Source organism: Pseudoalteromonas xiamenensis (assembly GCF_017638925.1).
Lineage (GTDB): Bacteria > Pseudomonadota > Gammaproteobacteria > Enterobacterales > Alteromonadaceae > Pseudoalteromonas > Pseudoalteromonas xiamenensis.
The window spans coordinates 3024996-3082666 of sequence record NZ_CP072133.1 but is presented as its reverse complement, the minus strand read 5'-3'; the positions used below and the strand labels follow the sequence as shown (position 1 = coordinate 3082666).

Here is a 57671-nt window from a genome sequence, read left to right as displayed (position 1 = left end):
GCTAAAATGTCACTAAACAACGCGATTGCTTTTTCACTGCTTAATTGAGGCGTGTTATAGAGATAGCGCACTAAATTTAAAATAGGATAAAGTGCGTTGTTTTGGTGTTCTGGTAAACACTGTGCCACGAGGTGTTGATAGCCTGAGGCATTTTTACGGATCTCTTGTAATAATCGCGACTTGCCAATTCCAGCTTCCCCAAAAATATGCGCAATGTTGCTACTTTGACTTAAACCTTTGAACATCGATAACGTTTGCTCAAGTTCAACACCACGACCAATCAACTCATGGTTGTTACGTGTGCCGCGCATAAATCCAAACGCTTCAATTCTGCGCTCACCAACTAGGTTAAACACAGGATCCGTCGCCGATGTCAGTCCTAATTGTAAGTCGTCATGCGCGTCAAATTCAGTGTAAGGCTCAAGCAAATTCCTTGCCTCGCGGCTACACAAGATTTGGTTGTTCTCGGCTTGTCTAGCTAATGCCAACGCAGCATTGGCGATATGCCCCTCTGGTGTACTATTCGCGTAAGTCGTAAAAATGCCACTATGAATACCCGCGTGCATGCTTAATTCGGCGCCTTGGCTATCTTTAACTAATGCGTTACGTTTTGCCAAATCACTCATCACCTCGAGCGCGGTACGGGCACACAGGCGTGTATCGTTGTCACTTGCTGTTGGGTAACCAAAATAAAATAAACTCGTATCGCCCAAACTGCCGACATGGTATGCCCCAAAACGGGTCGCTATATCTAAACAATGCCCACGGTGGGACTTAAATAAGGCATCGAGCACGTCGAGGTCGCTGTCACTTCCAGGGATTAACGCAATGCTAAAGCGAACAGCAAGCACCGTAATTTGCTTGCGCTCCGTAAAAAACGTGTAGTCAGAATGCAGCGGATAGTTTGGCTCATCATCACGCAAAATGACCGTAGACTCGTTGGGTACATTTACCGCTCTGAACGTGCCCAATGCCCCGACCAAATTCGCCATATTCATGCGCGTTAGTTCTTGGTAGGCTTCCTCACCGGTGATCACCCTATCGTTGGGGTTTTTATGTAGTACTCGTCTAAGTAGTCCTGCGATTGGATGCCCCAACAAGGCTTGGGGAACAGGCACTTGTGCGTCGCTAAGTTGCTTATGATAGATAGACGCTAAACTTGAACCGCTGACTGCTGGGATGCCAGTTAAACACTCTAAAAACAATAAGCCCCACACATATAGGTCTGTACTTTCTGTAGCCGGTTCTCCGCGTAGTTGCTCTGGCGCACTGTAAGAAGGGGTGCCAAGCGTTTCTTGAGTCAGTGTTAATGTATTAAATTCCTGATGGCGACTATCTTGAGTAAGCGTACCTATACCGAAGTCCAATATTTTGGCGTGAGTTCGCGCTCCCCCTTTACTCAACATGATATTGGCAGGTTTAATGTCGCGATGGATAATACCGTGCTGGTGCGCGTGAATAAGCGCATCGAGCAACTGCAACATAATATCTTGAGCATCCAATGGGGACATAGGACCATTAGATGTTAAAAAGGTCCTCAACGACTGGCCATCAACGTATTCAAATACAGCGTAAAGCAGATTTTCATTACACTGGCCTTGGTCGAGCAAGCGCACAATATTTGGGTGGTGCAATTTGCTGCTAAGCATCGTCTCTCGTTTGAATCGCTCGATATAGCGTTGTTTTGATTCTTCTTCACTGTAAGGTTGAATCGCGAGAAATTTAATAGCAACGAATTGGTCTGTGTTCAGTTGTTTTGCTTTATATACTTTGCCGAAACCACCTTCACCAATTTTCTCAAGCAGAGTGTAGTTGGAAGCGAGAAAAGACGTTTTAATATATTGATCTGAGATTTGTGTATAAGGCATATTTTTATCAGACTTATTTTAATTGGTATGTCCCATACTTAAAAGCCAGCAAGTGACTTCCTATTTCTAATAACATTCCTTGCCAATTAGAAATCTCCACAATCGTAGATTGTCACCAAGCGTAACCAATTATCGTCAAAAAGCCTATAAACTTTAACAAAATTTTATGAATAATTTCCGATTTAACACATTAATTATCAACAAAAAATGTAAAAACCAGAATAGTTATTTTTTAAAACACAAAAATATGACACTCAGATTAAAAAATAGCTTTATCTCAGTTTAAATATTATGCGTCTCCCATGGCGTGTTTTAAAACTTGCGCTTTTATAGAGTCCGCGTTATTTGCCATTTTTAATATAAACTCACGTGCGATACGCAGAGGCTCGATATCATTTGAAAAACCGAAATAACACGCATCCATTGTCGACATCATCAGTAAATTGTCTTTACGTCGCATACGCTCGTATGTCTTTAATGCACCACACTCACCCACATCATCAAGGCTAACAACATCCACTAACGCGACGACGTCTTTAAAGCCCAAATTAACCCCCTGCCCCGCTAAAGGATTAATCGTATGAGCGGCATCACCGACAAGCACAACTCGACCTTTCACATAGTGGTTTGCATGTTGACGAGCAAGTGGGAATACAGCTGAGTTGAGCACCTTAAAATCACCAGGCAAGGTAGGAAAATGCGCTTTAATTTCCATTTTTAACTGTTCCGGTGAAAGCTGGCTGAGTAGTTTCAATTTATTACCATTGTCATACCAAATTAAATTGGCAAACGGTGCTGACATGGGAAGAAGCGCGACAGGTCCTGTAGCTTTAAACTGTTGCCAAGTTTCGGTTTGCTGAGGCGCGTCAAGCTCAATTAACACCCCCATACAGTGTTGAGAGTATTGCCAACCGGTGGTTCCAATCCCAGCAAGCTGTCGGACATGGGAACGCCCTCCGTCTGCAGCAATCAGCAAATCCGCTTGTAGCACTTCTTGGTCATACGTTAACGTAATCTCCGATTCACTTTGTTCTATTTTACGAGCAGGCGTCTCAAAGTGCTTTACGGTGATAGGTAGCCCTTTAAACTGTTTCCACAGACTAGCTTGGATAAGTTTGTTCTCAATAATGTGGCCTAGATGACTGGTGTTCACTTCTGTGTGATCAAAACTCAACACGTTCTTTCCTGACTCAAACGCGGTTAAGCGCGTATAGGGTGCTGTACGCGAAGCTTTTAGAGTGGGCATTGCGCCCAAAGATTCAAGTAAACGTTCTGAAAAACGATTGATTGCAGAGACTCGAATATCAATCTGTGCATCATTGAAGGTTTCAATGGGGTCAATAGGAAATTGCTCGACCACAATTACCTGCGCGCCTTTCTTTGCCAATGCCACTGCCGTAGCAGCGCCAACCATGCCTCCACCAATAATGACCACTTTGTTTTTCATTATGTTTTCCCAAACTGATGTGATGTGAACATTGTAACGAAAAAAAACCAAACAGGGAGACTTTAACCGCGACAAATTACGCTTGTTTGATCCCAATAAGTAAAGTCAAAATCTATACTTGGCTAAGCGCGCGGATACATATAAAATACGCGCCTTTACGTATTGCCATATGGGCGAAAGCTCCGCGGATAGACGAATTGAAAACGAGGCATTATTTCAATGGGTAAAAAACTGCATATTAAGACCTGGGGTTGTCAGATGAACGAGTACGACTCCCAGAAGATGGCTGATCTCCTTGATGCAACCAATGGTTATCAACTTACAGAAGAAGCTGAAGATGCGGATGTTATTCTACTGAATACGTGTTCTATCCGTGAAAAAGCGCAAGAGAAAGTGTTCCATCAGCTAGGTCGTTGGAAACTTTTAAAAGACGACAAACCTGATCTTGTTATAGGTGTAGGCGGCTGTGTAGCCTCTCAAGAAGGTGAAACCATTCGCCAACGCGCACCGTTTGTTGATATCGTATTTGGTCCACAAACGCTGCACCGACTGCCTGAAATGATCAAGCAAGTGCAGAACAATGAAGGTTCTGTTGTTGACGTATCTTTCCCAGAAATCGAAAAGTTCGACCGTTTACCTGAGCCACGCGCAGAAGGTCCTTCGGCGTTTGTTTCCATTATGGAAGGCTGTTCTAAATACTGTACATTCTGCGTTGTGCCGTACACTCGTGGCGAAGAAGTGAGCCGTCCACTTGATGACGTGCTACTTGAAATTGCTCAACTTGCTGAACAAGGTGTGCGTGAAGTTAACTTACTTGGCCAAAACGTAAACGCGTATCGTGGTGACACGCATGACGGTGAAATCTGTCATTTCTCAGATTTACTGCGTTATGTTGCGGCGATTGACGGTATTGACCGTATTCGTTACACGACATCACATCCAGTAGAATTCACGCAGGACATCATTGATGCCTATGCCGATATTCCTGAGCTGGTTGATCACTTACACTTACCAGTGCAAAGTGGTTCAGATCGTATTCTGAACCTGATGAAACGCGGCCACATGGCGATTGAGTACAAATCAACGATTCGTAAACTTCGCAAGATTCGTCCAAATTTGAGCATGTCATCTGATTTTATCATTGGTTTCCCAGGCGAAACTCAAGAAGATTTCGAAGCGACCATGCAGCTTATTAACGACATTGGCTTTGATATGAGCTTTAGCTTTATTTACTCAGCTCGCCCTGGTACACCTGCTGCCGATTTACCAGATGATGTGTCAGAAGACGAAAAGAAACAACGTTTATACATATTACAAGACCGTATCAATCAAATGGCTCAAGACATAAGCCGAAAAATGGTTGGTATGGAACAACGTATCCTAGTTGAAGGTCCATCGAAGAAAGATCCGATGGAACTGCGCGGACGTACTGAAAACAATCGCGTCGTAAACTTCGTTGGCCCACACTCTGTTATCGGTCAATTTGTTGATGTGAAGATAACCGACGCATTCGCAAACTCTTTACGTGGCGAATTAATTCGTACAGAATCAGACATGAATTTGCGTAAGGATGTTGCACCTTCAACCATTTTGAACCGTGCACCATCTCAACCAGAGGCTGATGAACTCGGTGTTACTACGTTCACACCGTAGATGTCTGTTGCGCCAGCGAAAGCTGGCGTAATTGTTATAGGAAGTTATTTTGAGTAACCAGTTAAGTAGTTTAGAATTTTTTCTCGAACCCGCCGACAATGCTCGACTTGCCTCACTGTGTGGCGCTTTTGACGAACACCTAAAACAAATTGAACGCCGCCTAGGTGTTGAAATCGCACATCGCGACAATGCCTTTAAAGTAACGGGTCAACCCGTTCAATCAAAAGCAGCAGAAGACGTTATTAAAGCGCTTTATATCGAAACTCAAACGCTCAAAGGCAAAACAAAAGAACTCACGCCGGATGACGTACATTTAGCGATTGCTGAAGCCAACTGTTTAGAGCAAGAAGCGCCAAGCGTCTGGGATAAAGAAGTTTTTATTAAAACGCGTCGTGGTGTAATTAAACCTCGCAACCCACATCAAAGTCAGTATGTTGCAAACATTCTGCGTCATGACATCACCTTCGGGGTCGGTCCTGCTGGCACAGGCAAAACCTACCTAGCGGTTGCCGCCGCGGTGGACGCGTTAGAACGTCAAGAAGTTCGTCGTATTCTGTTAACACGCCCAGCCGTTGAAGCGGGTGAAAAACTGGGTTTCTTACCCGGTGACTTAACACAGAAAATCGACCCATACTTGCGCCCGCTTTACGACGCGTTATTTGAAATGCTCGGTTTTGAAAAAGTTGAACGTTTAATTGAACGTAACGTAATAGAAGTTGCACCACTGGCTTATATGCGTGGTCGCACACTGAATGATGCCTTTATTATTCTCGATGAAAGCCAAAACACGACGACAGAACAAATGAAAATGTTCTTAACGCGAATTGGATTTAATTCAAAAGCGGTCATCACCGGTGACATTACGCAGGTAGATTTACCTCGCGGCGCACGTTCTGGCCTCCGTCATGCAATAGAAGTATTAAGTGACGTCAACGAAATATCCTTCAATTTCTTCCAAGCTCACGACGTTGTTCGTCACCCTGTCGTTGCTCGAATTGTCGAAGCGTATGAGAAAAAAGAAGAAGCTGAACGAATTGAACGTGCAGAAAAGCAAAAAGCACGTGAAGCAGAGCGTTTTGCAAACCAAGAGAAGTCATCGTGAACATTAATCTTGATTTAGATTTACAAATTGCCGGTGAATTCGACAATTTACCTACCGCAGAGCAATTCCAACTGTGGGCTGAGAAAGCGCTCGTCAATTACTGCGAGACTGCTGAAATGACCATCCGCATCGCAACCAGTGAAGAGTCGCAACAACTCAATCACGAGTATCGCGGCAAAGATAAACCAACAAATGTGTTATCTTTCCCATTTGAAGCGCCACCAGAAATAGAATTGCCATTATTAGGTGATTTAATTATTTGTCCCGATGTGGTTTTAAAAGAGTCGATTGAGCAAGAAAAGACCTTTCATGACCATTTTGCCCATATGGTTGTTCATGGTTGCTTGCATTTACTTGGCTTTGACCATATAAATGACCAAGATGCACTCGAGATGGAAGCCATCGAGAAAGAAGTGTTAGCCGATTTGGGAATTTCAGACCCTTATCGTGATGATGTTGAATAAAACGGAGTATTAAACTGCAATGAGCGACGATAACTCGCAAAGTAGCCAGGGTTCTTCAAGTAAGAGCTGGCTGAGCCGGATCACCCAGTTGTTACAGGGGGAACCCCAAAACAAAGAAGAGTTGGTAGAAGTCATTGCCGACGCTCAGGAAAGAAGCCTTATCGACCCTGAGACCAAAGACATGATGCAAGGCGTTTTGGAAGTCTCCGAAATGCGAGTGCGCGATATCATGATCCCACGTTCACAAATGGTGACGTTGGATGTCGATGTATCAATCGAAGCCCAATTAGGGGCAATGATGGAATCATCGCATTCACGTTTTCCTGTTATTTGTGAAGATAAAGACCACGTAGAGGGTATTTTACTCGCGAAAGATTTGCTGCCGCTCATTTTAAGCAAAGAGCCACACCTCCCGTCTTTACGCCAATACCTGCGCCCTGCGTTTGTTGTGCCAGAAAGCAAGCGTGTAGATACCCTGCTTAACGAGTTTCGTCAAAAGCGTTATCACATGGCCATCGTTATCGATGAATACGGTGGTGTGTCGGGCTTGGTGACTATCGAAGATATTCTTGAGCTGATTGTGGGTGAAATTGAAGATGAGCATGATGACGATGAAGAGCAACAACAAATTCGTCAACTCGCGAAATACACCTATATCGTACAAGCGTTAACGCCTCTTGAAGATTTCAATGAGTTCTTCAAGACGTCGTTTAATACGGAAGAAGCAGATACTGTCGGTGGTATTGTGTTGCACGCATTTGGCCACATGCCAAGTCGTGGTGAAACGATAGAAATTGCACCTTTGCAGATCAAAGTAACGAATGCCGACAGCCGTCGTATCGTTCAACTTCAGGTAACCGTACCTAAGCCTCAAAATGGCGACGAATATCAAGACTAAACTTGTCGCACTTCGCGCAAATAAAACCTTGTGGGCCGCCCTGTTTGGGGGCGGCCTTTTAACTTTTGCGTACTCACCATTTGGCCTTTGGCCATTAGCTTTTTTCTGTATTGCCACCGGTTTTTATGCGACAAAGCAGCCTTCAGTTAAGTCGACTTTTCGCTATGGTTGGCTTTTTGGCTTTGCTTGGTTTGCCGCTGGGATAAGCTGGGTTCATGTCTCCATTGCAGAATTTGGTGGCATGCCGTTGTTTTTTTCATTGCTCTTAATGGCTGCATTGAGCGGTTATCTCGCACTCTTTCCCGCCTTCGCGTTCGCTACCGCCAAATCAATTACCCAAAACGAATCTCAACGCGTTGTGCTAACTGCAGCATTGATGTTCATCTTTGAATGGTTGCGCGGTAAATTACTCACTGGTTTCCCCTGGCTCAGTTTTGGTTATACCCAAACAGACAGCCCATTAAATGTGTTTGCCCCTGTCATTGGTGAAGTTGGGCTTACCGTACTTTGTACACTTGTTGGCGGAGTGCTGTATTTAACGGTTTCGCTTAAATCGTTTAAGCCATCTTTAATTCTCGTCAGCTTAACTGTCTGTGGTGCACTTCTCATCCCTTCGTTTAACACCACCCACTATGGCGAAAAAACCATTAAAACACTCCTTGTACAAGGCAATATCCAACAAAGTTTGAAATGGGAGCCAGAACATTTCTGGCCTACGATGAAACTTTACCGCGATATGACCCGTTTGAAGTGGGATGGGGTCGATTTAGTTGTGTGGCCTGAGGCTGCTATTCCAGAAATCGAAGAAAATGCCATTCCTTATTTGCAGTCTGTAGATGCCGCGGCCGCGTTTAATCAAACAGCGGTAATCACTGGCATCCCAGATTACCAATTTGATACCCGCAATGTATTTAATACGCTCATTGTACTTGGAAAACGTAACGCGGAAGATACACAGGGACAATATGTTTATTTGAGCAAAAACAGATATCAAAAGCATCAACTCTTACCGATTGGGGAGTTTGTTCCTTTCGAAGATTGGCTACGCCCCATCGCTCCTCTGTTTAATTTGGTCATGTCATCCTTCACCCGCGGGGAAGAAAAACAAGCAAACCTTCAAGCCAATGGACTTAATGTCCTGCCCGCCATTTGTTACGAGATAGCCTTTGCGGAGCTGGTGCGAGGTAATTACCGCGCAGATTCAGATCTTTTGTTTACGGTGAGTAACGATGCCTGGTTTGGCCATTCTCACGGACCTCATCAGCATATGCAAATCGCTAGAATGAGAGCGCTTGAACTTCAGCGACCCTTAGTTCGTGTAACGAATAACGGGATCACGGGTGTCTACGACCCTATTTCAGGCCAACAAACAGCGTTGCCTCAATTCGTGGCTGATTCTCTGGTGACGGAAGTGAAATTAATCCGCGGTAATTCGCTGTTTAGCCAATACGGGAATACACCTATCTGGCTGTTTTCAATCATCATTATTGTATTTTTCAGCGTGTCGCACCTAACGTACCGTACAAAATCAAAGTTTGAACGAAACTTCTTATAACGCTCTTTGAATAGTTGCACTAGGTTGGTGTGAAACTTCTCTGTTGGTGCAATATCTCCCTTCAAAACACATCGCAAAAACTAACATCCAATTGATTTTATTGAATTTTAAATATTGGCACAAAACTTCCAATAGCTATATCAACTTGGCCTGTCGGTTGGCCAAAACAAGCGAGAAGGAAAAGGCGATGTATACACTCTATCAAACCCTATATTTATTATGGCATTTAGAAGTGTCAAGTTGGGATATGGATGAGAAGGAGAAATGCCATGAGTGAAGAAAAACTTTCTTTGTTACAGGCTGCGGTGACTCTTGTACTGCATGCGAACTGGTTGCCTTCTGAAGCTGCCGCAAAATGCCAGCTACCGACACGTACCGTCTACAAGGCCGTGCGTGCGGCACAAACTAAGCCGAATACAAAAAAGCAGAAACTCCAAGCAGCAAAAGAAAAGTTGATGGACAGCATTGCACAAATTGAAATGGAACTTGCGCAATTATGAGGTATATCATCGAGGCGGTTGCCAATCTTGACGCGAAGTTGCTTGAACGGCTTACGGCACTGCTTGCCGATTGTGTAAATCAAGGCGCTTCGCTTGGCTTCTATAGGCCTGCGCAGACTGAACGAATCGTTAATTACTGGCAAGCGACCAGCAAACAGCTTGAAAATAAAGACAAACAACTCTTTATTGCGTTTGACGAGCAAAATAACGTTGCTGGGACGGTACAATTGAATCTATGCCAAAAGCAAAACGGTTGTCACAGAGGCGAAGTAGAAAAACTCCTAGTCGACCCTACTTTTCAACGCCGCGGCATTGCAACTCACCTGATGAAGGCATTAGAGGCGTGGGCACAACAACACGGCATTCAACTACTCTATTTAGATACGCAAACAGGCGATAAAAGTGAATCGTTTTATCGAGCACGGGAATACGTGCTCAGCGGTACTATTCCAAGTTTTGTAACAGACGCCCAAGGCATGTTACATAGCACCAGCGTGTACTATAAAGAACTCCGATAAAACTCATACTTGACATGAGCGAAGACAAAAAAAGGCCAGCTAAGCTGGCCTTTTTATTATAGATTCTCAAGAAAGTCTTCGTCGAATTCTTCGATCTTTTCTTCTTTAATCGGCGGCTTCCCATCGTACAACTCATACAATTGTCTTTGGAAATAAATGTCTTTCAAGAACAAATAAGGATCTAACGAGTCGTTTAATAACTTTTCTTGCGGTATCAAGTTTGCTCGGGCTTCAATCGCTTTCAATGCAAACAAGAGAATGCTTTGTGGTGTTGTAAGTGCCAATTCAGGCAACACGACATTGTCCATCACATCTCCAGTAAGATTACGCGCCGTTGTCGGCCCCATTCCCGGCAACATAATGTACGGGCCATCCGATGCGCCCCACACGCCTAATGTCTGACCAAAGTCTTCATCCGCATGCTTTAGACCAAAACTACTGGCGACATCAAATATACCAAACAGACCAACCGTCGAGTTAATCAAGAAACGAGCAACATTAACCCCCGTATTAGCAGGCTTACCCTGCAATGCCGAATTCACCACATCCGTTGGTGTAGTAAGGTTAGTCGTAAAATTAACAAGCCCCGTACGGACAGGTTGTGGCGTGTAAGTCGCATAACCTACCGCAACTGGCCTAAGCAAATACTTGTCCAGTACATCCATGTTAAAATCATAGACAGGTCTGTTCATTGCCTGCAGTGGATCCCGAGGGTCCTGTTTTTCAGCAGGCACTGAAGCACACCCCACCATAATGAGGGCTAAACAGGCTGAAGCCAGCGCTTTAATCATCTGTTTTCCTTTATTAATAAACACGACTTATTGTAATTGATTGGCTATTTTCGCCTTCTTTCAATTCTAGAGTTTGCGACACGCCTTCTAACTCGCCTTTGCTCGGTGAAACACTTTCGTCAACCGACAATCTGGCAGTAACAATCACTTTTTCAAATTGCGATAATTGTAACTCAGGCATCATAGCTAAGCTGTCATCCAATGTTACCGTCAACGGAAAACGATAGTCCCGTAGTTTAGCAACTGCCAACGGCATTGGTGGACCACTGACCGCTTTTGCGAAAACAAACAGAACACCATTACTCGGAATGTTCTCAGCAAGCTTCGGATCGATATCGACTGTCACTGTGATGGTTTTCGCGACGGCCATGGACGTCGAAGGCGACAGATGCCCATTAATCTCATCGATGCGCGCCGCAATCATTGAGTAACGAGGGTCTGCTTTGTCCATGTTCGCGAGTAACACTTCAAACGCAGCCTTAGCTTCGGCCCAATCTTTCCGCTCATACGCTATCAAAGCTAAAAGACTAATTGCATCGATGTTATTTGGGTCTTGAGACAATACCTTTGACAACATTCGAGCGGCTCGATTCATACCTGATTCGCTGCCTTCAATCAGTAGCACTTGGCTATAGTTGACCAAAACATTGGGGTTGTTAGGGTTCATTTCAAGTGCTCTATCGAACGACTGCATTGCCATTTCAAAATCGTTAATCGACATCGCGACACGACCAAGCAACATCCAAGCGACGGCATCGTCCCCTTCCGCTGCTAATTTGGTGCGAAGTCCAAGCGCAAATGCTTGAAGTTCATTCGCACTGAGAGGCTCACCATCCTGAAGTACTGCACGCTCACCATACTCAGGCAATTTCTCGATGGCAGAATACCAGTCTTGAACTTGCTTAGCATTTCCTTTCCATTGGTAGAAAATGACACTGAATAACGTAACAAATAAGAGGCCCGTTAAGGCAAAAATACGGTTATCGCCGCGATTAGTCAGTGCTTGCTCTGGTGCTAGTTCATTGAGCAAGCGACGTTTCATTTCACGTACCGACTCATAATGAACAAGCGTATCAATACGCGAATTGGCCAATTCTTCATCCAATTCAGCAAGACGCTGTTTATAAATAGCAATACGTTCTGCATTTGCGTCATGATCGACACGCACTATACGCTCACGGCGCAGGAACGGCGTCACAACGAAGAGTGCAGCTAAGACGCTTAATAGCGCAAACATTCCCCACATTTGCTCCATTATTGCTGCTCCCTTTGTTCGTATTTGGCAATTAACTCCGCTAACTTTGACTCGTCGGCATCAGTCCATGGTTGTACCTGAGCTGATTTACGCTGACGCACCACAATAAAGCCAAAGCCCAATGCAACAATTAGCCCTGGCAATACCCAAAGTAATATGGTCAGAGGCGTAACGGGTGGTTGATAATGAACGAAATAGCCATAGCGATCGATCATATAATCGATAACTTCGTCTTTCGATTTACCTTCATGGACAAGAGTAAGTACTTTATCACGCAAATCTTTCGCGACTACCGCATCAGAGTCCGCAATATTTTGGTTTTGGCATTTAGGACAACGAAGTTCATGCGTAAGTTCTTTAAACATTTGCTCTCGTTCAGCTGAGTCAAAATGATATTTGTCCTCTATCGCGTAGGTGTTCGCGGCTGAAACGAATAATCCAAGACAGAAGATAAACTTTTTCATGGTGTTAACTCCTGAATTGCTGGCGCAAATTTCGCACGCCAGACGCGCGTATTCATATCACCGGTATGATGTACCAAAATCTTGCCTTCTTTATTAACTAGAAAGGTTTCCGGTGCACCTGACACACCCAAATCAAGCGCCAAGCTTCGGTTTAAGTCTAGAATGTTAAATGCGTACGGATTGCCTGCTCGACTTAGCATGTTATTCACTTCTTCACGTAGTGCAACGACATCGAATTTATCACCGAAATCAGGATCATAAGCTTGGTCATAATACAAACCAACAATCTTAACACCTTTCTCTTTTAGCTCGGTTAAATAGCCAAGTTCAGCCAAACATGTCGGACACCAAGTACCCCACACATTAAGCAAGTACACTTCGCCTTGGAGTTCTTTGTCTGTCCACGTTTTCTTCTCGTCCATAAGGTCAGGTAAAGAAAACGCAGGCATATTATGGCCTAAACGACCCGTCTGGATCTCGCGAGGATTTCCAAATAGCCCTTGATACAGAAAGACACTGAGCAAGATGAAAATTGCTAATGGCACAAGTCCTAATACTTTCTTATTCATGCTACTGCCTCCGATGAACGAGTACGGCTGCTACGACGGTAACGTTTATCTGCAAGAACGATAAAACCAGCAAACGAGATCAACAAACCACCTAACCACATCCAACGGACATAAGGTTTATGATAGATACGAAGCGCCCATGCTCCGTTATTTAACTCTTCACCTAACGCTAAATAAAGGTCACGGAAAAAGCCATCGTCGATAGCAGCTTCTGTCATAAATTGCATACCAACGTTATAGCGACGTTTCTCGGCATGCAGTAAGACAACTTTTTTGCCCTCTTTTAGCACGGTCACTTCACCTGCATGACCTGAGTAATTAGGACCTGAAATCACGTTAACGCCTTCAAATCGATATTCATATTCGTTTAATGTCGCGATCTCACCGGGTTTCATGCTAACAGAACGTTCAACAGAATATGCTGAAGTCAGTGTAACCCCCGCAATGACAAAGCCGAGGCCAATATGACCAAGCACCATAGCCCAGTAACTTAACCCTAAGCGTTTAATCCCTTCGGGGATGGTCGCTTGCGATGCTACTTTTTGAAGTAAATCCGTTGCTGTTGCAAGGAAAATCCAAACAGCCAATGCCGTCCCCATGAAAGTAAGTGGAGCAACATGATCATATCCACCAAACAGCCACGCCGCCGTGATAATAATCGCAAGTACAACATTGATAGTCCATTTCGGGAACAACGTATTGAGCTTATTTTGTTTCCAGCGCAGCATTGGACCAATACCCAAAAGTAAGGCAAACGGCACAATTAAGATGGAGAACATTTTGTTGAAAAACGGCACACCAATCGAAATAGCGCCTAGACCTAGCTCTTTGTGGATCATGGGTAACAAAGTACCAAGCAATACGATGAGCATCGCGACTACAAGGAAGATATTGTTTAACCACAAGCTCACTTCACGAGAAGCAAATTGATAGCGCCCTTCACTTTTCACTTCTGACACGCGCAAAGCGTATAGTGTCAGGCTGCCACCAACAACAAGTGCAAGAAAAGCAAGGATATAAAGTCCTCTATCCGGATCTGTCGCAAAGGCATGAACAGACACAATAATGCCCGAACGAACAATAAATGTACCTAACAAACACAATGAAAATGCCGTAATGGCCAGTAAAACGGTCCACGATTTGAACACACCGCGTTTCTCAGTCACTGACAGGGAATGCAGCAACGCGGTTGCGACTAACCACGGCATAAGGGAAGCATTCTCAACAGGATCCCAAAACCACCAGCCACCCCAACCAAGTTCGGAGTACGCCCACCAACTACCAATGGTGATACCTAAAGATAAAAATGCCCAAGCAGCCATAGTCCAAGGACGCGACCACTTAGCCCACGTATTATCTAATTTACCCGTCATCAATGCTGCAATAGCAAATGCGAACGAGACAGATAAACCGACGTACCCCATATACAAAAGCGGTGGATGTATAATCATGCCAGGGTCTTGCAACAACGGGTTGAGATCTCGACCTTCTACTGGGTAATATGGCAACAACCGCTCAAATGGACTCGACATCCAAAGCGTATAGAGCATAAATCCAACACCAAGAAAACCAAGCACGCCGAGTACTCGAGCTCTCAATACCCAAGGTAATGACTTAGACATCATTGCAACCAGCGCAGTCCATGTTGATTGCATTACCAACCAAAGCAGAATAGCACCTTCATGCCCACCCCAAGTTGACGTTACTTTATAGTACCAAGGCAGTGTGCTACTCGAATTTTGTGCAACGTAACTTACGGTAAAATCGTCAGTAAGGGTAATATAGATAAGAATACAGAAAGAGAAAATAACGAACAGGCATTGGCCTAGAGCGAGAGACGGAGCGGCGCGCATTAAACGCAAATTACCGCTGTAGGCGCCCCATAGAGGAAAAATGCAGAGCAATAGCGATAACGCCATTGCGAGCACTAAAGCGAAGTAACCTATTTCTGGGATCATGCCTAGTTTTCGCCTTTCGAGTAATTTAATTTATAGCCAGGTTTCTCATGCTTGATGCCTTTCACCGCTTCCGCGACTTCAGCTGGCATGTACTCTTCATCGTGCTTGGCTAACACTTCGAACGCTTCAACAACCGTCGGCTCAACCAATGTACCTTGCGCCACAATACCCTGACCTTCACGGAACAAATCTGGCAAAATACCGTGGTAGCGCACCGTCACGAGCGGACCCGTATCAATAAGCTGGAACTCGACATTTAGCGTTGTATCATCTCGTTTTACTGAGCCTGGCACCACCATTCCACCGATACGAAGCTTTTGACCAATAAAGGGCATATCGTGACTTTCACCTTTGCCATTTACCAATTCACTAGGGGTGTAAAATAAATTAATGTTTTCCTGCAGCGCATAGAGTGTTAAACCCACCGCAGAACCAATACCTAAAATAATCCCTGCTACGGTGAACAAGCGTTTTTTACGTCTCGGATTCATTGAACTTGTTCCTCTCTCGCTTGCTTAATTCTTGCTTCACGTGCCATTTGCGTACGAATTGACTGTTTAAGCGAGTTCGCCTCAAACCATGAACTCATCAGAATGCCAAGAAGGATAAGTGCGCATGTACCGAATGATAACCAAACATAAAAGCCGTAGCCGCCCATGGCTAAAAAATCACTGAATGATGCAAATTGCATAATTAACCTCGACTAACTAAATCGCGTACCCATGGACGATGCTGTTCACATCGTAAAATTTCATTTTTGAGTCGCATCAACGTCACCACCCCAACAAAGCCTCCAAAACCAACAATGTTGATTAGCAAAGGCCAGAGCATTGAAGGGTCTATCGCAGAGGTATCGAATTTCGTGATTGTTGAACCTTGATGTAACGTATTCCACCACTCCACTGAAAAATGGATGATAGGTAAGTTAATTACACCAACAATCGCAAGGATACTTGCAGCACGTCCTGCCACTTTCTTATCTTCAAAAGCGTGATACAACGAGATCACACCAAAATATAAAAACAATAGAATTAATTCAGATGTCAGGCGAGCATCCCACACCCACCAAGCACCCCACATGGGTTTACCCCATGCCGCACCCGTTATCAAGGCAATTGCGGTCATCGCCGCGCCAACCGGGGCCAGTGAAATAACGGCAAGCTCTGCGTTACGGATTTGCCAAACGAGTGCGATGATGGCGGCAATGGCCATTGAAGAATACGCCCCCATCGACAAAATCGCTGACGGGACATGAATGAAGATAATTCGGTAACTGTCTTTTTGTTGGTAATCGGCGGGCGCATAGGCTAACCCCCAAACCCAACCAATGACGATACACACGACTGCAACTACGGCAAAGTAAGGCATTAGCGTATTGCATAGCTGATACGCTCGCTCGGCTTTGGCATAAGGATGTAACCATTTCCACATTTTAACTTACACTCACTCTTAAAGCTGAAGATATCGCAAATGGCGCGGTAATAATGCCGACGGCTAACATCGCACCAAGGATCGCGAGTTGTCCACCATAAGGTAATGTCATCATACTCGTATCGATGGCAGACGTCGCAAAAATAAGCACTGGGATATAAAGCGGTAAAACTAGTAAACTGAGCAATAGACCGCCTTTTTGCAGTCCAACAGTCAAGCCGGCCCCAATTGCACCGATTAAGCTCAATAATGGTGTACCAACTAATAACGTTAGCACGGTCGCGCCTAATGCTTGCTGTTCTAAATTCATTAGTAATGCAAACAATGGCGACAGCACCACCATTGGCAAGCCTGACGTCGTCCAGTGAGCACACACCTTAGCAATCACCGTTAAAGACATTGGATAGGGTGAGGCAAGCAATTGTTCCAAAGAACCATCATTATAATCATCACGAAACAATTTATCTAAACCCAGCATCGTGGACAATAACGCAGCTACCCAAATAATTCCGGCGGCCATTCTGGCTAGTAGCGCAGGCTCTGGACCGATTGCTAATGGGAAAAGGGTTATGACGATCACAAAGAAAAGGAGAGGATTAAAAATTTCAGCGCGTTGACGAAACGCCAAGGTCACATCTTTGCAGTAAACAGACTTAAACAGTTGCCAATAGGAGTGTTGAACAGGCATTACAGTCGATACTCCAACACTAGCGTTTTAAGTTGTCCAAAGTGGTCCGTCAAATCTTGGTGTGTTGTCAACAAAATAGCGCCACCTGCATGTAAATGTTCTTGAAAGCGAGCTTGCAACATCGCAACCCCTTTTTTATCTAATGCGGTAAAGGGTTCGTCGAGGATCCATAACTTTGCGTTGTTCATCCACATTCTCAGCAGTGCAACGCGCCGTTGCTGGCCTGCAGACAATGTTCTCACAGGGACGTCTTCCAGACCAATTAGCCCAAGCTTTGCCAGTCTAGCCATCGTTTGGCCATCATCAGAGACACCGTGCACAGCCTGCCAATGTAGTACATTTTCAACCGCGGTCAGCTGACCATTAACGCCCGTCTTATGACCGATAAATAATAAATGCGCTGCAAATTCATCGTAGTTTTCTTGAATGTTTTGCTCATCAAAGCAAATTTCGCCTTCTTCTGCTCGAGCGAAACCCGCTATAATACGCAATAAACTCGTCTTTCCCGCGCCATTTGGGCCTTCAACTTGCATAATTTCACCCGCTTGAAGTGAAAAACTCAACGACTCAAATAAACATCTATCTTGTTTAATGCAGGTGACTGCTTTTATCTCAAGCAAACTAACGATTCTCTTTACCCAAAATTGGGCGTTAGTCTAACATAATGGTATGGTAATACGAATATCGTACCGCAGACGTTTAACGAAAATTTGATTTAAAATAATGAATAAAGTGCCAATTTCTTCGCAGCCTACTGTCCAAACTCTCGATGTTGGCACGCTTTCGAATTTACCAAAAAACACGCAGCAAATCGCGGAGCTTGATAGCCAATTCCAAGCTCGACATATCGCCGTCAATGATTCGTCATTGCAAATGGAAGTATTGATGGAAGGCCGCTGGCAAACGCTAAGACTTACGCTGGATGACCCAAAACCTAAACCGTTTCAGTTAGCACAAGGTACAGTGCAAGTCGCGCCTGATGGTAAGACACTGACGATCACCACAACGCCTCAAACGCACATAATAAATGATCCAAAAGTGCTTATCCGTCTGTACAACATGCTATTTACTGACAGTGAAATACTGCCAAAACAAACGACTGTCAATTTAACCAACACGAGTATTAGCTTCCCGAAGCTCGGATTGGAATTCAATGTTGATAAACAGACGATGGCATTATTGCGTACAGAACCGAAATTGTATGCTGTCGTTGAACAATCAAAAGCAGAATTATCCTTTAAAATCGTTAACGGCTACTCCGATCCACTCATGCATCTTAGTATGTCACTTAAACATCTGGCTCGACAAATTCCTGACAAATTTCCTGAGCTTTATGTACAGGCTGCTCGCACTTCCCTCGACGTTAAAGCAACGCCTTTACCAGGAGGAAAAGTATTATCACTTCCGTTGAGCACCCCCGAACAATTCGCGCCCACAGGAAAATGGAGCAAAGCGATTGTTAAACCATTTGCTGAAACGGTTAGTTTAATACGTCCCCAACAATCGTTTGATGCTGTACTGAAGCATTCTTTAAAACAACAAATCCCCCAATTTGACCAAACATTACAAAAAGAAATACAGAATCAGACCACGCTGCTCTCGCTCAGCGACCCTAAACGCATTTCTCAAGAAGAACTAAAAGCAGCGATTGGCACTGCAATACAGAAGTGGATAAAAACCCCCTTCATGCAACTTAAAGATTCGTTCAGTGTGAAACCCGGACAAGTTAATGCAGAGAAAGGGATATCACCGACGGATCAAGTAACATCTTCCTCGACGCCTAAACCTAGCGTATGGCTTCAAACACCCGTTATGGCGGCTTCTGCCAATCGCCCTACGTTCTCAGCGTCCGCTGTTGGTGACTTGTTTAATGCAATACGACAGGTTACTACGCTAACGGTCAACAATGGCTCACGTGCTGATGTTGCTATTCCGACACAGATAAACACATTTGTAGAAAACAACAACGTCAAAGTGGAAAAATCGCTAAACTCGACAAGTGAGAAGGTAGCAAGCATTAACATACCCCTTGCAGAGACTGCTCAAAAAGAAAAGTCTTCGACCAGCAACAAAGCGCGGTTACATGAACACCCAATGGCAAAAATCGAGACCAAAATTAGCGAGGAACGAAAGCAAGCTAATGAAGCTGACTCCAGTATTAAGCTCAAGGAGCAAACGCAAATTCGTTCAAGTGCTCAATTGTGGCACCCACCACTGAAATTCGATACTAAAAGTATGCCTCAAGCTACACAAGTATCGAGTCCATAGAGCGCCTACTAAGCGCCAAGTGGGCTAAACAAGAAAATCTTGCTCGCGACCCAGGATTGCAACTGTCTAAAACCATTGATGAAGTTAAAACGTCTGCAAAGCAATTCCCACCAGAACTGCAGCGATTAGTGAATCAAGCCTTTGACCGAATGTGGGATGAGCGTTCGCTCCATCCCGTAGCAATCAGTCAGCATGTATCCTCTGTGACAAATAGTCTTCCTGTACAAAGCCCATTTTTACAGGCACTAGACAAATTACTGGTGACTTTTCTTGCAGTTCCAAAAGCAATTCAAACCCGCCCAGAGAACGTTTCCCCCGCTGAGCGCACTGAAGCTTTAGTTACCGCCCTATTTCCCAACCAGAAAATAAATCAACGTCAACAACTCGTGCAATCGCTCATGCAAGCGAATCAATTCGAGCAGTTAAGTGGTGACCTAAGCAAAATACAAAATCAATTTAATCATGTTGGTACTCAGCAACTTAACCAGCAGCAATCCAATGAAAACAATTGGTTGATAAATTTATTTTTGCCTACAAAACAAACCGAAGAACAAAGACAAACGGAACTACAAATAGGCAAATATAAAAAACCAGCCAAAGCACACTTACCTGAAAAGACTGTCTGGTTTGTACGCTTAAATTTTGACTTAACACCGTATGGAAAGTTGTCAGCGCAAGCGGAGTTAATGGACAAAGCCTTGGATTGTGATTTAGTGGCAGATACCAAAGCGGTCGTCTCTTTAGCTACTCCTCATCTTGATGCGTTAAGGGAGAAACTCGCCTCTCACGGGCTGCAAATTGGTGATATTTCACTCAGCGAAAATCCCGAGCAAGTTAACCAATTCTATACTTCTCATGCTATCGTCAACCTGAAAGTATAAGGAGACATTGTGAGCGACTCTATTAAACAAAAATCAGCTATCGGATTACTATATGAAGCAGGCAAAGCGCCCGAAGTTGTTAGCAAGGGATTTGGAGACCTAGCGGATGAAATTGTCGCGAAGGCAAAAGAAAAAGGCATACTCGTCCATCAGGATGAGCAGTTATTTGACTCTCTCGCTAAGTTGAATTTGCATGATGAAATACCGAGAGAACTTTACTACGTCATTGCTGAGTTAATCGCGTTTTCATATATCCTTCAGGGCAAGTTTCCACCTGGCTGGAAAGGTCTGAAAGGAAAGCTGGATATTCGTGCCTAGTGCAGACAATACGCAATGGGGCTACAGAATATTTGGCAGACAATCAGTGGAGAAAGGCTATTTTTGTTTAAAGTGCAGCGTCATAAGCAGCTCGGCTTCTGCTTGAGGGATTTCACACTCCCGCATCACTTCGTCTAAATCCGCACCTAGCTCAATCATTTTCACCGCACGCGAATAAATTTTCGCTTCTGGATCATCGTATTTTTGTGCGGAGACGGACTGCGCTAACTCTTGGCTTATCTGCTCACAATTTACGATACGTTTGCTCATACTCAATAAACCAGCTCTTACTTCTGCAATTTCACTGCGTAAGATCTGCAATTGTTGAGTAAAGCTCTCTGTGCGTTTAACGTGGTCGATAAAGTGTTTTCGTTGAGTTTCGCTGTTTTTTCGCGCAACAACAAAAAGCCCCAAGCACACTACACTTAGCGTACTTGAGACAATCGTTAAACCGAGTAATAAATAAAATTGGACTGCTTCTGACACGTTAGATGTGGCTCAACTCGTCCCACTCGTCATCAGTTAATAGCTTATTGAGGTCAACAAGAATTAACAACTCGCCTTCACGGTTTGAAACACCCTGAATAAATTTCGCGCTTTCTTCCGTTCCAATATTCGGAGCACTGTCAATTTCAGAGCTGCGTAAATAAACGACCTCAGCAACGCTATCAACCAAAATACCAATTACTTGCTTTTCAGCTTCGATGATAACGATTCTAGAGTTGTCCGTCACTTCCGCACTTGGCAAACCGAAACGCGCACGAGTATCAATAACTGTTACAACGTTACCACGTAAGTTAATAATACCAAGTACATAATCAGGTGCACCCGGTACAGGTGCTATCTCAGTGTATCTTAGTACTTCTTGAACCTGCATTACGTTAATACCGTAAGTTTCTGCTTCAAGCTTGTACGTTACCCACTGCAAAATTTCGTCGTTACTATCCGCACTTTTATCTGCTGAAAGTAGTCTGTCTTGGCCCATGGTAAAACTCCAAAGTACGATCTATTGGACTTGCTGAACAAAAAGGCTATTGCTCTCGGCTATCGGTACCTTTTTCCAACAGTTCTATTAAATTATCTACATCTATCAAAGCGCACATTTTTTCTTTAATCACACCAGCTAACCAAGGGCGTTTCCCTGCTGATGTGCGCCATTTTACATCGTCCGGCTGTAACGTTATGTTATTCACCAACTTTTCTGCTGACAAGCCCCAACTACTATCCCCAAGCATAATGAGGTACTGGTAATCCAGGTTGTCCGCGAGCTCTTGAGTATATTTCTCGGGCATAACCCAACGAGCAGTATCTATTACACTAAGCTTTTGTTCACGATTCAACATGACACCTTGGAACCATTTTGGTTTTCCAAACAATTGGTTTATATCACCTAATTGATGAATACCACCGAGTGCTTTGAGCGGCACTGCAAGCGTAAGACCGGCTACTTCAAAGAATAAGGCCTGAAACTCGCCATCAAAATACGCGCTTTTGCTATCAACTTTAGCAGATTGTTCTTCTTGCTCTTTGATAATAGTACTATTTTGCTGATTCTCAAGCTCTTTTACTTCTTGCACGGGTTCAATGGTTACAACTTCGTCAGTAACTTCAACCGTTTGTTCTTCTTCGACTTCTATTTCCGGTAGTTCAATTATTTCGTCGGCAATTTCTGGGCGAACTTGCTCTAATAATTTTGCAACCGGCGACACTTCTGTAACCGCAGCAGACTTGAGCGGTGTTTTTTCTAACTCTGGCGCGTAAGCGACTTCCTCTTCGGTAAGTAACGCATTGAGGTATTGTTTCATCACTTGTTCATTTGCAAACAGGTGCTTGTTCATTCGCTTAATCCAACTGCATTAAATAATCTAACAATGCTTTATAGGCATATACGCCCCGAGATTTTGGGCAATACTCTACAGGCACTTTTTGTGAAAGGCTTGCATCTCGAAACTTCGTATCAACAGGGATTACACCAGGCCACACTTTGTCGCCATAAGTATCTAACAACGACTTATACGCCTCTAATGACGCTTTTGTTCGTTTGTCATACATCGTTGGGATAATGGTGTATTGATATGCTTTACTTTGAGATGTTTGCATCAACTCCATGGTACGCATCATCCGGTCCAAACCTTTCAATGCTAAGAATTCAGTTTGAACAGGCACTAAAATCCGCTCACTTGCAGCAAGCGCATTTACCATAAGAACGCCAAGTACCGGTGGGCAATCCAAAATAGCATAGTCATAATGCTCACTGATTTTGGCTAAGGCTTTCTTCAGCACCAAGCCCATACCGGATTTATGACCCATGCTTCTGTCTAGCGTTGCAATTGCCATGGTTGCAGGCAATATATCCAAATTTTCAATCGTAGAAGGGCAAAGAGACTGGAGTATTTCTTCACTCGCCATTTGAGTACCGCGTGCAAAGATATCGTAAACGCTCACTTCAAGTTGTTCGGAATCGATGCCAAAGTAGTACGTTAATGATGCATGCGGATCAGTATCAATAAGAAGTACACGCTTACCCTGTAGCGCGAGTATACCTCCAAGGCTGACTGTCGTTGTAGTTTTCCCTACTCCACCTTTTTGGTTTGCTACTGTCCAAATCTTCACGACTAAAAACCGTTCCTTAATCTATAAACCTTGGTTACATTAACACCTATCGCAACCAAATTTTAGCCTACAGCGAAAATATAATTGAGTTAAAACTCAGCATCCTACTTCTTTGGCAATGCGCTGAGCAAAATCCTGCAAAGGTAAACTTTCTGCCGCAAGCCCAGCATTAGCAACCGCTGCAGGCATACCATAAACCACACAAGTTTTTTCATCTTGCGCCCAAATGGTTGCACCAGCTTGCTTTAGCAATCGAGAGCCATCTCGCCCATCGGCGCCCATACCCGTTAACACAACCGCGAGCACGTCGCCGCTATAGGCCTTTGCAGCACTTGCAAATGTGACATCAACAGATGGTTTATACGTTATTCTCGCACTGTCATCTTCAAACACGCGCAAGGTCCTTGAACCACCGCGACTTTCAACCATCATTTGCTGACCACCTGGAGCTAAATACGCAACACCGGCTTGTAGACGGTCACCATTCTCGGCTTCTTTCACTTTAATTTTGCATAGCGTGTTTAGGCGCCGCGCAAAAGCGGGAGTAAAGGCCGCAGGCATATGTTGAATAAGCAGAATAGGGTGCGGGAAGTTAGCCGGTAATTGAGTTAAAATCGTTTGCAATGCAACAGGCCCACCGGTCGAAGTCCCGATAGCCACTAGCTGATATTTTTTGCCTGAGGCTCTCGCACTCGCTATTGGTGATGCGGGACTTACTGGCGCACTTGAACGAGAAAACGTTCTATCTGGTTGCGCTATAGACGGTCTAGTCTGCCCACTAGAAAGTGGCGTACTTGGCGCAGCAGTTGGCGCTGAAGGCGTATAGGATGGTCGAACAAAACGAGATAAACGTCGACGTCCGATTTCCTTTACTTTATTTTGCAACGACTTAATCGCATCGTCACTATTGCGTGCAATGTCTTCAAATTTCTTTGGAAGGAAATCCAATGCCCCTGCGTCGAGCGCATCCAACGTGGCACTTGCCCCTTCGCGAGTCAACGAGGAAAACATAAGAATGGGTGTTGGATTCGCTTGCATAATCTGTTTTACGGCACTTATGCCATCCAACACAGGCATCTCGACATCCATTGTGATCACATCGGGTCGCAATTGCGCTGCTTTTTCAACCGCTTCTTGACCATTTACTGCAAAATCAATTACTTTGATTTCAGGGTCTTGCTCTAATATTTCTGTAACTCTGCGGCGAAAGAAGCTCGAATCATCTACAACTAATACTTTGACTGCCATTGGCTACTCGTCTCAAATTCAGATCTAAAAAGTGGTGCCTAAGCACCACATTCATACTTTCTTAGTACGTGGTGGAGCCTTAGCTCCTACTTACTAGCATAGTGTTTTAACAGATTTGGTACATCTAAAATAAGCGCAATCCCACCGTCTGAGGTGATAGTCGCACCGGCCATACCAGGAGTACCTTGGAGAAGTGCATCCAAAGGCTTAATGACCACTTCTTCTTGTCCAATAAGCGAATCCACAACGAAACCAACCTGCTTGGTTCCTATTTGCACGATGACAACATGACCTTCTGCTTTGCGGCGAGATCGATCTGCGCCTTTTTTCAACCAATGTTCAAGATAGAAAAGAGGGATCGCTTTTTGTCTTACAATTATCGTCAATTGACCGTCAACGACATTTGTTTTTGTCAAATCGAGGTGGAAAATTTCGTTAACACCTGCCAGCGGTAATGCAAAGGTTTGCTCACCAACAATGACCATTAAGGTCGGTAGAATAGCAAGTGTGAGCGGTACCTTGATTTCAAGTACAGTACCTACACCAAGTTCCGATTGAATATTTACTGAGCCATTCAGTTGGGTGATTTTCGTTTTAACAACGTCCATGCCCACACCACGACCTGAAATATCAGAGATTTGCTCTTTAGTAGAGAATCCTGGTGCAAATATCAGGTTATACGCTTCAGTATCTGATAAACGACTTGCTTGGTCTGAATCAATTACGCCTTTTGTCACCGCAATCTTTTTAAGCTTTTCAGGGTCCATACCTGCGCCATCATCACGGATGGTTAGAAGTATATGGTCACCTTCTTGCGATGCTGAAAGCGTTACAGTACCTTGCCTTGGTTTTCCAGCTGCTTCACGCACGTCTGGCATCTCGATACCGTGGTCAACTGAGTTTCTTACTAAGTGAACAAGCGGATCAGCGAGTGCTTCAACCAAATTTTTATCTAAATCGGTTTCTTCCCCTTCCAGCACTAGATTGATGTCTTTTCTCAAACTACGAGCAAGGTCGCGTACAACTCGAGGGAAGCGACCAAATACTTTCTTGATCGGCTGCATTCGAGTTTTCATTACAGCCCCTTGAAGGTCTGCTGTCACGACATCGAGGTTGGAGATTGCTTTACCCATTGCTTCGCTACTCGCATTGGTTGCTAAGCTTACCAAGCGATTACGCACTAATACCAATTCGCCAACCATATTCATAATTTGGTCTAAACGTTTTGTATCAACACGAACGGTTGTCTCTGCTTGTGCCGCTGGCGGCGCTTTTTTAGCTGCAGATGCCGGTGAAGCTCTCTCTTCAACTGGTTCAGCTTTAGGCTGAGGCTTCGCAACTGGAGCCGCAGCTTTTGGAGCTGGTGCAGGAGCCGGTTTTGCTGGAGGAGGCGTTGCCGCTTTCGGTTTTTCCGGCTCCTCTTCAACCGCTTTAGGTGCATTTCCTTTACCGTGTAGCTCGTCGAGCAATGCTTCAAACTCGTCATCATTAATATCTTCATCACCAGACGACGTTGGTTTTGCTGATGGCGTTGGAGCAGCTGCTTTAGGTGCAGATGGAGCAGGCGTTGGCTCAACAGATGCATTACTGCCGAACTGACCAACACCATGTAATTCGTCTAAAAGTTGGTCGAATTCTTCATCAGTGATATCGCCATCATCTCGGCTAGCTTTAGCAGGCGTTGAATCGCCACCTACGGCTGGCGCTTTTCCTGCACCGTGTAGTTCATCAAGTAATGCTTCGAATTCATCTTCCGTGATTTCATCAATGCCGTTATCCGCTTCAGCAGCTGGTTTAGCACTGTTTGATGCTTCAAAAAAGATATCATCGAATTCAAATGGGTCTTCACCCCCTGCCGCTGAAGGTGCTGCTTCAACTTGTTCTGCAACAGGTTCGGGACTCGTCCAGAGTTTCAGCAACGGAGGCGTGAGCTTTGGGTTGGTCTTCGGATTCAGGTCGGCTTAAATCGTGGAGAGTTTCGAGTAGCCCAGGATCCGCTGGATCTGGTTGCTCGCGATTTTGAATACGACCAAACATTTCATTGATTGTGTCCAATGCTTGTAAAATGACGTCCATTAATTCTGGAGACACTCTACGCTGCCCTTGACGCAACACGTCAAACACGTTTTCTGCACCGTGACACGCATCAACAAGTTCTGTCATGCTCAAAAAGCCTGCGCCACCTTTAACCGTGTGGAAGCCACGGAAAATAGCGTTCAGAAGCTCTCTGTCTTCGGGATTATTCTCGAGTCTCAACTAACTGCTCGGAAAGCTGCTCTAGTATTTCGCCGGCTTCAACAAGAAAGTCTTGTAATATATCTTCATCGACTTCAAAGCTCATGCACATACTCTCCTATTAGAAGCCCAAACTGGATAGCAAATCATCGACCTCATCTTGGCCTGAAACCACATCATCTCTAGCGTCTGGGTCAATAATAGGTCCTTCCGGCCCCGACAATTCATTTGGATCGCTGACGACAACTTTCGGCTCAGCTCGTTTTTGTTTTATTGAGCTTTCGTCTGCGGTTCCGAATACAGTTAGTAGATGAATTAGGCTGTCTTCAACTTCCCTAACCAGTTCTATTACTCTGCGAATAACCTGGCCAGTAAGGTCTTGATAATCTTGTGCCATCAAAACGTTAGTCATCAAAGATTGCAGCTCTTCCGTACGATTCGGAGAGGTCTGCATAAATCGGTCAATGTCATGACATAACGACTTGAACTCGCCAAGTTGAATGTCGCGATTCATTAGCCTATCCCACGTTGGTTTAATATGGGAAATATCTTCAGATAACTGTTGTGCGAGAGGAAGACTGGCTTCCACGGCATCCATGGTTTTGTTGGCCGCGTTTTCAGTCATTTCCATTACATAATTTAGGCGTTGCTTAGCATCAGGAAGTGCTTCTGTCGTGAGGTCCGTCAATCTCGTGTCTAGTTCAAAGTTTTTTAGCGACTCGTGAAGTTGGCGAGTTAACTTACCTACTTCAGCAAAGAGACTCAGACTGCTCTTTACTCGCAGCTTCCAAAATGAGCTGGTCCGCTTTTTCTTGTTCACCTTGCTCTAGGTATGCGACAAGCTGTTTAGCTTGTTCAAGACTGATTTGAGGCGCAGCATTAGCCGACATAAGCCTCTCCTTCTGGTTATTTTAGCCTAAACGTTCAAACACTTTTTCGAGTTTCGTTTTTAGTGTGCCCGCGGTAAACGGCTTAACAATATAACCATTCACACCAGCCTGCGCTGCCGCTACTATCTGTTCTTTCTTTGCTTCTGCAGTAACCATTAAAACTGGAATATGCTTAAGCTTGTCATCTGCACGAATTGCACGGAGCAAATCAATGCCTTGCATGCCTGGCATGTTCCAATCCGTGACAACAAAGTCAAACTCTTGGTTTTGCAACATTGGCAAAGCTGTACTACCGTCATCGGCTTCCTGAACATTTGTAAAACCTAAATCTCTGAGCAGGTTTTTGATGATTCGACGCATCGTCGAGAAATCGTCAACCACGAGAATTTTCATGTTCTTATCCAAAACATCCTCCAGTGAGGTTTGAACCCATTTTATTTGTATCTTTAATTGATCCAGTCATTGATTTTAGCTTTAAGCCGAATCATTGCCTGACCATGAATTTGGCTAACACGAGATTCACTTACATCTAGTATCTGCCCGATTTCTTTTAAATTCATTTCATCGTTGTAGTACAGCGACAAAACTAAGGCATCTCTTTCCGGTAAGGATTGAATTGCATCAATGAGAGATTGGTTAAAGCGCTCATTTTTAACAACATTAAACGGTTTGTCCAGTGACAAATCTTGATCTGCGGTAGTTATTACATCTTCGTCCACCCCGAGATCTTCAATCCCCAAAATTCTGCTCGAATTTACGTCCTGTAAAATATGATGGTACTCATCTAACGTAATATCAAGTTTTTCAGCTATTTCAGTATCTTTTGGCTCTCGACCAAGAATTCCTTCAAGCTCGGAAATCGCCTCTGCGACCATTCGGTTATTGCGATGGACTGAGCGTGGTTCCAATCACCACGGCGAATTTCATCCAACATAGCGCCACGAATCCGAATACCGGCAAAGGTTTCAAAACTTGCCCCTTTTGTCGCGTCAAAATTTTTGCTCGCTTCAATGAGGCCTATCATGCCGGATTGGATCAGGTCATCTAGCTGTACGCTTGCTGGTAATCTTGCCAAGAGATGACACGCCACCTTTTTGACCAGCGGTGCATGACGCTCCACTAGTTGTCCGAGGTAGTCTGTGGTCTGATATCCCATGGTCTTATTTACCAATGCCATACCTATCCGTTTACGAGTTGTTCAATGAAAAATTCTAAGTGACCTGATGGCTGGTGTGGAATTGGCCATTTAGCAGCTTTTGAAGCAAGGCCTCTAAACGCTACAGCGGCTGGAGAATTAGGGAACAATTCAACAATCGTCTTTTGACGACGAGAAGACTTTCGCATGTTTTCATCGAAAGGAATTGTCGCCACCATTTCAAGCGCTACATCCAAGAATCTATCAGTCACTTTAGAAAGTTTAGCAAATAATTCTTGGCCTTCACGGAGACTTCGCACCATGTTGGCAACAATTTTAAATTTGTATACGCCGTGTTCACGGCTTAGTACTTTTATCAACGCGTAGGCATCAGTAATAGACGTTGGTTCGTCACATACAACAACCATAACGTCTTGAGCTGCCCTTGAAAAGCTTAAGACCATGTCCGAGATGCCTGCTGCCGTATCAACAATCAGAACATCAAATTCAGTATTAAGTTCACTAAATGCTCGGATTAAGCCAGCATGCTCTGCAGGTGTTAACTCCACCATATTCTGCGAGCCTGATGTTGCCGGCACAATTTTAATGCCCGCAGGTCCTTCAACTAAGATTTCATCAAGTTCACATTCACCGGAAAGCACATGAGAAAGGTTTTTCTCAACGCGTAAGCCAAGCATTACGTCACAATTAGCAAGACCTAAGTCAGCATCAAGCACAAGTACTCGATGCCCTTGTTGTCCCATTGCGATTGCTGTGTTGAGAGAGACGTTAGTTTTCCCAACTCCACCTTTACCGCCTGTTACTGCTATGACTTTGACGCCGTGGTTATTCTTTTGATTCATTCTTCGCAGACCACTTGCTTGATCTAATACTGTGTTAATCATACATTCCTACTGCTTGAGACGCCACTGGTACAGGTCTCGAATGTTGAGCTTTTGAACGTCTAATGAATAATTGCTCAGCCTTTTTAACTAGTTTTTCAGCGTTTGCAACTCGGATGTCTTCTGGCACACGCTGGCCGTTAGTAAGATACCCGATTGGCAGGCGATTTTGAATCGCTACACTTATAATCTCGCCCAAACTTAGACTTTCATCAAGTTTTGTGAAGATACAACCACTTAAATTTACTTTCTTAAAGTGGCGCACCGTCTCTTGAAGTACGTTCATTTGCGCTGTTGCGCTTAATACAAGATAGCTGCGAATATCAACGCGCGCATTCTTCATGAGCGTATTTAATTGTTCTGTTAAGCGTAAGTCTCGCTGACTCATACCCGCTGTGTCAATCAAGACTAAGCGTTTGTTGCGTAAATGATATAACACTTCTGACAATTCTTGTGCATCTTTTACTTGTTTAACTGGACAACCAATGATGCGACCGTATGTTGAGAGTTGCTCATAAGCGCCAATACGGTAAGTATCTGTTGTAATTAATGCAACTTGGTCAGCGCCAAACTTTTGTGCACCCAAAGCAGCTAGTTTTGCAACAGTCGTCGTTTTACCAACACCCGTTGGGCCAACTAACGCGAAAACACCACCTTGACGTAAAATTTCATTGTTCGTTGTGTGGAGTTGATTTTCCACCATTGATAACAACGCATTCCACGCTTCTTTACGTGATACGTCATCAGGAATAAAGCAAGCCATCTGGTCTGCTACGGATTCTTCAATCCCCATCCCTTTCAAACGCTCAATTAAACAAGCTCGAGTAGGGTCACGACGCGCAAGGTCTTGCTGCATCAAACCAGAAAGTTGGAATTCAAGAAGTTGACGGATAGCGTTCATTTCTTCGCGCATTTTTAACATTTCACTTGAGCCAGTGTCAGTATTTTGGCGAAGGTCTACTTCATCACCAAATCCTGAATCGAGTTCATCAGCCATGTCCCATTGAGAATGTACTTTTGGTTGTGCTACCTGAGGACGCGCCGTTTTGTGAGTAGGCATTTTTGGCGCGAATGCTTTTTCTGTGTCAATTCCTGATTCAGAAAACATCGAAGCAAGCTCTGGAGAACGTGGACGCGCAGAAGCTTGTCTTTCTAACAGAGCTTGTAATGAGTCAGCTACTTGTGCTTGCGGCTCTGGCTTAGCGCGAGCGGACTTCAGGACGAACGATACGAGGAGCAACCTGTGCTACTTTACGCTCAGTTTGAATTGGGGCTTGTGGTTGTTCTGGGGCTGTTTGAGGCGCACGATCATTGTCTACAGCAGCAACGATTTCAACACCGTCAGCTAACTTCTTGTTCGACATAATCACTGCATCCGGACCAAGTTCTTCCTTCACTTCTTTCAATGCAGTACGCATGTCTTTTGCGAAAAAACGTTTGATCTTCATTTGACAACCCCTTACTCACTATTGCTGTCCAACTGAGCTTACTATTTTGATTTGTCTTTCTTCCGGCACTTCTTGATATGACATCACTCGAAGGCCCGGAATCGTGTGTTTAACAAATCTTGATAGCACACTTCGTAACATTCCAGAGGTTAATAAGATGGAAGGTTCGCCTAGCATTTCTTGCGTTTGATGAGCTTCTCTCAATGAGTTTTGAAGCCTCTCTGCAAGACCAGGTTCGATACCTGCGCCCTCATCACCTGCGTTCTGCAATGAGTTATGCAACATCTGTTCCAACTCGGGCGCCAATGTTATGACAGGGATTTCGTCGTTGTTACCAACCGCATCTTGAACGATGAGTCGGCGAAGTGAAATTCGCACTGCAGCCGTGAGTACATCAGGGTCTTGACTGCGTGGACCATACTCCACAAGGGTTTGCACAACCGTACGCATATCACGGATGGCGACCCCTTCATTGAGTAAATTTTGTAGCACTTTAACTACCGTTGTTAACGGTAAAATATCAGGTACTAGACCCTCAACTAATCGAGGATGGCTTTTCGCCAACATATCCAGCAAATTCTGAACTTCTTCATGGCCTAATAACAACGAAGCGTTATTAGTTAATAATTGACTAATGTGCGTCGCGACCACCGTTGCGGCATCGACTACGGTATAGCCCAGAGACTGTGCTTCGTCTTTTTGGTCAGGTTTTATCCATACCGCATCCAGGCCAAACGCGGGATCTCGAGTAGCAACCCCATTGATCGGACCGAATACTTGGCCAGGATTTATCGCTAACTCGTCGCCATGTTTTAGTTCGCCTTCTCCCGTCGCAACACCCATGAGCGTGATTCGATAAGCATTCGGATCCAACTCTAAGTTATCTCGAATATGAACTGGCGGGACAAGGAAACCGAGTTCTTGTGAAAGCTTCTTACGTACACCTTTGATGCGACTCAGCAGCTCACCGCCTTGGGCTTGATCAACTAGTGGGATTAAACGATAACCTACTTCCAATCCGATAACATCTACCGGCTGTACGTCGTCCCAGCCGAGCTCTTTTTGGTCTAACTGACTGGACTTATTCGCAGCAATGGCCCCACCTTTCGCTTCCATTTCCGCGGCTTCGGTTTCGGCTTTCGCTTTTTGCTTTTGTAAATAATAAGCTAGGTAAGCTAGAAAAGTACCAAAGCCTAGGAAAGCAAGATGGGGCATTCCAGGCACAACGCCCATAATAAACATGATACCTGAAGCAATAAAAAGCGACTTTTCATTGCCTAATTGTTTCTGAACCTGCTCTCCCATGTTTTGGGAAGCATTTTCACGGGTTACCACAATGGCCGTACCAATGGATAACAGAAGTGAAGGGATTTGCGCTACAAGACCATCACCGATGGTGAGAAGTGTGTACACTTCCATTGCTCGAGAGAAACTAAGGTCATGTTGGATCATCCCTACAAACAAACCACCAATAATATTGATAAAGAGAATGACAAGGCCCGCTATCGCGTCCCCTTTTACGAATTTACTCGCACCGTCCATAGAACCATAAAAGTCCGCCTCGCGCGTGACTTCCTCACGACGAGTTCTCGCATCTTCCGCGGAAATAAATCCGGCGTTTAAGTCCGCATCAATCGCCATTTGTTTACCAGGCATCGCGTCTAAGGTGAAGCGTGCAGAAACTTCCGAAATACGGCCAGCACCTTTGGTGATTACAACAAAGTTAATAACCATCAAAATGATAAAAACAATAAGACCAACCGCGTAATTACCACCGATAACAACGGATCCAAACGCTTCGATGACTTTACCCGCAGCCGTCTCCCCCATTGTGTCCTTCTAGTAGCACAACTCGCGTACTTGCGACGTTTAGCGCGAGGCGCAAAATAGTTGCGATAAGCAAAACAGAAGGGAACATACCAAACTCAAGCGGTTTTAACGTGTAAACCGTGACTAACAACACAACGAGTGCAAGGGCAATATTGAAGGAGAAAAGCACATCTAGCAAAAACGGCGGCATGGGTAAAATAACCATACCAAGCGCGGCCAAAACAATAATCGGGGTGCCTATCCCTTTGAGATAGTCATTTCTATTTTGTTTAAACTGGTCTAGAACTGCTTTAAAATCCATAGGTTATCTTATGAAAATAAATTGACGCATTAAGTTTAAAGCAATAACTATTCCAGTAGAATAGAAAGTTAATGTTAATGCTTTAAGTTATCTGGGATCGGTAATTCTTTTTTCAATGGCACCGGTCTCTTACCTCGACCTTTATTGAAACGTTTTAATTGGAATACGTACGCAAGTACCTGTGCAACCGCCGTAAAAAGTTGCTCTGGTATTTGGTCGCCAACTTCCGTTGTATGATAAAGTGAACGCGTCAATGCTGGAGATTCAACGATAGGCACGTCATTACCAATAGCAACTTTTCTGATTTGCATCGCAAGCTCATCCACCCCTTTAGCAATGACCATCGGGGCGCCTGCCTTTTCCGTATCATATTTAAGCGCAACAGAATAATGAGTTGGGTTAGTCACAACCACGTCTGCATCGGGAACATCTTGTATCATTCTTCGCCGCGACATTTCGCGCTGTAGACGACGAATACGACCCTTAATCATCGGGTCACCTTCTGAGTTTTTATATTCGTCTTTAACTTCTTGCAGTGTCATTTTTAATTGCTTGTGGTGATTATAACTTTGATAAGGCGCGTCAATTGCAGAAATGATGACAAGCGTGCAGCTCAAGGCTAAGAACATCCAAGCTAAAATCTCCAAAGCATGAACGATACTTTGTGGCGGGCTTTCAATACTTAAATGAAGTATTTCATAAAAGTACCCTTGAATAAGCAAAATCGCAAACCCAGCGACAAGCGAAAACTTTAAGATAGCTTTGATCAATTCGATACCCGCCTGAGCACCGAACATGCGCTTAATGCCTTTCATCGGCGACATTTTACTTGGCTTTGGAGAGGCCGCTTCCCAACTAAAATTGAAACCACCTAACAAGGTATTCCCAATTATTCCGGCAAGCGCAACGACAAAAACAAACATCGCCATAGGAAAAATCAATTCACTGAATGCACTTCCCCACACCGCAAACATCTTCGTTGTATCATAGGTTTCATTGCGATTAAGGGTAAGCATACGTCCCATTAAGTTATATAAACCTTTTGCGATACCGGGTCCGTACATGAGCAGTGCAATTGCGGAAAAAATAAGGACAAAAGTTGTCCCTAACTCTTTTGAACGGGCAATTTGCCCCTTTTTTCGAGCTTCATCTATTTTTTTACTGGTGGGTTCTTCGGTTCTTTCTTGACCTGAATCTTCAGCCATTCTCTACACCTAAACGCTACAACCTATCATACCACACATTAATTCAACCATTTTAAGCCATTGAAACTCGTACTGTGTGATGAAATTTCCCATTGTTGCCCAAATTATCATTAAACCAGCAACCAGTGTAAACGCGAAGCCCACAGAGAATATGTTCATTTGTGGTGCGGCCCGAGTCATGATGCCAAATGAAATGTTCATAACAAGCATAGCAGTCAACGGTGCAAGAGACAGAGCAAGGGCAGTCGAAAACATCCACCCCCCCCACATCAAAATATCCCAATAATTGTCAACCGGCCACCATTCTCCGTTAATTGGCCATGTTTCAAAACTAAATGCGACCATCTGGATCATCATCAAATGTCCGTTAAAGACAAAAAAAAGTAGGGTTGCAAGTATTAAATAGAATTGCCCAACAGCGGGTACAGATAAGCCATTAGCGGGATCTACTACAGAGGCAAATCCTAAACCTGTCTGCGTTGCAAGTATTTGACCTGCGATTACGAACGTGTTTAAGAGTAACAAGGAGGCAAAACCAATTGCGATACCAATAAGCATCTGCTGGATTACCACAAATATCATGGACAAAGAAAATAAATCGGTGAATTGAGTTTGTGGAAGCGCAGGCACTAACGCGAATGTAGTAACAACCGCCATAGCGAGTTTAACTCGACTCGGCACATTTTGAGCACCAAGTCCCGCCATTACCATCATCATCGAACTAACGCGCACTAACGGTAACAAAAAATCACTCAACCACTGGATAACAATGGCAAACGGAAATTCCATTTTTTACCCCGCGATTTCTGGGATCATTTCCACTAGACGAGTAAAAAAGTCCATCAGTTCTTGTGTAAGCCAATGTCCACCAAAAATTAGCGCTATGATGGTAATAATGAGCCTTGGTAAGAAACTCAATGTCTGCTCGTTAATTGAGGTTGCCGCTTGGAACACGGCCACACATAGTCCCACAACCATACCGGGTATAACAATCGCCGACACAAGCTTGATGACTAAAAAAAGCGAATCACTAAGAATATCGACGAATACTTCTGGTTCCACATTACACCCCCAAACCGAAACTTCGTGCGAGAGTTCCCATGACTAGTCCCCAACCGTCTACGAGCACAAATAGCATTATTTTAAACGGTAAAGAAACGATCATCGGTGAAAGCATCATCATACCCATGGCCATTAATACACTGGCTACAACCAAATCAACGATAAGGAAAGGAATGAAAAACATAAACCCGATAATAAAAGCGGTTTGCAATTCCGACGTTACAAATGCTGGGATGATAACAATAAAGGGTGTATCTTCTGGTTTATCAAGTTTGTCGTAACCCGCTATTTTAGCGAATGTTTCAAGGTCCTTTATGCGCGTTTGAGAGAGCATGAACGCCTTCATCGGCTCTTTTGCAATTTCAAGCGCTTGAATGGAAGTAACTTCATCCTTCAAATACGGTTGTAATGCTTGGTCGTTTATTTGGTTAAATATTGGCGCCATAATAAAAAAAGTCATAAACAACGAGATACCAACCAAAATTTGATTTGAAGGTGCTTGTTGAAGACCGATAGCCTGACGCAAAATCCCAAGAACAACAATAATGCGCGTAAATGACGTCATCATAATGACCGCGGCTGGAATAAAACTCAGTGCCGTCATTATCGCGAGCACTTGCAGTGTTACGGAATATTCCTGCGTGCCATCAGGGGTGGTAGTAATACTCAAAGCTTCGATGCCTTCCGCATTTACACATGGGAGATAAAACAATATTGCTGTGAAGATAAGTAGCTTTAGAGCATTATTCATTTTTTTTCGAAGTCTTCAGCAGTTCAGAAATCCCTTTCGCCATCATCGGCATTTCAGCTTGAGGCAGAGGTTTCTCGAGTTGATATAGGTAATTAATGCTATTGGGCGTTACCCCTAAGAGGTGTTGTTTATCGTCTAACTCAATAATCATCAATCGTTCTTTTGTGCCTAAGGGCATACTTCTCACGACTTTAAAGTGCTCAGACGCACCAAGCTGAGGATTTAATTTTTTTACAAGCCATGCCAATAACAAAATGACGATCACAACTCCAAGTAATGAAGTCATCATCGTCATCACGTTTTGTGCATCCGCTGGGTTCGCAGCAAATGCAAAACCACTGAAACCAAGCAAGACTAAAAATAGCACACTCATCGTAATTTTTTAATTCGCTCTACTTGGCTAATGACGTCCGTCAAACGGATACCAAACTTATCGTTGACCACAACCACTTCACCATGCGCAATAAGCGTTCCATTGACTAACACGTCCAGCGGTTCACCCGCTACGCGGTCAAGTTCAACGACTGAACCTTGGTTAAGCTGGAGCAAGTTACGAATATTGATTTTTGAACGCCCAACTTCCATCGAAATGGTTACAGGAATGTCTAAAATCGTATCTAACTTTCTGCGCTCATCTGCACTTAGTTTTGTTCCAGAACCTTCAGAAAACTCTTCTAATTCAGCAATTTCAGGTTCTGCACCAACATCGGCTTGTTCTGCTTCGGCGAGGGCTGCTGCCCATTCATCCATTGTATCTTGATCGTCACTCATACTTTAAAACCCTGCTAAAACCTTGATTACCAATCAAGATCAACACCTTCAGACAAGTGTAGATCTTCTTCTAATTCAGCCAATTCGGCATCATTGTCGAGCTTTTTACCACCCTTAGTAAAGACATGGAGCTCGGATTTAACCGATTCTGGTCGCTTAATCTTTTCGCTAATCTGAAGCGCAACAAAATCTCTTGAACGCCCCATTTTTGCTCTAAAGGTCGGCAACTCTTCTATAAATACCGTTACGTGTTCAGGCATATCCACAGGGATTACATCACCCGCTTTTAGCTCCATAACCTGCGCTAAACTCAAATCAATTTCAAGCAATTGCGTGGACAACTCAACTTCAACATCCATAATTTCGTCACGTAATGCTTTACTCCAACGCAAATCGGTATCTTCTGTATCAGACTGCACACCCGCATCAAGTAGCTCTCGGATCGGCTCTAACATCGAATACGGAAGGGAAATGTGGAAATCACCACCACCACCGTCGAGTTCAATGTGGAATGAACTAATGACGACCACTTCCGTTGGACTTACTATGTTCGCCATCGCAGGGTTTACTTCTGAGTCTAAATATTCAAAAGACACGTCCATTACTGGTGCCCAAGCTTCTTTATAATCCTCAAAGATGATTTTTAGAAGCATCTGCACGATACGACGTTCGGTAGGAGTAAATTCACGACCTTCAATTTTAGCGTGATATCGACCATCACCACCAAAGAAGTTATCAACTAGGATAAAGACTAATCGCGCTTCCATAGTAATGAGTCCAGTCCCTTTTAAAGGACGGAATCGCACCATATTCAAACTGGTTGGAACGAACAGTGTGTGGATATATTCGCCAAATTTAAGCATCTGAACGCCGTTGATTGAAACTTCGGCGGTACGACGCATCATATTGAATAGAGAAATACGCATATGTCGAGCAAAGCGCTCGTTCACGATTTCGAGCGTTGGCATTCGACCACGGACAATACGATCCTGAGAAGAGAAGTCATATTGTAAGGCTTTGGAACTGCCTTCACCGTCATCGTCGTTTATGTCGTCCTCTTCGACTTCATCAACACCATGGAGTAGCGCATCGATTTCGTCTTGGGAAAGTAAATCGCTCACACTCTACCTCTACTGCATTACAAAACCAGTGAACAACACACGTTCTACAACTTTGCTGCCTTCAACACTGGTTAATGCTTCTTGAACTTTGTCTAGCGCGGTTAGTCGGAGTGTTTCTTTACCCGCGGTTGTGCTCAACTCATCTGCTGTTGTTGTCGAGAAAACGCTGAGCAGTGTCCCTTCAATGAGTGGAATATGTTTTTTAGCAACTTCTTCGTTTCCATCGCCTCGAACTAATAGTTGTACCTTAATTTGTACAATTCGGTCTCGACTGGCACCTGGAACGTTAAACACGAAGGGTCTTGGCATGGCAACATAGAGCGCACTTCCAACTTGAGCACTCGAACTATTTGCTGCTGGTGCTGCGGTGGCGGGTACTTCTTCAGCAAGTGTCTCTACCGGTTCTTCTGACGAACCTGAAAATAAAAAGAAACCAATAATACCTGCGACAACGACAACAGCTGCGGCGATGATTATGATAAGTTTCTTCTTCCCGCCCGTTTCTTCTATTTCTAGACTGTTATTATCTTCCGCCATCTTCTCACCCACTTTATTCTAAAAAATGCGCTATTGTGGTTATAGCATAGCAGTTGTTAGGCATAGTAATCTATTGCTGAACTTGAGGATTTTGCTTTTGTTGCCAAGTTTTCAACGTTTTGAGGCTCTGATTGCTCACTCTGTGAACGGTTGGTGCCTGTTGTCCCATCGATTCTCCATCACCTTGATTGCCGGCAAATCCCTGTTCAATGCTGCTTTCACCTAAGTTTATACCTTGCTCCGCTAACATTTCACGAAGTTTTGGCATGGATTGCTCCAATAGCTCTTTTGCTTGCTGATTTTGCACAACAAAATTCACTTGCGCTTGTTCAGCATCGCTGCGAATACGAATTTGCATGCTGCCAAGTTCCGGTGGGTCCAAACGGATCTCCGCCTCTTTATTATTCAGGTTAAGCATCATTGAAACGCGATTTTGCAACTCTTTCGCCGCATCTTGTCTTGCGATATTCATCGCTTGCAACAATTCAGGGTCTACTACGACTTTTTGTGCTGCCTGCTGAGCATGATTAGTATGTTGTGCTTGCTCGACTTGCATTGCAAATTGTTTGTTGGCAGCAGACTCAATTTGGCTATTTGGATCAGCAAGTTGTGCAATGGTTTGCATGACCCGATTAATAGAAGAAGGTTGCTCCGTAGTCTTGGCAGAGACATTCGCCAGTCCCTTTGTTTCCTCTACGTTTTGGTGAGCGCTGTTCTCTTCTTGCTCAACATCAGTCTCATCTAAAACATCCACTTTCACTTTCGACACATCCAGTTTCTGCTCAACATTTTGTTTTTGCAGCATTGACTCTTCGTTTACTTTAAAGAAAGTGTTTTCTACAGTCGTCTTGTCTGCACTTTTAGCCGATGCAGCTACTTTCGATTCACCTTGTACATCTTTGGACTCGCCTTTACTGAGCTGGCTGTTAGAAGAAACAAGTTGTTCAATTTGTCGCTTTTCCGAAGGCGCTTTATCTTCCACATTCGCTACTTTTGAGCCAACCGTTACATTCTCGCCATCCCCCAAGAGTGAAGAGTCAGCAATAGATTCAACCGCTTCGACTTCAGAAGTTAGCTCTGTCGAGAGATTGGTTACACTTGCAGCGGCAGTCGGCTGACTTTTAGAGTTATTTTCGGATTGACTATTTTCATTTGTCGTTTTGACAGCGCTACTTTGAGAAACAAAGTCTTTTACTGGAAGCGTAACATTTCCATTCTTTGCATCGTTAAGCGCATAAACAATCTGGCGCGCAATAAGACGCTCTTCCTTCGTCAAAGTACCTTGTTCAAGCTTTTCTTCAAGTAAAGCCTTCAACTTACTTTGTTCCTCTGTCGATAGACTATTAAGTTGCTTTTCAAGTTCATTTACTTTGAGTCTCGATTGCCTTGGTATTGGCTTCTTCTTTTGCTTGTTCATTGTTAAGCAGCTGTGCAAACTTAATCTGCGGTTGGGAATCCTTGTTTGATGATGCTATGGATAGTGTTTCTTGCTTGTCACTCTTTTCCATTTTAGAGACTAGCTCATCGAGGTTTGTTGCTTTGACCTCGCTTTGATTGTCAGCACTCTTTTTATTACTGACTTCACTCGCTATAGCCTCTGCTTGCTTATCTAAGCTCTGCGTTTGCGCTACCGTTTCATCGAGTGAATCATGTGTTCCTAATGAGGTCGCTTGCCCGATTAATTCATTAGCATCATTAGAAGATTGTTCATCTAAGGTATCTTCTTCACATTTGTACGTCGCACTTTTTAGCGTTGTAACGGTGGCCAATGACGATTGTAGAAACGTTAAAAAATCATTTGCGCTTTCAGACTCGTTTATTGAATCTGATTCTTCTTTAGACTCAAAATCTACTTTAACGTCATGTTGTTCAAGCAATAAGTCATCATCTACCGTCTCATCAGCTTCACTTAAATTTCGTTTATCTATTTCAGTGCCGGTTGTTTTTGCCGATTTATCAGAAGTTTTGTCTGTAACCTCCGTATCAGCTATCTTTTTATCACGTTGAAATTGACGGTTATCGACTTTTTCTTCCGCAAATGCCAACTCCTCGGCGAAAACATCCCCCTTTTCGCTTGATAGATCTTCATCCATAAACGATTTTTGGTTGTCCTGTTTTGGATTTGATGCAACTGCAGTCGTGATTGAAAACATAGTTCACCTCAAAGAGATTGCGGCAATTTACTTCCGATTTGGCATATCAAGCCGTAATATTTATTGATAAAGCAAGTTAAATGCCAATTACACTGCTTGGCGTCGTTGGAAAAACTGAATAGTGGCAAATTCGTCCAACATTTTTTGTTCTGCTTTGTCCTGCTTTTGTTTAATTGCAAGCTGTTGCTTTTCAATTAACTTCGCAATGGCTTTGGCTTTTGCCTGTTGCTGAATCCATAATTTCCGTCGTTGTTCAACTACTTGTTTTGCGGTATTCACCACTTTGGCTTGCTGGCTAACCGCTTCTTCGATTTTATTAATAAAGGAGTGGTATTGACGAAACGTATTGCTCGTTAAGCCATTTTGGGCTTTCACATGCAACTGCTGCATGTATTCCAAACGAAATTGACTCAAGCCATTCATTTTTTGTTGATTGTCTTGAAAATAACGCTGTGCTTGTAAAAACGTCTTGCGAAGCGTTTCTTCTTTCTCACTTTCAAGCTTATACAATAGATCTAGTTTGTTATTAGCCATTAGCGTTGTCCTAATAATTGTGCAAGCCCTTGCAAGCAGTCATCGTAAGTAATAACGTCCTTCATGCCTTGTTGCAAAAAGTGTTTTACCGCAGGCATCATATTAATTGCTTGGTCCAAAGCAGGATCACTACCTCGTTGATAAGCACCGAGTGTCACCATGTCTCTGTTTTGCTGATAGAGGGAATAAATCTGTTTTACCGTGCGAGCCTGCAACATGTGACTTTCCGACACGACTTGTGGCATTACACGACTTATCGATTTTTCGATATCAATGGCTGGATAATGACCACTGTCCGCCAATTCACGTGACAAAACAATATGACCGTCCAAAATAGCACGAGCCGCGTCCGCAATTGGGTCTTGCAAGTCATCCCCTTCACTTAGTACGGTAAAGAAAGCGGTGATAGATCCCTGTCCTTCTCCCCCATTACCAGCCCGCTCAACCAGAGCAGGAAGTTTCGCAAATACTGATGGTGGGTATCCTTTGGTTGCAGGAGGTTCACCGACGGCGAGCGCAATTTCACGTTGGGCCATTGCGTATCGCGTCACAGAGTCAAGTAGAAGCAAAACATTTAATCCTTGGTCGCGGAAGTACTCAGCAATCGTTACCGCACTCTCACAACCTTTTAAACGCATTAACGGGGATGCATCAGCGGGTGCCGCAACCACAACGGAACGTTTACGGCCCTCAACGCCGAGAATTTCTTCGATAAACTCTTTAACTTCACGGCCACGCTCACCGACCAAACCAACCACGATCACATCCGCTTCACTACCACGAGTCATCATGCCTAGTAGAACGGATTTACCAACACCACTCCCTGCAAACAATCCCATACGTTGGCCTTGGCCAACCGTAATAATGCTGTTAATTGCTCGCACGCCAACATCCATAGGGGCATCGATTGGACGTCTTGCTAATGGATTAATTGGTTCAGCGGCAAACTTAAGGTGCGTTTCTGCATCAATGGCACCAAGTCCATCAAGCGGGCGACCTAGCCCATCGACAACACGACCAAGCAGTCCCATACCTACAGGAAGGCCTGCGTCATGCAATTTGGGAATAACTCGAGCTTCAGGTAACACACCCGAAATGTGATCATTCGGCATTAAGTACAAAGTATCATCGTTAAAACCGACTACTTCTGCATCGATAAATCCACGTGCCGTTTCAATTTTGCACTGACTACCTACAGGAGCACTAAGACCCTTCGCTTCAAGAGTGAGTTCCCACTACACGCGTTAAGCTACCAGCAACAGCGACGGCATAGGGTTTAATAAATTTGTGATATTTACTCAGCCGCTTTGCGACTGGCGATTCGATTTCACTCATTGATGCATGACATTGGTAATCTAGATACCACTATCATGCAAAAATGTGTCCAATATTTCACGGATACGGTTTTTAACTGTCATATCAATAGAGGATTGAGCGGTTTTTACCTCACAACCTCCACGTTCTAAGGTGGGTTCAGGGATTAAATGCCAGCCTCTGTCCGCAATAGCATTTTCACCATAACTGTCTTTAACTAACTCTAAGTCTTCAGGATTTAAGTGAATTCTGACTTTCGCTTCATTCAGCGGTAATGCATCCATCGCCTTTTTTAGCGCTTGCAGAATAAGCGTAGGATCCAGCGAAAGCTGTTTAAAAATAACGGCTTCCGCCAAAGACGCCGCCAAAGCAACAACTTGTTTCTCAGCCTGTTCATCAATACGCTCTAAAGGAGATTGCATTGCGTCAAAGATTTGACCAAGCATACCGAGTTTTTCTTCTATCAGAGGCTTCGTTTCCTCGAAACCTTGCGTTCGCCCAAGCTCTAAACCTTCTTTATAACCCGCTTCTTTTCCTTCACTAACGCCTTTATCGAAACCGTCAATGTAACCTTGCTCGTGGCCCTGCTTTATACCTTCGTCAAAAGCATCTTGGCGAATTTGCTCAAGCTCTTCCAAGGTTAGTTTTGGAAAGTCAGGTTCTTCAGGCGTTTCTATCACTTCATCTTGAAGGTGTTCTTTTTTTCTGTATATTTCTTCAAGTGGCGTACCCATGGCCGTAGAACGCCCACGCAATTTTCTCTCATCTCGAGACACATCTGGTATCGGCCAGTTCTTTAGAAGTTCTTCTACAGATTCATCTAAATGAATTGGTTTGCCGCGGTACATTTTTGGATCAGCCATGGATTATAGGAACTCCTCACCGCCGCCACCGCCAAGCATGATCTCACCCGAGTCAGCCAAGCGACGTGCTGTAGAGAGGATTTCTTTCTGCGCAGCTTCAACTTCACTGATACGAACTGGAGGCATTGCTTCAAGATCATCTGCCAACATCTCAGCCGCACGCTTTGACATATTCTTAAGAATTTTCTCTTTAAGTGAATCGTCAGCACCTTTCATTGCTTTCATCAGTACGTCTTGCTGGACTTCACGCAGGATAGCTTGAATTCCTCGGTCTTCAACATCCAATAGGTTCTCAAATACGAACATAAGATCTTGGATTTGCTGCGACATTTCTTCATCGTGCTCACGAATTGAATCCATAAGCTGACCTTCTACGTTCGTATCCAAATAGTTCATGATGTCCGCGGCGGCTTTCAAGCCACCCATTTTCGCCGCTTGAGCACCGGCTTGACCCGCGAACTGCTTCTCCATAATTTCGTTAAGTTCTTGAAGTGCAGCAGGTTGAACCTCTTCTAAGTTCGCGATACGCATCATCAAGTCTAAGCGAACCTTTTCAGGGAATTGAGATAAAATCTCTGCAGATTGTTCAGGTTCTAAATAAGATAAAACAATGGTTTGGATCTGCGGGTGTTCATTGCGAATAATGTTCGCTACCTGCTTGGAATCCATCCATTTCAATGAATCGAGGCCTTTTGCACCTGAACCCATGACAATTTGATCGATAAGACTTGCTGCCTTGTCTTCACCAAGTGCAGCGGTAAGTGCTTTACGAATAAACTCTTCCGATTGGAAGCCAATCGTACTAAAGCTTTGGATCTGTTCAATAAATAAGTTATGTACAGCCGCAATTTTAGCTTGTGACAAATCATCAAGCGACGCCATTGCCATACCCACTTTTTGCACCTGCTTTGGTTCTAAGTGTTTTAAAATCTGAGCTGCGTCTTCTTCAGATAAACTCAGTAGCAGAATGGCCGCTTTATCAACCCCGTCGAGCTTATTGACATCGTAACCTGCGGGTAATTTTTTTCTTCATCAGTCATCTTCAGTCAACCATGCTTTTACTACTTGAGACGAGAGTTCAGGTTCATTTGCAACCAGTGCTCGAACCGCTTTCAATAAATCTTCATCACCATGTAAATCAGGCAGCTGTAATGTACCATCCGAATTGAAACCAACTGCTGATGCGTCAAATTCCGTATTAAGTAAGTCAAGAGTACTATCGCCAATGTCTACACCAGCAGTAAGAGCATCTTCATCGTACGCTTCCAACGTATCATCTGGGTAAATTAGGCGTTTCAGCATCGGTCTGACAACCGCAAGGATTAACACAATAATGACTAACGCCCCTGCACCTAGGCGAGCAAGTTTGATGAACCATTCTTGCTCCCAAAGTGGCAATTCTGCAGCTTCGGTTAAATCCTCACGAACGAATGGAACAGTGACCACTTCCAGTGCATCACCACGTTGTAAGTCAAATCCGATACCACCTTGCAGTAGGCGGCGAATGTTCGTTAATTCTTCTTGAGAACGCGGCGCTAAAGTCGCTTTACCATCCGCACCGGGGGTTGGAATGTAATCTACCGCAACAGACACACTTACTCGGCGGATCACACCGGATTGCTGGCGTTTATGTGAAATCGTCGTATCAAGCTCATAGTTTCGTGTCGCTTCTTTCTGCGAACGACTTGATGCACTGCTTGACCCGTTTCCACCGTTCGCTACTTCTGGAATGCTCGAGTTCACTGGCGGTTGATTGGTCAATGCCCCTGGAATACCAGCAGCAATGCCGCCTACGTTGTTTTCTTCGAATGTTGTTTCACTGCGGACTGCTGGAAGGTCTGGGTTGTAACGTTTTTGAGTCTCTTCAACGGCGCTAAAATCCATCGTTAAATCAACTTGCGCAGTGTAATTACCAAGTCCAACAACCGGAATAAGAATACCATCAATTTTTTCAAGGTATTCTTGCTCTCGTTTTCGTTCAATTTCAAATTCTTTACGCGAGCGTGCAGACAAGGAGTCTTGAGAGCCTGAATTTAGCAGTCTGCCATTTTGATCCGTTACGGTGACTTTGGACGGTTCAAGTCCTTGTACCGCTGAGGCGATGATGTCCACGATGGAATCGACTTCCTCGCTATTTAATGTTTTACCACGACGCAGTGTTAACACAACCGTTGCGGATGGCTTTTTTTCAATACGCGCGAAGACGTTTTCTTTTGGAATAGCCAACAACACCTTTGCACGAGAAATATCTTGTAGTTCTTCAATTGTGCGGGCTAGTTGTTGTTCTCTAGAATGCTTAAGACGCTCACGCTCTAGACGCTGACTTACGCCGAAGCCCATATCTTGCATTAAGATATCAGTACCATTACTCGGCTCTTGAGTCAGACCTTCACGCGACATTTGTAGCTTGATACTTTGGTATTCCGTTTCCGGCACCATAATTGTGTTGCCTTCAAGCTGATACTCTATTTTTTGGGCGTCAAGGAAATCAAGCGTTTGAATAAGTTCTTCAGTTGGATATTTACCTAATGGACGCATGTCCGGTTGGCGTGCCCAAATAATGATAAAAATTGCAATAGCCAAGCAAATCGCCAACGCGATTACCAAAGTAACTTGACGCAGCATATCAACGCCACTTAAGGCACCAAAATAGCCAGACTTCTGCTCTTGTTGTTCAGCCCCTTCCGCGCCCGATTCCATAGAATCGTCAGTCAGCGTTAGGTCAGTTGATTGCTTCGTAGCCACGATGTTGCTCCACTACCAATTAAACTGGCATGCTCATGATTTCTTTATAAGACTCTACTAATTTGTTGCGCACTTGGACAGTCGCTTCAAACGCAACAGATGCTTTTTGGGACGCAATCATTACTTCCGCTAATGATACACTGCGATCACCCATTTCCATTGCTGTTACTTTGGATTTTGCCTCTTTTTGCAATCCATTAACAGTATTAATCGCATCTGCCAATAAGTCACCAAATTGATTTGTTGACGAAGGAGCAGCCGTTTTAATTGTAGTCGACTCTACACGGTTTCTGGAAGCTTCCGTCGCCATCGACTGCATTTCTTGGAATAACGAAGTCGCGTGAATATTCATTTTGGTATCCTCGATACATTTACTTAAGGTGATAAATGCATTTTTCATACCAAAATAAATTAACTAATTTTCAATCAGTTACTTGATAATATTGTATGCCAATTCGTTGACGGGATCAAAAAAGCGAGCGTTTGCTCGCTTTTTGTTTAACTTAAGCGGGGACTGGCAAACCGAGATCGCGCATTTTAGCCAGCTTGTAGCGCAGAGTACGTGGGCTGATACCAAGTGCATCCGCAACTTCTTTGCGTTTACCTTGAAAACGCGTCAACGTATCGAGAATGATTTTATGCTCAGTGTCTTGTAATTCAGCCTTATAACTAAAGCCTTCATCACTTTCATCATCTGCAACATTCAACTGCCAGACAGGTTCGATACTTTGAGTTGGCTCTGCAACCGTTTCATTTACTGTGCTGCTGATCACTTTCGCATCAGACTGAGCAAAGGCTTCACTCGGTTCAAAATTTTCAATGAAGATATCACCGACTTCAATTTGACCTTGAGAATGTAATATCAACGCGCGTTGCACCACGTTATCCAATTCACGGACGTTACCGGGCCAAGAATGTTGCATTAATCGATATTTTGCGGCTTCGCTCATCGTTGGAATCACTTGGCCTGCTTTTGTACAATGACGCGCCACTAAATGCTCAGCCAATACAACAATATCCAGAGGTCTTTGACTTAGCGGTTTCCAAGTGAGTGGAAATACATTTAGTCGATAATACAAGTCTTCTCTGAATTTGCCTTCTGCAACAGCTTCTTTTAAATCTCGGTTACTGGTTGCTAATACGCGCACATCTAATTCTATCGTCTTGCGACCACCAAGACGTTCTACTTCACGTTCTTGCAATACACGCAACAGTTTCGCTTGCAGCGCTAGATCCATCTCGGTAATTTCATCAAGCAAAATAGTCCCTTTTTGCGCTTGTTCAAATTTACCTGGACAGGCTTGAATTGCGCCCGTAAATGCACCTTTTTCATAGCCAAACAACGTTGCTTCAAGCATGTTTTCAGGAATCGCGGCGCAGTTAATGGCTACAAATGCTTCGTCACTGCGAGGCGATTTATCATGAATGTAACGTGCGAGTACTTCTTTACCTGAGCCACTTGGGCCTAAAACCATCACACTCGCGTCTGAACGAGCCACTTTTGCTGCTAGCTCAAGCAACTGCAAAGAACTAGGGTCCGCAACAACAGGCCCATCCGTTTCTTTTTCCTTTTCAGGTAGGTAACGGCTCACCATGTTCAAAAGCACTTCTGGTGCAAATGGTTTAGCCATGTAATCGATTGCACCTAACCGCATTGCTTCTACCGCATCGTCAATCGTCGCATACGCGGTCATCATCAAAACAGGTAGATCAGGGTAATTGAGTTTTATGCTGCGAAGTAAATCAAGGCCACTCATTGCGCCCATTTGCACATCACTCACCACTAAAGAAAATTTATGCTGCTTTAGTAATAACATTGCGGACTCGGCGCTGTTCGCTTCTACGCATTCAATACCTGAAATCATCAGTGTATCAATAAGCGCTTCGCGCAATCCCGCATCGTCTTCAACGACTAGTACCATGTTGTTCATACAACCTCCCTAAGCGTTTCATGTTGTGCAGATTCAGCGGAAACGGAATTTATTTCTGCAGAATCCGAATTCAGGATTGGTAAGACGATGCTAAAACATGCGCCACCAGCGTCCGTGTTGTGAACTTGCACTTTGCCTTGATGCGCATTCGCGACGCTGCTTACCACCGCGGTTCCAAGCCCCGTACCTTGGCTTTTCGTTGTAAAAAACGGTTCAAACAATTTGTCTGCGATAGCCAAATCAACACCAGGTCCATTGTCGGTTACTGAAATCCTGACAAAATTTTGACTTTCGGTATCAAATGCCGCCTTTAACACGACTTTTGCCTGACGCCCAATAATTTGGATACTGTTGTGAATAAGATTACCAATCGCGCTTGCTAGTGCCGTCTTATTACCCATAATTTCGATATCTGGGTCAGGTAAATCGACCTCAAGTTCACTGTCGTTCATTGAGACCATCGCATCTGAGCCTGCTTTTACTTCGCTAAGCAACTGTTGCATAGATACGGGTTCAACGACGTTTTGTTCGCCGCTTTTTGCAAACAAAAGCATGTCATTTACTTGTGATTCTAAATCTTTTAAGCGCGACATCAGCTTCTCTTGGAAACGGCTGCGAGCACCTTCTGCGAGATTGTTTGAACCAAGATTCGCTGCATACAACATTGCAGCAGACAGTGGTGTACGAACCTGATGAGCAAGTGATGCGACCATTTTTCCAAGCGCACTTAATCGTTGCATATGTGCCATTCTTGCTTGCAAGCGACGAGTTTCAGTCAAGTCCGTCATAAGAATCAACTGGCCTGGTTCTGGTGCTAATGCTGTAATATCCAATTTAATTAAGCGACCATCTTTTAACGACACTTCGTGTCCATCGTCTTGCTGTGGACGGAATGAACGCTGAATTACTGAGAACCATCTCTCGCCTTCTAGTGGTTCACCTAACATGTCCATTGCGATTTGATTGGCTTTGGCAATCATGCCTCTGCCGTCAAGTACAACAACGCCTGCAGGCATTGTATCCACCAAATGACTGAGCCAGCTTGCTTGCTGTCTAAGATCGCTCAGCTCTCCCACGTATGCCTCCTGCAATAAACATGGATTGTAGTTTGCAAGGTGAGCCAGTTGTGATTGCATTACTTGCGCTAGTGCCATGATGTTGCTCTTCAATAAAATTGAACTTACCAGGTATAAAGCACAGAGCGTGCCATATTTATTTTTATTATTTTTCAATGCTTTAATTAGATAAATTTTGCGCCACAAAAATGACACTGTATTTTTATACAGCAAATGCTACACTCAATTTTCAAAATTAAACACGTAAGGAAAAATCATGTGTACACGCTGTGGCTGGGTAGACGAAAGCAAACTAGATTATGTGGCCTATCATGACGACGAATGGGGAATACCGGTTTTAGAAGATAATAAACTCTTCGAATTCATTACCCTTGAATCAGCCCAAGCAGGACTTAGTTGGTACACTATTTTGAAAAAGCGTTCAGGCTATCGCACTGCATTTTGTCAATTTGATGTAGACCAAGTTGCCAAAATGACCGATGCCGATGTGGAACGTTTGCTCACGTTTGAGGGTATCGTTCGTAATAAAGCCAAAATTGCCGCAACAATCAATAACGCACAAGCATTTAAACGTGTTCAGGAAGAGTTCGGTAGTTTCGCACGCTATCAATGGCAATTTGTCAATTTCAGACCTCTCGTTCGCACCATTAAATCTAAAACCGATTATCAAGCGACAAGCGACGAGAGTGATGCTTTTGCAAAAGATCTAAAGAAGCGTGGTTTCAAGTTTCTGGGTTCGACAACGGTTTATGCCCATATGCAAGCATGTGGCATGATAAATGACCACCATGATGACTGTTTTAAGAAGTCTGAAGTTATCTCAGGGTATGATGAAGCCGAATTTCAAAAACTAGAAAGTAAGTCGTAGCTTAGAGCGTGCTTTTCATCATTAAACGTCGTTCGCTTTGCTCTGTGTTTAACACTGGATAAGAAAAATCAGTAAGAAACGTGTCTAATAGATTGAACGAACGACAAAATATACTGTAGTTACATTAGAGTAAATTAAAATCGCATGAATTTGATATTTCTGGGTGTTTGAATACAGCTATCAAACTGCACTCAAACACAGGACCCAAGCCGAGAATGTTAATCCCTTCCCAAGTTATACTTTTTCATTTTTTCAACAAGGGTCGTTCTGCGCACACCGAGAATTTCGGCGGCTCTCGCTACAACATAGTCGTATCTCTCAAGCGCTTGCGTGATAAGGCTAATTTCCAAATCGGCTAAATACTCTTTAAGATCAATACCTTCATCAGGCAGCATATCTGCAGGGTAACCACCGATTGAAGCGGATGCTTCAACTTCATCCACATCGACAGCATCTACATCGTAATCACTAAATCCATCGCTGAATATATCGATGAAGGCGTTACGCTCGAGTAATTCCTCTGGGTATTCTGGCTCAAATGCTTCAACTTCAATGTGCTGATATTTCCGGGGCAAATCGGATACATCGACCACTTTATCAGGAAACATAATCACCATTCGCTCAACCAAATTCGACAATTCACGAATATTGCCAGGCCAAGAGTGAATTTTTAAACTCTCGATGGCACGCTCTGTAAACTTGACACTCGTACCACTCATTTCACTGACTCTTCTCGTCAGCTCTTTCAGAAGCAAAGTTATATCGTCTGCGCGTTCAGATAAGGATGGGTTTTCAATAGGAAAAACATTAAGGCGATAGTATAAATCTTCCCGGAATTTTCCGCTTTCAATCATGTCTTCAAGATTACGGTGCGTTGCCGCGATAACGCGAACATCGGCTTGAATGGATTTAGAACCACCAACACGCTCGTAGCTGCGCTCTTGCAATACTCGTAATAATTTAACTTGCATTTGCAGTGGCATATCACCAATTTCATCTAGAAACAGGGTACCACCTTGGGCCAATTCAAAACGGCCTTTGCGAGCCGAAATTGCCCCCGTGAAGGCACCTTTCTCATGACCGAATAATTCACTTTCTAAAAGTTCACCAGGAATAGCGCCACAGTTTACCGGTACAAATGGTCCTTCACGACGGCGAGACAATAAATGTACGTTGCGCGCAACGACTTCTTTACCTGTGCCTGATTCACCCAGAATAAGCACGTTTGCATCGGTCTTAGAGACCTGCTCGATCAAGAAACGTACATTTTGCACTGCTGGCGTTTCACCCACTAATCCATCAAATGCTTTAGCATTACTTTTATCTGCTTTGCCAGGCATTAGACGAACATACTGCTGGCAATCATGCAAAAGTTGATTTGTAACTTCATGGCTAAATGGCTCAGCCATTAAACCAATAACGTTGGGTAAACTCAAAAGGGGCCGTAGCGTTTCGCCAATCAGTAAAAACGGAACCGCTGGATTCGATTTGATTAACTGTTCATGATCGACACGATTAAGTGCGCCAAGAATGACGATGATGCCATCCTGATCATCTTTCACTTGTGGCAAAGAGGCGTTTTCTTCAACCAACTGCACTTTTTCCCCAACAAAGGTAAGGGAAGCACACAGACCGGAAGCTCGATTGTTATTATTATCTATTATCAAAATCATCTTTAACAAACCACAAATGATATTTGTAACTTTTTATTAAATACGATTGTAAGGGACTTCAGCGGGGATGCAAGGCCTAAGTGGCAAGTTTTTGACATAATCGCCAAAAAAATGCCACTTAGTATGTTCGAGATCAATACAAAAGGATTAAACTATAACAAACCCAATACGTTTGCCGCATTTTGGTTTGCTTGCCCACGCAGTGCAATACTGGCTTGAGACAAAATATCATTCGCCGTTTTTTCAGTAATCGCTTTTGCATAGTCGGTATCTTCTATACGGCTTTGACTCGCCGCGATATTCTCTGCCTGCGTTCCTAAGCCTCGAATCGTCGAGTCTCAGCGTATTTTCGAAGGCACCCAGTTTCGCTCGCTCAGAGCCTAGATTCTTAGATACATCGTCGGCCGTGGTAATAGCTGATTGCGCGCCCGCCTGTGTGGAAATATCGACACTCAAAATACCAGCAGCAAATCCACCGTCAGTAAAATTGGCTGATTGCGTAGTAACCGCATCCGCGCCTACTTGAAAACTGGTCGATTCACCAGAAAACAACTTAGCCCCACCAAAGGTGGTTTTCTCAAACGTGTCTGAAATTTGCGTTTGTAGCTGAGAGACTTCTTCCTGCAAGGCTTGTCTATCAGTATCCGAGAGAGCTCCCGTTACCTGCTTGAATCGAGAGCCTCTCTAATACGAGAAACAGCGTCATTCACGCCCGACAGTGCTGAATCCGCAGTTTGTGAATAGGATATACCATCATAAGCATTTCGAGAGGCTTGGTTGTAGCCTTCCTGCTGCGAATTTAAACGATTGATTATTTGCAATCCCGCAGCGTCATCCGCGGCAGAATTGATTCGCTTGCCATTAGCAAGTTGTTGGTTGAGCTTTGTTTGTTTCTGCTCAATTGAATTTAACAACGATGTTGAAGAATTGTTTTGAATTTTCATCATGCCCCCATCCGGCTAGTGAAAACTCATTAAACTATAGCGCAAAAAACAACCTAAAGCACGACTTTTAAGCCATTTTATCAGCATTTGTGCTGGCACAAATACTGCAAATCACGAATAACTAGTATAAAGTGTTGAGTGATATATACTTCTGCTTAATCAATACGCTTAAGACACGTTTATCACCTAAGCATCATGTAGAGTAACGAGACTATGTTTGATAATAAAACAATACTAATAACCGGTGGCACAGGCTCCTTTGGCAAAAAGTACGTAAAAACCTTACTTGAGCGCTACAAACCAAAAAAAATCATCGTATTTTCTCGTGATGAACTTAAACAATTTGAAATGCAACAGGACTTTGACGCCCCTTGTATGCGCTATTTTATTGGTGATGTCAGAGACAAAGACAGATTACGTCGAGCTATGCGGGGTGTGGATTATGTCATTCATGCCGCAGCATTAAAGCAAGTGCCCGCTGCCGAATACAATCCAATGGAGTGTATTAAGACCAATATCAATGGTGCGGAAAACGTTATCGAAGCAGCTCTTGATAACAACGTCAGCAAAGTAATCGCTCTTTCTACAGATAAGGCAGCAAACCCCATCAATCTTTACGGTGCTACCAAATTGGCATCAGATAAATTATTTGTCGCGGCAAATAATATCGCAGGAGGCCATAAAACCACGTTTTCAGTCGTGCGCTACGGTAATGTTGTATGCTCTCGCGGTTCAGTTGTGCCTATTTTCCAAAAGTTTATTGATGAAGGTCGCGACCATATTCCTATTACTCATGAAGACATGACGCGTTTTTGGATAAGTTTGCAGCAAGGTGTTGATTTTGTACTTAAAAACTTTGAGCGCATGCTAGGAGGCGAAATCTTTGTGCCGAAGATTCCTTCAATCAAAATCACCGATTTAGCCAAAGCGATGGCACCTAATTTACCAATAAAAGTCATCGGTATTCGTCCTGGTGAAAAGCTACACGAAGTCATGTGTCCTGCTGATCTATGCTTTGATACCTATGAATACCATGACCATTTTGTCATTGCTCCGGGGATAAAGTTTAGTTCAAGAACCAACGATTTTGATTCGAACGCCATTGGTGAGCAGGGCCAGCTAGTAGACGCTAATTTTGAGTACAACTCGTTAAGTAATCCTCACTATTTAACCATAGACGAAATTCGAGAGTTTAATCTGCAGGCGCTCAAATGATCCCTTACGGCAAACAGTCAATTAGTGACGAGGACATTAAAGCGGTAGTTGATGTACTAAAATCAGATTGGCTAACGCAAGGACCAAAAGTCCCTGAATTTGAGCAAGCCGTAGCTGAATATGTAAATGTTAAGCATGCAGTTGCCGTTAACAGTGCAACCTCAGCACTTCATATCGCGTGTTTAGCGCTAGGGGTTACAAAGGCTGACGAAGTGTGGACCTCACCAAATTCATTTGTTGCATCCGCTAATTGTGCCTTGTACTGCGGCGCGTCCATTGATTTTGTTGATATCGACCTGTCAACTGGAAATATGTGCTTGAACGCACTAGAAGCAAAGTTGAAGGCTCGACAGCAGACCAATCAACCGCTACCAAAAGTAGTCATTCCCGTTCATTTTGCGGGCCAACCCTGTGATATGGACACACTCCACACATTGTCGGTTCAATATGGCTTCAAAGTCATTGAAGACGCGTCTCATGCGATTGGCGGTACTTATTTAGATAGTTCGGTTGGTTCTTGCACCTATAGCGACATTACGGTGTTTAGCTTTCATCCGGTAAAGATTATGACTTCAGCCGAAGGTGGCATTGCGACAACAAACTGCAAAAAACTCGCTCGTAAAATGCAGCTTTTAAGAAGCCACGGTGTAACCAATCTAGAATCAGAAATGACCGAAAGCTCGCACGGCCCTTGGTACTATCAACAAATTGAACTTGGTTTTAATTATCGCTTAACTGATTTGCAGGCGGCACTGGGAATTTCTCAGCTTACTCGCGTCAAAGAGTTCGTCACAAAACGAAACCAAATGGCAGAAAATTATCTTGAGCTATTGAAACAAAGCAATGACATCATTCCCCTTGCTGTCAAAAACGATAGGCTATCTGCTTTCCACCTTTTTGTGGTTCGATTGCCAAATTTAAATCACGATACTCACGCAAAAGTAGTTACTTATCTTAGAGCGCAGGGTGTTTTTGCGCACGTGCATTACATTCCAATTCATTTGCAACCTTATTATCAACAGCTTGGCTTTAAAAAAGGCGACTATCCCAATGCGGAGCTTTACTATCAACAAGCTATTACACTACCACTCTATCCAGAACTCACAATGAAACAACAAACACATGTGATATCAGCTCTCAATAACGCGATTAAAGAATATTGCTAGCCAACAGATAAATAACGATATCGGAGAATAATTATGACAATAAGAAAATTACGAGTCGCGTTTATCGGAGGCGGAATAAACTCCGCTGTGGGATATGTTCATTTTGCGGCGATTCAACTCGATAACAAATTTGATGTCGTTGCAGGGGCTTTTAGTCGCCATAGTGAGTCAAACCGACAAACTGGCGAAGTTTGGGGTGTCGACGCGAGTCGAATTTATGATGATTGGCGAACTTGTATTGAACAAGAGAAAGGTAATGTCGACGCCTTTGTGGTCCTGACCCCAACACCGCATCATTTTGAAGTACTTGAGACATTACTCTCACTCTATATGCCTGTGATCTGTGAAAAAGCCCTTGTATCAGGCCCTACGGAAGCTAAAAAACTAGAGCTGTTGTATGACGCTAATAAGCACTTTTTAGCGGTAACCTTTAATTACAGTGGTTACGCTATGGTTCGAGAGACTCAAAGATATTATTAAGCGCGGTATATTGGGTGACATTCAAAAAATCCATTTAGAAATGCCACAAGAAGGCTTTAAAAGGCCACCAGATATCGCAGGAAAGCCGAGCTTGCCTCAAGCTTGGCGTCTTAAAGACTACGAAGTGCCCACAATTTGCCTAGACCTAGGTGTGCATCTGCATCACCTTTCAAGCTATTTACTTGAACTTGAACCCGTTGAAACCTGTGCACAATTTGCGAATCACTCAACTTACACCGGACTAGTTGACGATGTGCACATGCTACTTAAATACCCGCAAGGTATAACTGGTAGCATGTGGATGTCAAAAACAGCGATAGGAAATCGGAACGGCCTGCGGATCCGAATTTTTGGTACGCAAGGCAGCGCAATGTGGTTTCAGTTGAACCCTGATGAACTGGAATTACAATTCAATGACGGCCGCCGAGAAATACTCGATAGAGCTGGGCAATGTTCATATGCTAATCAATTCCGTTACAATCGCATGAAACCAGGCCACCCGACGGGTTTTGTTGAAGCCTTTGCAAACCTCTATACCGATATTCATGCGTCCCTGTGTAATTATCTTGACGGTAAATCGACTGATTCTGAATATGTGTTTGGGTTGGAGCACGCAACACGAGGTCTAGAGCTGTTTCACAAAGCGTCTATATCCAACCAAACAGGTGAATGGATTAAATAACCTCAAATAGCAAGAATGGAGTATCAGCCTAGTGAGGCTGATACTTTAATTTAACGTCGTTACGAAGCACTTTACCCATTTGATTACGGTCTAATTCACTAATGCGTTCTAGTATCCGTGGTTGCTGATAATCCGTCAATTCATTCAAACAGATTTGGCGAAGCTCTCTTGTTATATCCGAATCGTCCACTTGCTCGTATACGACTTTTACAACTTCACCAAGTTGCGGCTCAGGGCACGCAAACGCGACGCAATCCATCACCTTAGGGTGCTTCTTAATGACGGCCTCAATGTCCTGAGGATAAACGTTTATCCCGCCCGAAGATATGACTTCCTTTTTACGCCCTACGTAGTACAGATAGCCGTCGCTGTCTAAATAACCAAGATCGCCAGTATAAAAGTAACCCTCGTCGTCATACGCAGCACCGGTCGCTTCTGGAAGTTTGAGATAGCCACTAAACGCCGTCGATGTTTTACAAGTAATTTCACCCACGCTCAGCGACGCAACTGGCTTACGATGTTCATCAACAATTTTTACGTCTACAAAAGGCAAAGGCTTGCCTACACTGCCATTTTTGTCAGGCTCGGTAGTAATCGAAAAGTCAGTGACTACACCAACTTCAGACGCACCGTAGCATTCATGAAACTGGCAAGAAAGCTTTGCAAGTAAACGTTTTTTTGAGTCTGCATTCAGTACAGCTGAGGAGGACACCAAACAACGGATCGAAGCCAGTTGCTCTATGTCCACATCGTTTTTGAGTAAGCTTTCTAACTGGGCAGAAACGGCAAATAAGAACGAGACTTTATGAAGCCATATCGCTTTAACCCATTGCTGCAAATTAAACTTAGGTAAAATGACTGTCGTTGCACCCAGCATCAATGGCATCAAGACACCACGCTGTGCAAGCGAATGATAAAGTGGCGTTGCCACTAAAACCTTATCAGTTTTATTAAGTTGGTAGTATTGAATCGTAGCCAAAAATGCTCGATTAATTTTGCATTGCTGGCTTAATGTAATTGGCTTGGGTTGCCCTGTAGATCCCGATGTCATCGTCAAAATATAAGGCGAAGAAACATCGACTTCTTTAATTTCCTGTAAAGGCCAAACACCACTCATCACTTGCGACCAACTGATTTCGTCTGCCACCGCTTTATGCAATGTGATCACTGAGGACTTTTCAACCACATTCGTTTCAAGTAATACTTTACTCACGGTAGGCCACGCGATAGCTGCAGCAACGGGTGTCGATTTGAGCGCGGTGATAAGCGCATCGCCTTTTAGACTAATAGGTAAAGGCACGACACCGAGTTCCCTAAACGTGCACACGCAAGCAAGATAATGGGGTATTC

The 57671-nt window shown here is 43.9% G+C and carries 54 protein-coding genes and 8 pseudogenes (2 of these 62 cut by a window edge); 15 read left to right on the top strand and 47 right to left on the bottom strand.

The annotated features are described in order from the left end of the window. Together J5O05_RS14800 and J5O05_RS14795 are read right to left on the bottom strand one after the other, a co-directional pair. Positions 1-1868: the 5' end (the start) of a TOMM system kinase/cyclase fusion protein gene (locus tag J5O05_RS14800; protein WP_208842742.1), read on the bottom strand. Its footprint begins 2212 nt before the window's first position; the window shows 1868 of its 4080 coding nt (coding positions 1-1868); it begins with the start codon at positions 1866-1868; its stop codon lies off the left edge, out of view. A gap of 289 nt (positions 1869-2157) precedes the next feature. Then, positions 2158-3315 (bottom strand): FAD-dependent oxidoreductase, encoded by a 1158-nt coding sequence (locus tag J5O05_RS14795; RefSeq protein ID WP_208842741.1) that lies wholly within the window; start codon positions 3313-3315, stop codon positions 2158-2160. Between the two features lie 219 nt (positions 3316-3534). Here J5O05_RS14795 and miaB point away from each other — a divergent pair, with 219 nt between their 5' ends. The 7 genes from miaB to J5O05_RS14760 all read left to right on the top strand — a co-directional run bounded on the left by miaB (position 3535) and on the right by J5O05_RS14760 (position 10005). Continuing rightward, entirely contained in the window at positions 3535-4968 is a 1434-nt protein-coding gene (miaB, locus tag J5O05_RS14790) for a tRNA (N6-isopentenyl adenosine(37)-C2)-methylthiotransferase MiaB (RefSeq protein ID WP_208842740.1), read from the top strand. Between the two features lie 49 nt (positions 4969-5017). Further along, complete coding sequence (locus J5O05_RS14785) at positions 5018-6070, top strand: PhoH family protein (protein ID WP_208842739.1); 1053 nt, start codon at positions 5018-5020, stop codon at positions 6068-6070. 2 nt (positions 6071-6072) lie between these two features. Continuing rightward, on the top strand, positions 6073-6534 hold the full coding sequence (gene ybeY / locus J5O05_RS14780; RefSeq protein WP_208844540.1) for an rRNA maturation RNase YbeY: 462 nt from the start codon (positions 6073-6075) through the stop codon (positions 6532-6534). Between the two features lie 19 nt (positions 6535-6553). Continuing rightward, the gene (gene corC / locus J5O05_RS14775) at positions 6554-7432 is read left to right on the top strand and encodes a CNNM family magnesium/cobalt transport protein CorC (RefSeq protein WP_208842738.1); all 879 of its coding nucleotides are present in this window, start codon (positions 6554-6556) and stop codon (positions 7430-7432) included. Further along, positions 7410-8987, top strand: coding sequence for an apolipoprotein N-acyltransferase (lnt, locus tag J5O05_RS14770; RefSeq protein ID WP_208842737.1), 1578 nt, complete (start codon positions 7410-7412; stop codon positions 8985-8987). Before corC ends, lnt begins: the two co-directional genes overlap by 23 nt. Before the next feature lie 269 nt (positions 8988-9256). Beyond that, positions 9257-9487 carry a hypothetical protein gene (locus J5O05_RS14765; protein ID WP_208842736.1) on the top strand — a complete coding sequence of 77 codons (231 nt, stop codon included), beginning with the start codon at positions 9257-9259 and terminating at the stop codon, positions 9485-9487. Continuing rightward, on the top strand, positions 9484-10005 hold the full coding sequence (locus tag J5O05_RS14760; protein WP_208842735.1) for a GNAT family N-acetyltransferase: 522 nt from the start codon (positions 9484-9486) through the stop codon (positions 10003-10005). The genes J5O05_RS14765 and J5O05_RS14760 overlap by 4 nt, the downstream gene beginning before the upstream one ends. Positions 10006-10061: 56 nt before the next feature. Here the strand turns inward: J5O05_RS14760 and J5O05_RS14755 are convergent, their stop codons facing one another. From J5O05_RS14755 to ccmA, 10 genes are read right to left on the bottom strand one after another with little or no spacing between them, the layout of a single operon-like run. Continuing rightward, complete coding sequence (locus J5O05_RS14755; RefSeq protein WP_208842734.1) at positions 10062-10796, bottom strand: MlaA family lipoprotein; 735 nt, start codon at positions 10794-10796, stop codon at positions 10062-10064. Between the two features lie 13 nt (positions 10797-10809). Continuing rightward, the gene (gene ccmI, locus J5O05_RS14750) at positions 10810-12051 is read right to left on the bottom strand and encodes a c-type cytochrome biogenesis protein CcmI (RefSeq protein ID WP_208842733.1); all 1242 of its coding nucleotides are present in this window, start codon (positions 12049-12051) and stop codon (positions 10810-10812) included. Next, entirely contained in the window at positions 12051-12515 is a 465-nt protein-coding gene (locus J5O05_RS14745; protein ID WP_208842732.1) for a cytochrome c-type biogenesis protein, read from the bottom strand. The genes ccmI and J5O05_RS14745 overlap by 1 nt, the downstream gene beginning before the upstream one ends. Next, entirely contained in the window at positions 12512-13084 is a 573-nt protein-coding gene (locus J5O05_RS14740) for a DsbE family thiol:disulfide interchange protein (RefSeq protein WP_208842731.1), read from the bottom strand. Before J5O05_RS14740 ends, J5O05_RS14745 begins: the two co-directional genes overlap by 4 nt. Next, positions 13081-15042 (bottom strand): heme lyase CcmF/NrfE family subunit, encoded by a 1962-nt coding sequence (locus J5O05_RS14735; RefSeq protein WP_208842730.1) that lies wholly within the window; start codon positions 15040-15042, stop codon positions 13081-13083. Before J5O05_RS14735 ends, J5O05_RS14740 begins: the two co-directional genes overlap by 4 nt. A 2-nt stretch (positions 15043-15044) precedes the next feature. Beyond that, entirely contained in the window at positions 15045-15533 is a 489-nt protein-coding gene (gene ccmE / locus J5O05_RS14730; RefSeq protein WP_208842729.1) for a cytochrome c maturation protein CcmE, read from the bottom strand. Further along, complete coding sequence (ccmD, locus tag J5O05_RS14725) at positions 15530-15733, bottom strand: heme exporter protein CcmD (protein ID WP_208842728.1); 204 nt, start codon at positions 15731-15733, stop codon at positions 15530-15532. The genes ccmE and ccmD overlap by 4 nt, the downstream gene beginning before the upstream one ends. 2 nt (positions 15734-15735) lie before the next feature. Continuing rightward, entirely contained in the window at positions 15736-16473 is a 738-nt protein-coding gene (locus tag J5O05_RS14720; RefSeq protein WP_208842727.1) for a heme ABC transporter permease, read from the bottom strand. Position 16474: 1 nt separating this feature from the next. Beyond that, complete coding sequence (ccmB, locus tag J5O05_RS14715; RefSeq protein ID WP_208842726.1) at positions 16475-17161, bottom strand: heme exporter protein CcmB; 687 nt, start codon at positions 17159-17161, stop codon at positions 16475-16477. Next, entirely contained in the window at positions 17161-17781 is a 621-nt protein-coding gene (gene ccmA / locus J5O05_RS14710; RefSeq protein WP_208842725.1) for a cytochrome c biogenesis heme-transporting ATPase CcmA, read from the bottom strand. The genes ccmB and ccmA overlap by 1 nt, the downstream gene beginning before the upstream one ends. Before the next feature lie 103 nt (positions 17782-17884). Here ccmA and J5O05_RS14705 point away from each other — a divergent pair, with 103 nt between their 5' ends. From J5O05_RS14705 to J5O05_RS14695, 3 genes are read left to right on the top strand one after another with little or no spacing between them, the layout of a single operon-like run. After that, the gene (locus tag J5O05_RS14705) at positions 17885-19429 is read left to right on the top strand and encodes a hypothetical protein (protein ID WP_208842724.1); all 1545 of its coding nucleotides are present in this window, start codon (positions 17885-17887) and stop codon (positions 19427-19429) included. A 56-nt stretch (positions 19430-19485) separates the two neighbouring features. Then, entirely contained in the window at positions 19486-20310 is an 825-nt protein-coding gene (gene fliK / locus J5O05_RS14700; protein ID WP_208842723.1) for a flagellar hook-length control protein FliK, read from the top strand. Between the two features lie 9 nt (positions 20311-20319). Beyond that, entirely contained in the window at positions 20320-20628 is a 309-nt protein-coding gene (locus J5O05_RS14695) for an EscU/YscU/HrcU family type III secretion system export apparatus switch protein (protein WP_208842722.1), read from the top strand. Between the two features lie 57 nt (positions 20629-20685). On the opposite strand, the gene J5O05_RS21975 is transcribed toward J5O05_RS14695, so the two are convergent. The 31 genes and pseudogenes from J5O05_RS21975 to J5O05_RS14545 all read right to left on the bottom strand — a co-directional run bounded on the left by J5O05_RS21975 (position 20686) and on the right by J5O05_RS14545 (position 49371). After that, a complete protein-coding gene (locus J5O05_RS21975) occupies positions 20686-21114 on the bottom strand; it encodes a DUF2802 domain-containing protein (protein ID WP_244369649.1) in 429 nt (142 codons plus the stop codon). Between the two features lies 1 nt (position 21115). Further along, positions 21116-21613 (bottom strand): chemotaxis protein CheW, encoded by a 498-nt coding sequence (locus J5O05_RS14685; RefSeq protein ID WP_208842721.1) that lies wholly within the window; start codon positions 21611-21613, stop codon positions 21116-21118. A gap of 46 nt (positions 21614-21659) precedes the next feature. After that, positions 21660-22466 (bottom strand): chemotaxis protein CheW, encoded by an 807-nt coding sequence (locus J5O05_RS14680; RefSeq protein WP_208842720.1) that lies wholly within the window; start codon positions 22464-22466, stop codon positions 21660-21662. A gap of 4 nt (positions 22467-22470) precedes the next feature. Next, positions 22471-23241: a ParA family protein gene (locus tag J5O05_RS14675; protein ID WP_208842719.1), complete on the bottom strand. Its 771-nt coding sequence runs from the start codon at positions 23239-23241 to the stop codon at positions 22471-22473. A 96-nt stretch (positions 23242-23337) separates the two neighbouring features. Further along, positions 23338-24489: a protein-glutamate methylesterase/protein-glutamine glutaminase gene (locus tag J5O05_RS14670; protein ID WP_208842718.1), complete on the bottom strand. Its 1152-nt coding sequence runs from the start codon at positions 24487-24489 to the stop codon at positions 23338-23340. A gap of 86 nt (positions 24490-24575) precedes the next feature. Then, complete coding sequence (locus J5O05_RS14665; protein ID WP_425281500.1) at positions 24576-26408, bottom strand: chemotaxis protein CheA; 1833 nt, start codon at positions 26406-26408, stop codon at positions 24576-24578. Positions 26409-26447: 39 nt separating this feature from the next. Then, positions 26448-26830: pseudogene (locus J5O05_RS22890) on the bottom strand (Hpt domain-containing protein); the annotation flags it as partial. A 15-nt stretch (positions 26831-26845) separates the two neighbouring features. Next, positions 26846-27614, bottom strand: a pseudogene (locus tag J5O05_RS14660) (protein phosphatase CheZ). A gap of 21 nt (positions 27615-27635) precedes the next feature. Further along, positions 27636-28019: a chemotaxis response regulator CheY gene (gene cheY, locus J5O05_RS14655; protein WP_010385696.1), complete on the bottom strand. Its 384-nt coding sequence runs from the start codon at positions 28017-28019 to the stop codon at positions 27636-27638. 41 nt (positions 28020-28060) lie between these two features. After that, positions 28061-28770: pseudogene (locus tag J5O05_RS14650) on the bottom strand (RNA polymerase sigma factor FliA). Positions 28771-28793: 23 nt separating this feature from the next. Further along, complete coding sequence (locus tag J5O05_RS14645; protein ID WP_208842717.1) at positions 28794-29654, bottom strand: MinD/ParA family ATP-binding protein; 861 nt, start codon at positions 29652-29654, stop codon at positions 28794-28796. Continuing rightward, positions 29647-31099 (bottom strand): annotated as a pseudogene (flhF, locus tag J5O05_RS14640) (flagellar biosynthesis GTPase FlhF). The gene J5O05_RS14645 and the pseudogene flhF overlap by 8 nt, the downstream one beginning before the upstream one ends. A gap of 18 nt (positions 31100-31117) precedes the next feature. Further along, positions 31118-33230: pseudogene (flhA, locus tag J5O05_RS14635) on the bottom strand (flagellar biosynthesis protein FlhA). Positions 33231-33304: 74 nt separating this feature from the next. Continuing rightward, positions 33305-34435, bottom strand: coding sequence for a flagellar biosynthesis protein FlhB (flhB, locus tag J5O05_RS14630; RefSeq protein WP_208842716.1), 1131 nt, complete (start codon positions 34433-34435; stop codon positions 33305-33307). 9 nt (positions 34436-34444) lie between these two features. Further along, positions 34445-35224 carry a flagellar biosynthetic protein FliR gene (gene fliR, locus J5O05_RS14625; RefSeq protein WP_208842715.1) on the bottom strand — a complete coding sequence of 260 codons (780 nt, stop codon included), beginning with the start codon at positions 35222-35224 and terminating at the stop codon, positions 34445-34447. 3 nt (positions 35225-35227) lie between these two features. Continuing rightward, complete coding sequence (gene fliQ / locus J5O05_RS14620) at positions 35228-35497, bottom strand: flagellar biosynthesis protein FliQ (RefSeq protein WP_208842714.1); 270 nt, start codon at positions 35495-35497, stop codon at positions 35228-35230. Position 35498: 1 nt separating this feature from the next. After that, on the bottom strand, positions 35499-36248 hold the full coding sequence (fliP, locus tag J5O05_RS14615; RefSeq protein WP_208842713.1) for a flagellar type III secretion system pore protein FliP: 750 nt from the start codon (positions 36246-36248) through the stop codon (positions 35499-35501). Beyond that, entirely contained in the window at positions 36241-36621 is a 381-nt protein-coding gene (fliO, locus tag J5O05_RS14610) for a flagellar biosynthetic protein FliO (RefSeq protein ID WP_208842712.1), read from the bottom strand. Before fliO ends, fliP begins: the two co-directional genes overlap by 8 nt. Then, on the bottom strand, positions 36618-37019 hold the full coding sequence (gene fliN / locus J5O05_RS14605) for a flagellar motor switch protein FliN (RefSeq protein ID WP_208842711.1): 402 nt from the start codon (positions 37017-37019) through the stop codon (positions 36618-36620). The genes fliO and fliN overlap by 4 nt, the downstream gene beginning before the upstream one ends. Before the next feature lie 26 nt (positions 37020-37045). After that, positions 37046-38140 carry a flagellar motor switch protein FliM gene (gene fliM / locus J5O05_RS14600; protein ID WP_208842710.1) on the bottom strand — a complete coding sequence of 365 codons (1095 nt, stop codon included), beginning with the start codon at positions 38138-38140 and terminating at the stop codon, positions 37046-37048. 9 nt (positions 38141-38149) lie between these two features. After that, the gene (gene fliL / locus J5O05_RS14595; RefSeq protein ID WP_208842709.1) at positions 38150-38677 is read right to left on the bottom strand and encodes a flagellar basal body-associated protein FliL; all 528 of its coding nucleotides are present in this window, start codon (positions 38675-38677) and stop codon (positions 38150-38152) included. A gap of 70 nt (positions 38678-38747) precedes the next feature. Next, positions 38748-40094 (bottom strand): flagellar hook-length control protein FliK, encoded by a 1347-nt coding sequence (locus J5O05_RS14590; protein ID WP_244369648.1) that lies wholly within the window; start codon positions 40092-40094, stop codon positions 38748-38750. Continuing rightward, positions 40039-40830 (bottom strand): hypothetical protein, encoded by a 792-nt coding sequence (locus tag J5O05_RS14585; RefSeq protein ID WP_208842708.1) that lies wholly within the window; start codon positions 40828-40830, stop codon positions 40039-40041. Before J5O05_RS14585 ends, J5O05_RS14590 begins: the two co-directional genes overlap by 56 nt. Before the next feature lie 87 nt (positions 40831-40917). Further along, positions 40918-41364 carry a flagellar export protein FliJ gene (gene fliJ / locus J5O05_RS14580; protein ID WP_208842707.1) on the bottom strand — a complete coding sequence of 149 codons (447 nt, stop codon included), beginning with the start codon at positions 41362-41364 and terminating at the stop codon, positions 40918-40920. Continuing rightward, positions 41364-42699 (bottom strand): annotated as a pseudogene (gene fliI, locus J5O05_RS14575) (flagellar protein export ATPase FliI). Before fliI ends, fliJ begins: the two are co-directional and overlap by 1 nt. A 20-nt stretch (positions 42700-42719) precedes the next feature. Further along, positions 42720-43541, bottom strand: coding sequence for a flagellar assembly protein FliH (gene fliH, locus J5O05_RS14570; RefSeq protein ID WP_208842706.1), 822 nt, complete (start codon positions 43539-43541; stop codon positions 42720-42722). A 3-nt stretch (positions 43542-43544) separates the two neighbouring features. Then, positions 43545-44570: pseudogene (gene fliG / locus J5O05_RS14565) on the bottom strand (flagellar motor switch protein FliG); the annotation flags it as partial. A 3-nt stretch (positions 44571-44573) separates the two neighbouring features. Further along, positions 44574-46241 (bottom strand): flagellar basal-body MS-ring/collar protein FliF, encoded by a 1668-nt coding sequence (gene fliF, locus J5O05_RS14560; protein WP_244370009.1) that lies wholly within the window; start codon positions 46239-46241, stop codon positions 44574-44576. A gap of 64 nt (positions 46242-46305) precedes the next feature. Continuing rightward, complete coding sequence (gene fliE / locus J5O05_RS14555) at positions 46306-46638, bottom strand: flagellar hook-basal body complex protein FliE (protein WP_208842704.1); 333 nt, start codon at positions 46636-46638, stop codon at positions 46306-46308. Positions 46639-46789: 151 nt separating this feature from the next. After that, a complete protein-coding gene (locus J5O05_RS14550) occupies positions 46790-48217 on the bottom strand; it encodes a sigma-54-dependent transcriptional regulator (RefSeq protein ID WP_208842703.1) in 1428 nt (475 codons plus the stop codon). Continuing rightward, positions 48214-49371, bottom strand: a complete 1158-nt coding sequence (locus J5O05_RS14545; RefSeq protein ID WP_208842702.1) for a sensor histidine kinase — start codon at positions 49369-49371, stop codon at positions 48214-48216. Before J5O05_RS14545 ends, J5O05_RS14550 begins: the two co-directional genes overlap by 4 nt. Before the next feature lie 178 nt (positions 49372-49549). On the opposite strand from J5O05_RS14545, the gene J5O05_RS14540 reads away from it, so the two are divergent. After that, on the top strand, positions 49550-50161 hold the full coding sequence (locus tag J5O05_RS14540) for a DNA-3-methyladenine glycosylase I (protein ID WP_208842701.1): 612 nt from the start codon (positions 49550-49552) through the stop codon (positions 50159-50161). 218 nt (positions 50162-50379) lie between these two features. Here J5O05_RS14540 and J5O05_RS14535 read toward each other — a convergent pair whose 3' ends face one another. After that, positions 50380-51834: a sigma-54 interaction domain-containing protein gene (locus J5O05_RS14535; protein ID WP_208842700.1), complete on the bottom strand. Its 1455-nt coding sequence runs from the start codon at positions 51832-51834 to the stop codon at positions 50380-50382. Between the two features lie 152 nt (positions 51835-51986). After that, a pseudogene (locus tag J5O05_RS14530) lies at positions 51987-52778 on the bottom strand (flagellin N-terminal helical domain-containing protein). A 213-nt stretch (positions 52779-52991) separates the two neighbouring features. On the opposite strand from J5O05_RS14530, the gene pseB reads away from it, so the two are divergent. The 4 genes from pseB to J5O05_RS21965 are packed head-to-tail and all read left to right on the top strand — an operon-like array spanning position 52992 to position 56321. After that, the gene (gene pseB, locus J5O05_RS14525; RefSeq protein WP_208842699.1) at positions 52992-53993 is read left to right on the top strand and encodes a UDP-N-acetylglucosamine 4,6-dehydratase (inverting); all 1002 of its coding nucleotides are present in this window, start codon (positions 52992-52994) and stop codon (positions 53991-53993) included. Further along, a complete protein-coding gene (gene pseC / locus J5O05_RS14520) occupies positions 53990-55159 on the top strand; it encodes a UDP-4-amino-4,6-dideoxy-N-acetyl-beta-L-altrosamine transaminase (protein ID WP_208842698.1) in 1170 nt (389 codons plus the stop codon). The genes pseB and pseC overlap by 4 nt, the downstream gene beginning before the upstream one ends. Before the next feature lie 33 nt (positions 55160-55192). After that, positions 55193-55639 carry a Gfo/Idh/MocA family protein gene (locus J5O05_RS21970; protein ID WP_244369646.1) on the top strand — a complete coding sequence of 149 codons (447 nt, stop codon included), beginning with the start codon at positions 55193-55195 and terminating at the stop codon, positions 55637-55639. A gap of 10 nt (positions 55640-55649) precedes the next feature. Continuing rightward, on the top strand, positions 55650-56321 hold the full coding sequence (locus tag J5O05_RS21965) for a Gfo/Idh/MocA family protein (protein ID WP_244369644.1): 672 nt from the start codon (positions 55650-55652) through the stop codon (positions 56319-56321). Between the two features lie 28 nt (positions 56322-56349). On the opposite strand, the gene J5O05_RS22555 is transcribed toward J5O05_RS21965, so the two are convergent. Together J5O05_RS22555 and J5O05_RS22550 are read right to left on the bottom strand one after the other, a co-directional pair. Next, a complete protein-coding gene (locus J5O05_RS22555) occupies positions 56350-57621 on the bottom strand; it encodes a class I adenylate-forming enzyme family protein (protein WP_280117659.1) in 1272 nt (423 codons plus the stop codon). Then, on the bottom strand, positions 57600-57671 hold the 3' portion of the coding sequence (locus J5O05_RS22550; RefSeq protein ID WP_280117658.1) for an AMP-binding protein. Its footprint extends 189 nt past the window's final position; the window shows 72 of its 261 coding nt (coding positions 190-261); the start codon falls outside the window, past its right edge — the gene reads right to left on this strand; it ends in the stop codon at positions 57600-57602. The genes J5O05_RS22555 and J5O05_RS22550 overlap by 22 nt, the downstream gene beginning before the upstream one ends.

Excerpts from the sequence above, each read along its gene's own strand:
- J5O05_RS14540 (WP_208842701.1), top strand. The coding sequence starts at position 49,550 with ATGTGTACACGCTGTGGCTGGGTAGACGAAAGCAAACTAGATTATGTG.
- fliL (WP_208842709.1), bottom strand. The coding sequence starts at position 38,677 with ATGGCGGAAGATAATAACAGTCTAGAAATAGAAGAAACGGGCGGGAAG.
- fliH (WP_208842706.1), bottom strand. The coding sequence starts at position 43,541 with ATGGCTGATCCAAAAATGTACCGCGGCAAACCAATTCATTTAGATGAA.
- J5O05_RS14745 (WP_208842732.1), bottom strand. The coding sequence starts at position 12,515 with ATGAAAAAGTTTATCTTCTGTCTTGGATTATTCGTTTCAGCCGCGAAC.
- J5O05_RS14765 (WP_208842736.1), top strand. The coding sequence starts at position 9,257 with ATGAGTGAAGAAAAACTTTCTTTGTTACAGGCTGCGGTGACTCTTGTA.
- fliE (WP_208842704.1), bottom strand. The coding sequence starts at position 46,638 with ATGAATATTCACGCGACTTCGTTATTCCAAGAAATGCAGTCGATGGCG.
- fliO (WP_208842712.1), bottom strand. The coding sequence starts at position 36,621 with ATGAGTGTGCTATTTTTAGTCTTGCTTGGTTTCAGTGGTTTTGCATTT.
- J5O05_RS14535 (WP_208842700.1), bottom strand. The coding sequence starts at position 51,834 with ATGATTTTGATAATAGATAATAATAACAATCGAGCTTCCGGTCTGTGT.
- J5O05_RS14705 (WP_208842724.1), top strand. The coding sequence starts at position 17,885 with ATGAATAAAGTGCCAATTTCTTCGCAGCCTACTGTCCAAACTCTCGAT.
- fliP (WP_208842713.1), bottom strand. The coding sequence starts at position 36,248 with ATGAATAATGCTCTAAAGCTACTTATCTTCACAGCAATATTGTTTTAT.
- pseB (WP_208842699.1), top strand. The coding sequence starts at position 52,992 with ATGTTTGATAATAAAACAATACTAATAACCGGTGGCACAGGCTCCTTT.
- miaB (WP_208842740.1), top strand. The coding sequence starts at position 3,535 with ATGGGTAAAAAACTGCATATTAAGACCTGGGGTTGTCAGATGAACGAG.
- J5O05_RS14685 (WP_208842721.1), bottom strand. The coding sequence starts at position 21,613 with ATGGGCCAAGACAGACTACTTTCAGCAGATAAAAGTGCGGATAGTAAC.
- J5O05_RS14670 (WP_208842718.1), bottom strand. The coding sequence starts at position 24,489 with ATGGCAGTCAAAGTATTAGTTGTAGATGATTCGAGCTTCTTTCGCCGC.
- pseC (WP_208842698.1), top strand. The coding sequence starts at position 53,990 with ATGATCCCTTACGGCAAACAGTCAATTAGTGACGAGGACATTAAAGCG.
- J5O05_RS21970 (WP_244369646.1), top strand. The coding sequence starts at position 55,193 with ATGACAATAAGAAAATTACGAGTCGCGTTTATCGGAGGCGGAATAAAC.
- ccmB (WP_208842726.1), bottom strand. The coding sequence starts at position 17,161 with ATGCCTGTTCAACACTCCTATTGGCAACTGTTTAAGTCTGTTTACTGC.
- J5O05_RS14645 (WP_208842717.1), bottom strand. The coding sequence starts at position 29,654 with ATGATTAACACAGTATTAGATCAAGCAAGTGGTCTGCGAAGAATGAAT.
- fliF (WP_244370009.1), bottom strand. The coding sequence starts at position 46,241 with ATGGAATCGGGCGCGGAAGGGGCTGAACAACAAGAGCAGAAGTCTGGC.
- J5O05_RS14585 (WP_208842708.1), bottom strand. The coding sequence starts at position 40,830 with ATGTTTTCAATCACGACTGCAGTTGCATCAAATCCAAAACAGGACAAC.
- J5O05_RS14760 (WP_208842735.1), top strand. The coding sequence starts at position 9,484 with ATGAGGTATATCATCGAGGCGGTTGCCAATCTTGACGCGAAGTTGCTT.
- fliJ (WP_208842707.1), bottom strand. The coding sequence starts at position 41,364 with ATGGCTAATAACAAACTAGATCTATTGTATAAGCTTGAAAGTGAGAAA.
- J5O05_RS14740 (WP_208842731.1), bottom strand. The coding sequence starts at position 13,084 with ATGAATAAGAAAGTATTAGGACTTGTGCCATTAGCAATTTTCATCTTG.
- J5O05_RS14550 (WP_208842703.1), bottom strand. The coding sequence starts at position 48,217 with ATGAACAACATGGTACTAGTCGTTGAAGACGATGCGGGATTGCGCGAA.
- fliR (WP_208842715.1), bottom strand. The coding sequence starts at position 35,224 with ATGGAATTTCCGTTTGCCATTGTTATCCAGTGGTTGAGTGATTTTTTG.
- lnt (WP_208842737.1), top strand. The coding sequence starts at position 7,410 with ATGGCGACGAATATCAAGACTAAACTTGTCGCACTTCGCGCAAATAAA.
- J5O05_RS14545 (WP_208842702.1), bottom strand. The coding sequence starts at position 49,371 with ATGGCACTAGCGCAAGTAATGCAATCACAACTGGCTCACCTTGCAAAC.
- ccmD (WP_208842728.1), bottom strand. The coding sequence starts at position 15,733 with ATGCAATTTGCATCATTCAGTGATTTTTTAGCCATGGGCGGCTACGGC.
- J5O05_RS14720 (WP_208842727.1), bottom strand. The coding sequence starts at position 16,473 with ATGTGGAAATGGTTACATCCTTATGCCAAAGCCGAGCGAGCGTATCAG.
- ccmI (WP_208842733.1), bottom strand. The coding sequence starts at position 12,051 with ATGGAGCAAATGTGGGGAATGTTTGCGCTATTAAGCGTCTTAGCTGCA.
- J5O05_RS14755 (WP_208842734.1), bottom strand. The coding sequence starts at position 10,796 with ATGATTAAAGCGCTGGCTTCAGCCTGTTTAGCCCTCATTATGGTGGGG.
- J5O05_RS14795 (WP_208842741.1), bottom strand. The coding sequence starts at position 3,315 with ATGAAAAACAAAGTGGTCATTATTGGTGGAGGCATGGTTGGCGCTGCT.
- flhB (WP_208842716.1), bottom strand. The coding sequence starts at position 34,435 with ATGGCTGAAGATTCAGGTCAAGAAAGAACCGAAGAACCCACCAGTAAA.
- J5O05_RS14590 (WP_244369648.1), bottom strand. The coding sequence starts at position 40,094 with ATGAACAAGCAAAAGAAGAAGCCAATACCAAGGCAATCGAGACTCAAA.
- fliN (WP_208842711.1), bottom strand. The coding sequence starts at position 37,019 with ATGAGTGACGATCAAGATACAATGGATGAATGGGCAGCAGCCCTCGCC.
- corC (WP_208842738.1), top strand. The coding sequence starts at position 6,554 with ATGAGCGACGATAACTCGCAAAGTAGCCAGGGTTCTTCAAGTAAGAGC.
- J5O05_RS14735 (WP_208842730.1), bottom strand. The coding sequence starts at position 15,042 with ATGATCCCAGAAATAGGTTACTTCGCTTTAGTGCTCGCAATGGCGTTA.
- ccmE (WP_208842729.1), bottom strand. The coding sequence starts at position 15,533 with ATGAATCCGAGACGTAAAAAACGCTTGTTCACCGTAGCAGGGATTATT.
- J5O05_RS14680 (WP_208842720.1), bottom strand. The coding sequence starts at position 22,466 with ATGAACAAGCACCTGTTTGCAAATGAACAAGTGATGAAACAATACCTC.